Annotated in this window: 37 protein-coding genes; 19 read left to right on the forward strand and 18 right to left on the reverse strand. The window is 59.3% G+C overall.

Features of this window, described 5'->3' with window-relative positions; all coding sequences use genetic code 11:
* Positions 1 to 503 precede the first annotated feature (503 nt).
* Positions 504 to 1181, forward strand: a complete 678-nt coding sequence (locus H4J77_RS13995) for a cytochrome b/b6 domain-containing protein (RefSeq protein ID WP_182249005.1) — start codon at positions 504 to 506, stop codon at positions 1179 to 1181.
* Between the two features lie 8 nt (positions 1182 to 1189).
* On the opposite strand, the gene H4J77_RS14000 is transcribed toward H4J77_RS13995, so the two are convergent.
* From H4J77_RS14000 to H4J77_RS14025, 6 genes are read right to left on the reverse strand one after another with little or no spacing between them, the layout of a single operon-like run.
* Entirely contained in the window at positions 1190 to 1660 is a 471-nt protein-coding gene (locus tag H4J77_RS14000) for a cytochrome c (RefSeq protein ID WP_182249007.1), read from the reverse strand.
* Positions 1661 to 1695: 35 nt separating this feature from the next.
* Positions 1696 to 1881: a DUF2892 domain-containing protein gene (locus tag H4J77_RS14005; protein ID WP_123890907.1), complete on the reverse strand. Its 186-nt coding sequence runs from the start codon at positions 1879 to 1881 to the stop codon at positions 1696 to 1698.
* Positions 1882 to 1883: 2 nt separating this feature from the next.
* Complete coding sequence (locus H4J77_RS14010; RefSeq protein ID WP_182249009.1) at positions 1884 to 3629, reverse strand: SulP family inorganic anion transporter; 1746 nt, start codon at positions 3627 to 3629, stop codon at positions 1884 to 1886.
* The gene (locus H4J77_RS14015; protein ID WP_123890905.1) at positions 3626 to 4045 is read right to left on the reverse strand and encodes a YeeE/YedE family protein; all 420 of its coding nucleotides are present in this window, start codon (positions 4043 to 4045) and stop codon (positions 3626 to 3628) included. Before H4J77_RS14015 ends, H4J77_RS14010 begins: the two co-directional genes overlap by 4 nt.
* A 2-nt stretch (positions 4046 to 4047) precedes the next feature.
* A complete protein-coding gene (locus H4J77_RS14020; RefSeq protein WP_123890904.1) occupies positions 4048 to 4479 on the reverse strand; it encodes a YeeE/YedE family protein in 432 nt (143 codons plus the stop codon).
* A complete protein-coding gene (locus tag H4J77_RS14025) occupies positions 4469 to 4795 on the reverse strand; it encodes a helix-turn-helix transcriptional regulator (protein ID WP_123890903.1) in 327 nt (108 codons plus the stop codon). Before H4J77_RS14025 ends, H4J77_RS14020 begins: the two co-directional genes overlap by 11 nt.
* A 93-nt stretch (positions 4796 to 4888) precedes the next feature.
* On the opposite strand from H4J77_RS14025, the gene H4J77_RS14030 reads away from it, so the two are divergent.
* Positions 4889 to 5338, forward strand: coding sequence for an OsmC family protein (locus H4J77_RS14030; RefSeq protein ID WP_123890902.1), 450 nt, complete (start codon positions 4889 to 4891; stop codon positions 5336 to 5338).
* Here the strand turns inward: H4J77_RS14030 and gltS are convergent.
* Positions 5328 to 6539 (reverse strand): sodium/glutamate symporter, encoded by a 1212-nt coding sequence (gltS, locus tag H4J77_RS14035; protein WP_158611305.1) that lies wholly within the window; start codon positions 6537 to 6539, stop codon positions 5328 to 5330. The genes H4J77_RS14030 and gltS overlap by 11 nt on opposite strands.
* A 336-nt stretch (positions 6540 to 6875) precedes the next feature.
* Between gltS and H4J77_RS14040 the strand changes: the two genes are divergently transcribed.
* From H4J77_RS14040 to fhuF, 16 genes are all read left to right on the forward strand, one after another.
* The gene (locus tag H4J77_RS14040; RefSeq protein ID WP_182249011.1) at positions 6876 to 7562 is read left to right on the forward strand and encodes a thermostable hemolysin; all 687 of its coding nucleotides are present in this window, start codon (positions 6876 to 6878) and stop codon (positions 7560 to 7562) included.
* Entirely contained in the window at positions 7549 to 9009 is a 1461-nt protein-coding gene (locus H4J77_RS14045; RefSeq protein WP_182249013.1) for an AMP-binding protein, read from the forward strand. Before H4J77_RS14040 ends, H4J77_RS14045 begins: the two co-directional genes overlap by 14 nt.
* The gene (locus H4J77_RS14050) at positions 9006 to 9689 is read left to right on the forward strand and encodes a TenA family transcriptional regulator (protein WP_123890898.1); all 684 of its coding nucleotides are present in this window, start codon (positions 9006 to 9008) and stop codon (positions 9687 to 9689) included. The genes H4J77_RS14045 and H4J77_RS14050 overlap by 4 nt, the downstream gene beginning before the upstream one ends.
* Positions 9673 to 10497 carry an SDR family oxidoreductase gene (locus tag H4J77_RS14055; RefSeq protein ID WP_123890897.1) on the forward strand — a complete coding sequence of 275 codons (825 nt, stop codon included), beginning with the start codon at positions 9673 to 9675 and terminating at the stop codon, positions 10495 to 10497. Before H4J77_RS14050 ends, H4J77_RS14055 begins: the two co-directional genes overlap by 17 nt.
* A 1-nt stretch (position 10498) precedes the next feature.
* On the forward strand, positions 10499 to 11128 hold the full coding sequence (locus H4J77_RS14060) for a tetratricopeptide repeat protein (RefSeq protein ID WP_123890896.1): 630 nt from the start codon (positions 10499 to 10501) through the stop codon (positions 11126 to 11128).
* 3 nt (positions 11129 to 11131) lie between these two features.
* Positions 11132 to 11794, forward strand: a complete 663-nt coding sequence (locus H4J77_RS14065; RefSeq protein ID WP_123890895.1) for a response regulator — start codon at positions 11132 to 11134, stop codon at positions 11792 to 11794.
* Positions 11791 to 13146, forward strand: coding sequence for an ATP-binding protein (locus H4J77_RS14070; protein ID WP_182249015.1), 1356 nt, complete (start codon positions 11791 to 11793; stop codon positions 13144 to 13146). Before H4J77_RS14065 ends, H4J77_RS14070 begins: the two co-directional genes overlap by 4 nt.
* Positions 13147 to 13249: 103 nt before the next feature.
* Complete coding sequence (locus H4J77_RS14075) at positions 13250 to 14023, forward strand: SDR family NAD(P)-dependent oxidoreductase (RefSeq protein ID WP_123890893.1); 774 nt, start codon at positions 13250 to 13252, stop codon at positions 14021 to 14023.
* Between the two features lie 94 nt (positions 14024 to 14117).
* A complete protein-coding gene (locus tag H4J77_RS14080) occupies positions 14118 to 18566 on the forward strand; it encodes a PAS domain-containing protein (RefSeq protein WP_182249017.1) in 4449 nt (1482 codons plus the stop codon).
* Positions 18563 to 20167: an ATP-binding protein gene (locus H4J77_RS14085; protein WP_310734981.1), complete on the forward strand. Its 1605-nt coding sequence runs from the start codon at positions 18563 to 18565 to the stop codon at positions 20165 to 20167. The genes H4J77_RS14080 and H4J77_RS14085 overlap by 4 nt, the downstream gene beginning before the upstream one ends.
* Positions 20167 to 22380 carry a sensor histidine kinase gene (locus H4J77_RS14090; protein WP_182249019.1) on the forward strand — a complete coding sequence of 738 codons (2214 nt, stop codon included), beginning with the start codon at positions 20167 to 20169 and terminating at the stop codon, positions 22378 to 22380. The genes H4J77_RS14085 and H4J77_RS14090 overlap by 1 nt, the downstream gene beginning before the upstream one ends.
* A complete protein-coding gene (locus H4J77_RS14095; RefSeq protein ID WP_123890890.1) occupies positions 22367 to 22753 on the forward strand; it encodes a response regulator in 387 nt (128 codons plus the stop codon). Before H4J77_RS14090 ends, H4J77_RS14095 begins: the two co-directional genes overlap by 14 nt.
* Positions 22746 to 24389: a diguanylate cyclase gene (locus H4J77_RS14100; RefSeq protein WP_182249021.1), complete on the forward strand. Its 1644-nt coding sequence runs from the start codon at positions 22746 to 22748 to the stop codon at positions 24387 to 24389. Before H4J77_RS14095 ends, H4J77_RS14100 begins: the two co-directional genes overlap by 8 nt.
* Positions 24390 to 24537: 148 nt before the next feature.
* Positions 24538 to 26190, forward strand: coding sequence for a multidrug ABC transporter permease/ATP-binding protein (locus H4J77_RS14105; protein WP_182249023.1), 1653 nt, complete (start codon positions 24538 to 24540; stop codon positions 26188 to 26190).
* Between the two features lie 49 nt (positions 26191 to 26239).
* On the forward strand, positions 26240 to 28396 hold the full coding sequence (locus H4J77_RS14110; protein WP_182249025.1) for a TonB-dependent siderophore receptor: 2157 nt from the start codon (positions 26240 to 26242) through the stop codon (positions 28394 to 28396).
* Between the two features lie 59 nt (positions 28397 to 28455).
* A complete protein-coding gene (fhuF, locus tag H4J77_RS14115) occupies positions 28456 to 29214 on the forward strand; it encodes a siderophore-iron reductase FhuF (protein ID WP_182249027.1) in 759 nt (252 codons plus the stop codon).
* Between the two features lie 7 nt (positions 29215 to 29221).
* Here fhuF and H4J77_RS14120 read toward each other — a convergent pair whose 3' ends face one another.
* Together H4J77_RS14120 and H4J77_RS14125 are read right to left on the reverse strand one after the other, a co-directional pair.
* The gene (locus H4J77_RS14120) at positions 29222 to 30283 is read right to left on the reverse strand and encodes a nitronate monooxygenase family protein (RefSeq protein WP_182249029.1); all 1062 of its coding nucleotides are present in this window, start codon (positions 30281 to 30283) and stop codon (positions 29222 to 29224) included.
* Positions 30284 to 30629: 346 nt separating this feature from the next.
* Positions 30630 to 31073 carry a tryptophan-rich sensory protein TspO gene (locus H4J77_RS14125; protein WP_182249031.1) on the reverse strand — a complete coding sequence of 148 codons (444 nt, stop codon included), beginning with the start codon at positions 31071 to 31073 and terminating at the stop codon, positions 30630 to 30632.
* Positions 31074 to 31344: 271 nt separating this feature from the next.
* On the opposite strand from H4J77_RS14125, the gene dkgB reads away from it, so the two are divergent.
* Positions 31345 to 32163, forward strand: a complete 819-nt coding sequence (gene dkgB, locus H4J77_RS14130; protein WP_182249033.1) for a 2,5-didehydrogluconate reductase DkgB — start codon at positions 31345 to 31347, stop codon at positions 32161 to 32163.
* Between the two features lie 27 nt (positions 32164 to 32190).
* On the opposite strand, the gene H4J77_RS14135 is transcribed toward dkgB, so the two are convergent.
* The 9 genes from H4J77_RS14135 to H4J77_RS14175 form a co-directional block, all read right to left on the reverse strand.
* A complete protein-coding gene (locus H4J77_RS14135) occupies positions 32191 to 34146 on the reverse strand; it encodes an acetoacetate--CoA ligase (protein ID WP_182249035.1) in 1956 nt (651 codons plus the stop codon).
* Entirely contained in the window at positions 34143 to 35051 is a 909-nt protein-coding gene (locus H4J77_RS14140; RefSeq protein ID WP_182249037.1) for a hydroxymethylglutaryl-CoA lyase, read from the reverse strand. Before H4J77_RS14140 ends, H4J77_RS14135 begins: the two co-directional genes overlap by 4 nt.
* Positions 35048 to 37009: an acetyl/propionyl/methylcrotonyl-CoA carboxylase subunit alpha gene (locus H4J77_RS14145; RefSeq protein ID WP_404940786.1), complete on the reverse strand. Its 1962-nt coding sequence runs from the start codon at positions 37007 to 37009 to the stop codon at positions 35048 to 35050. Before H4J77_RS14145 ends, H4J77_RS14140 begins: the two co-directional genes overlap by 4 nt.
* Before the next feature lie 18 nt (positions 37010 to 37027).
* Positions 37028 to 37828, reverse strand: a complete 801-nt coding sequence (locus H4J77_RS14150) for a gamma-carboxygeranoyl-CoA hydratase (RefSeq protein ID WP_182249041.1) — start codon at positions 37826 to 37828, stop codon at positions 37028 to 37030.
* Positions 37829 to 38050: 222 nt separating this feature from the next.
* Complete coding sequence (locus H4J77_RS14155) at positions 38051 to 39658, reverse strand: carboxyl transferase domain-containing protein (RefSeq protein WP_182249043.1); 1608 nt, start codon at positions 39656 to 39658, stop codon at positions 38051 to 38053.
* 192 nt (positions 39659 to 39850) lie between these two features.
* Positions 39851 to 41014: an isovaleryl-CoA dehydrogenase gene (locus H4J77_RS14160; RefSeq protein ID WP_182249045.1), complete on the reverse strand. Its 1164-nt coding sequence runs from the start codon at positions 41012 to 41014 to the stop codon at positions 39851 to 39853.
* Positions 41015 to 41069: 55 nt separating this feature from the next.
* Positions 41070 to 41447 carry a MerR family DNA-binding transcriptional regulator gene (locus H4J77_RS14165; protein WP_182249047.1) on the reverse strand — a complete coding sequence of 126 codons (378 nt, stop codon included), beginning with the start codon at positions 41445 to 41447 and terminating at the stop codon, positions 41070 to 41072.
* Positions 41448 to 41753: 306 nt separating this feature from the next.
* Positions 41754 to 42614: a DUF5677 domain-containing protein gene (locus tag H4J77_RS14170; RefSeq protein ID WP_182249049.1), complete on the reverse strand. Its 861-nt coding sequence runs from the start codon at positions 42612 to 42614 to the stop codon at positions 41754 to 41756.
* A 102-nt stretch (positions 42615 to 42716) separates the two neighbouring features.
* Positions 42717 to 43424, reverse strand: a complete 708-nt coding sequence (locus H4J77_RS14175) for a HEPN domain-containing protein (RefSeq protein WP_182249051.1) — start codon at positions 43422 to 43424, stop codon at positions 42717 to 42719.
* Positions 43425 to 43989 lie beyond the last annotated feature (565 nt).

Genomic DNA, 43989 nt, shown 5'->3' on the forward strand with positions numbered 1-43989 from the left:
AGAGGTCAAGAAGTTTAGCATCCATAGCGACGGCGGCAGTTGGGTCTGGTTGGTGTTGTGGTGACCCAAACTTAACCCAGCTTGTCCGCCGTCCCTACTAAATTCCCGCTAATCCGCGATGAACCATTTTTTTCATCAACATCATGTTTGAAGATTCCTTCTTCATTTGTTTTTTTTGATGTACTTCAGATCTAGCCGCTGAATAATAAGCAGCAGTCCAAGTAATGTCATTATGATGTTTTTCCTTGCGCAGTGTTTTTCCTGTCAAACCGGCCTTTGCGGTGACCGATACTTACGCAGCCCACTGATTTATATAGTTGTGAGCCTGAAAGCCAAGCAGCACGCGGTTTTAAGCGTGCCCGCGCACTGAGAGTGAGATTCTGTTCGCCAGTGAGACAAAAACCTCTGCTAGCGATGTGGCTCACTCAAAGGCCGCCAAGTCTTGCGAGCACCGCCCGGAGGCGTTAGCCTTCAACGCTTGTTTAAAACGCAGTGAGTAATCCATGCAAATTGTCGTCTGGGACCTTCCTCTTCGTCTGTTTCATTGGCTGTTGGCGCTATGCGTCACGGGTGCTCTGGTGACGGTCAGTTTGGGTGGCAACTGGATGGTCTGGCACGAGCGTTTTGGCCTGTCCGTTTTAGGGCTGCTGACCTTCCGTCTGGTGTGGGGGCTGGTGGGCGGCACCTATGCTCGCTTCGGCAATTTCTTCCCAACGCCTTCACGTGTTTCCCAGTACCTGCGCGGCCAGTGGCAAGAGCTGGGGCACAATCCGCTCGGCGCTTTCTCGGTCTTTGCCATGCTTGGGCTCTTTGCCTTTCAGGCGCTGACAGGGCTGTTTTCCAGTGATGATGTAGCCTTTTACGGGCCGTTAACGCGGCTGGTAGACAGCGATGTGATCTCGCTGCTGAGCGGCTGGCACCGCTCCACCGAGGAGCTAATCTATGTGGTGATTGGCCTGCACATTCTGGCCATCGTGGTCTACCGCTTGCGCGGCAAAAAGCTGGTGGGCGCCATGCTACATGGTCGCAAGACGCTGACGCAGCAACCGCAAACCGAGGTTGAAAGCGGTGGCGGGCTGGCATTGAGCATTGCGCTGATCATTGCCATTGGCATGGTCTGGCTGGCGTGGGGCAGTTGGATTCCTGCCCCGCCGCCGGCTCCGGCGGTGCCTGCCTGGTAAACCGCGCTTCAGTCCAGGCGGTACTTGTCATGGCAGGCCTTGCAGCTCTTGCCCACTTCACCAAAGGCGACCCGCACGGCTGAAGCATCGCCCGTTGCTGCGGCAGCGACCAGATTATCTGATGCGGTACCCAGGTTACCGGCCAGCTCGGCCATATCGTTCATGTTCGCAAACAACGCCGGATCGGCGCGGGTTACCTGCTTGCCTACATCCTGGTCGGTGCCCGGACCAAAGAGCGCGCCCATGCCGGAGTTGGCGATAGCGGCTATAGCATTGGCCGCCGCACTGACTTGCTCGGGATTGTATTCGACGCTCTCATCAATCACCTGCGCCTTGATCTTGCCCATATTCCAGGCCATGTAGGTAAAACCGGCCTTGCGGGTTTCAATCTGATCTTCCGGAGACAGCTGAGCTGCCGCAGCCGACAGGCTGACGACCAGCAAAGTACCGCCAAGTAGCGTAGTAATCACGGATTTCATATAAAACTCCTTTTCGTTTTTGATGTGCCAGCAGCTCACTTGCTGCAGGTACTGATGCCCAGCAGCGGATACAGCGGGCAAAAACGCATCACTCCGGTAGCCAGTGGCACAACACCGATCCACCCCCAGAGACCTATGGTTCCGGTCAGGCTCAGGCCAATCAGTAGCAGACCCAGAAGAATGCGTATAACACGATCAATAGTACCTACATTGGTTTTCATGACTATGACTCTGTTGGTTCAGGAGAGGGCCTTTTCAGCTTGCCCAGGGTGTTGAATGCAATATCAGTACTAGGGAACAGCTCGTCTACCTGACGCTGCATCCAGTCGGTTTGCTGCAAGTGATCCATCACCGGGCCCTTGACCTCCGCGAGATGCAGATGGATATCGCGCTCGGCCAACCCTTCGGTCAGCTCGCTGAGCATGTCCAGTCCGGTACTGTCGATATGGTTAACCGCTGACAAAATCAGTAACACTTCTCGGGTGTCAGGATAGTCTGCCAGCGCCTGATAAATGGCCTGTTCCACCGCTTTGGTATTGGCGAAGAAGATATTTTCGTCAATGCGCAGTGCCAGCAGCTGCGGCACGGTTTCCACCAGATGGCGCTTGGTGTTGCGAAAGTAGCTGGTGTCCGGCACCCGGCCCACCACAGCAACGTGCGGGCGGCTGCCGCGCCACAACTGCGCGACGATGGACCAGCACACGCCAAGAATAATGCCGCCTTCAACGCCGAGTATGAGCACACCCAACAAGGTGCTGAGCAGCGTGAGGCCCTCTGCGCGGTCGTAACGCCAAGCCCGCGCCAGGCTGCGTAAATCAATCAAGGGCACCACTGCGACTATGATCACCACGGCCAGCATCACCTGTGGCAGGTAGGCAAACAAGGGCGCGACCGTGAGCAGAATACCGGCAATCATCACCGCAGCAATCACCCCGGCCAAGGGTGTATTGGCGCCCGCCTCGATGTTCACACTGGAGCGCGAGAAGCCCCCGGCCACAGCAAAGCCGCCAGTCAAGCCGGAGCCAAGGTTGGCCGCGCCCAACCCCAGTAGCTCGCGGTCGGGGTTAATACTCTGGCGTTTGCGCCGCGCCAGCGACTGAGCGATAGACACGCTTTCGACAAAGGTCACCAGACTGATCAGCACCGCCGGGATCAATAGCGAGCGGAGCGCTCCAGTATCCGGCGTCTGCCACACCAACGACGGCAGCCCGGCGGGAATCTCACCCACCACCGGCACCCCGTGCGCGCTGAGACCAAACTGCAGGGTAGCGGCCACGGCCAGCACGACCACCAGAATCGGCGCCAGCCGGGCGGCCAGATTAGCTAGCAGCTCGGGCAGCCCCATGCCGCGCAGATGCCCGGCTAACCAGGCGCGGGCGTAGACCAGCCAGAGCAGGGCAGCGATGCCCATGGCCAGCACCAGGCTGTTGCTGGTGTGCCAGCTGTCGAGCAAAGTTGCCGGATTATCGGGCCAATTACGCAGGCCCGCCAGCTTGGGCAACTGACTCAGCACAATGAGTATCGCCGCGCCGCTGATGAAGCCACTGATCACCGGGTGGCTGAGAAAGTTGGCGAGAAAGCCCAGCCGCAGCAGGCCAAAGGCAAACAGCAATGCGCCGGAAAACAGCGCCAGCCAGATGGCCAGCTGCATATAATCCGCCGAGCCGACCTCTGCCAGCGGCGCTAACAGGGTGGCCGTCATCAACCCGGTCACCGCCACCGGGCCGACCGACATGCTCATGCTGCTGCCAAAGAACGCGTAACCCAATAACGGCAGCAGACTGGCGTATAGACCTACCTGTACCGGCATACCCGCCAACATGGCGTAAGCCATGCTCTGCGGAATCACCATAATGCTAAGCACCAGACCGGCGGTCAGATCGCCACCGAACCAGGCGCGACGGTAATGCGTAAGCCAGCCGAGCAGCGCGTCGCTACCGGGCGGCTGCAGACGCGGGCTATCGCTCATGCAGTCCCCCGCCGCTCATACCAGCTGAACAACCACATACCCGCCAGCATGGCGGCCACGAACAGCAGCGCCTGCGGCACCAGCGCCGATGCGGCGACCAGACCCGGACCGGGGCAGAATCCAGCTACGCCCCAGCCAGCACCAAACACCAGGCTGCCGATGATCAGTCGCCGGTCGATTTGGCGATTAGTCGGTATTTGCGCTGCTTCACCACGCAGGGTCACGCCACTGCGCTGAGTCCACTGCATAGGAATAAAGGCCACGGCAATAGCCCCGATCATTACCAGCGCCAACGAAGGGTCCCAGGCGCCAGCCAGATCAAGAAAGCCCAACACCTTGGCCGGGTTGGCCATACCCGAGAGCAGCAGGCCGAAGCCGAATACCAGCCCACTGGCCAATGCAATCAATGCGCGCATGCTTAGACTCCCAACAGGTGACGGAGGACGAAAACGCAGATAAAACCGGCGCCCATAAAGCTCAGCGTAGCCGCCAACGAGCGCGGCGATAGGCGCGCCAGGCCGCATACCCCGTGCCCACTGGTACAACCCGAGCCAAGCCGTGAACCAAAGCCCACCAGCAGGCCGGCAATCACCAGCGCCACGGGGCCCGCGGCAACCTCCACTTTGATATCGCCCCCCGCCAGCTGATACAGCCAGGGCGCCAGCAAGAGCCCAACCACAAAGAGCAGGGCTTCGCGGTTACCGGCCTGCGGTATCAGCAGGCGGCCGACCAATCCGCTGATACCAGCAATCCGGCCGTTAAACAGCATCAGCATGGCGGCAGCCGCACCAATCAGCGCACCACCGGCCAACGCGCTCCAGGGGGTGAACGCAACCCAGTCAATCTGCATTGGATGTTTCCTCGGCACAGAACAGGCCATAGAGGGTGTTAAGAACCGCCAGCGCTTGTGCACTGGCGACACGGTAATAAACCTGCTTACCTTCACGGCGGGTAGCCGCCAAACCTTCGCGGCGCAATACCGCCAGCTGCTGCGACAGGGTAGGCTGCATAATGCCCAGCATTTGCTCGAGTTCACCAACGCTGCGCTCGCCCTCCACCAGTTGGCAGAGCAGCAGCAGGCGGTCACGGTTGGCTAACGCCTTGAGCAGTTGTTGAGCCTGATCAGCGGCGCTGGAGAGGCGATTGATATCGATTTGATTATTCATACAGTCGGGCAGGGTCTCGTGAACACTTTATTGACATACAATATATAAAAAAATAGATTGACTGCAACCAACTCATCACTTTCGGAGCACATCATGGGTGATAACCGCGTTGAAGTGGCTTTGCAGCAGCAGGAGAACTATCGCTTTCTGGCCCAGTACGAGGGCGATACCCCCGACCTGATTACCGATGAACCAGCCCCCTTGGGCGGCAACCAGGGGCCGAGCCCGGCCCAGTTGCTGGTCACTGCACTGGGTAACTGTCTGAGTGATAGCCTGGTGTTTGCGCTGGGCAAGTTCCATCAGCCCAATGACGGTATCCGCACTGAGGCGGTCGGACATTTAGGCCGCAACGATGATAATCATCTGCGCGTGGTGGGCGTTGACGTAACCCTGCATCTGGGCCACCCCGCCGCCCAGTTTCAGCGGTTGGAGCGCATTCTCGATCAGTTTGAGCAGTTCTGTACGGTATCCCAGAGTGTGGTTACCGCGCTGCCGATCCAGCTCAAGGTGCTTGATAGCGAGGGCGTGCTGCTCAAGGGTTGAACAGCTTGAAACCCAGCAACATCTGCACCAGCGTGGCGTTGGCGATATCGATAAAGAAGGCGCCCAGCAGCGGGATCACCAGATAGGCCTTGGGGCTGGGTCCATAGCGACTGGTCAGCGCGTCCATGTTGGCGATGCCGACCGGCGTTGCGCCCAGCCCCATACCGATAAAGCCCGCACTGATGCACGCCGCATCGTAGTTACGACCAAGCAGCGGAAAGACCAGAAAGACGGTAAACAATACCGTCACCACGCCCTGGATAAGCAGCATCACGCCGATCAAGCCAAAGGCGCTCTGCAGCGACAGCAACGGCAGGCTGATCAGGCTCATACCCAGAAATAGCTGCAGGCTCAGGTCGCCGGCCAGTTGCACAGGTCTGGCATCTACCTCAACGCCGGCAATATCGAGCAGATTGGCCAGCAGAATGCCAAGAAACATCGAGGTCAGAAACGCCGGTAGCCGCAGCCCAAGCCCGGACAGCCAGTCATAGACGCTGGCGCCAAGGGCAAAGCACAGGGCGATCAGCAGCACGGCGGTGAGCAGATGATCGAGGTCGATCAGGTAGGTGGTTCTGCCTGGCGATGCCAGATGCGGCAGTTCGGCTTCCACCTCGGTACTGACCAAACCATGGCGACGAATCAGCCAGGCCGCGACCGGCCCGCCGAGCAGGCCACCGCTGATCAGTCCCGCAGTCGCCATCGCCAGCCCAAGGCTGCTGGCATCGGCCAGCGCAAAGTGCTCCTCAAACAGCGCCCCCCAGGTCAGCGCCGTACCATGCCCTCCCGCCAGCGAAATACTGCCACCGATCAGGCCGTAAAGCGGGCTCTGATCCAGCCCCAGCGCCAGCAAGGTGCCAACGAGGTTCTGACAAAGCAGAAATACCACTGCCAGCCCGAGCATGATCGCCAGCGCGCGGCCCCCGTCCAGCAACTGCCGTAGCCGGGAAGACAGGCCGATGCTGCTGAAAAAGGCAATCAACAGCAGGTTGCGCAGCTCCAGATCAAACTGGATCTCGCGCCCGCTCAGCAGCTGAATCAGCGCCACCAACGCGCTAACCGGCAGCCCGCCGCTGACCGCCGCCGGAATGTTATAGCGGCTGAACAGACTCACCCGCTGGTTGATCCAGTAACCCAACCACAACGCAATTACCGTCAGCGCCAGCGTGGTCGGCGTATTGATCAGCAGGGCAGTCTGTTCCATGACAGGTCTCGGGTTGGTGGCGATAAGTGGCAGGGGACAAGCATATACACAGGAGCGGGGAGGCGAGCAAACGCCATTTGCTTTTGGATGGTTATCGGTGCGCTCTTCATCCGCGTATTTCGCCTTTACGACGAGCCAAGCTGCACACTCGACCATCTGATTGGTAATCAAAAACTCGCACGACCAGCAGCCCCCCTTCAGGCTTGAAACCCGAAACCACGTCCTCCGCCTGCGCTGGAATGACAGAAATTCAGCAAACGCCGATCAACAGAGCTTCACTTAAGCCGATCTTAAGATTCACCCGCCATTCTCCTCCCCAACATGAGGAGGAACGCCATGTCACAGACCCCTGCATTACTGGCTCGGCAACTCGCCCGCCTTGGCGATAACGCCGCACTGCTGCACGCCCCGGAGTGCGCCAAAGGCCCACTACGCGGCCGTCTGGAGCAGTTTGTTCACGATTGCTTCGCCAACACCTACGGTGCCGATGTTCACCATTTTATGCCCGAGCTGCTTGGCCTGTGCCAGGGCGGCGAGTTGCAAGCCAGCGTCGGCATACGCTGCGGCGCCAGTGGCGCGCTGTTTCTCGAGCACTACCTGGATCAGCCGGTGGGCGACATCCTCCGCCAGCGCACCGATCTGCCAGTCCACCGCGAGCAGGTCGTCGAAGTCGGCAATCTGGCGGCGCTGGCACCCGGGGCTGGACGCCTGCTGATCATCGCTCTCACCCACTATCTGGCCACCAGCGGCTACACCTGGGTGGTATTTACTGGCACCCCGATGTTGCTCAACAGCTTCCAGCGCCTGACCTTGAGTCCTATCGATCTGGGCCCGGCCGACCCTGCTCGCCTGGGTGAGGCACGTCACGACTGGGGCAGCTATTACGCTACTCAGCCACGCGTCATGGCTGGCTACATTCCGGAAGGTCTGGCGCAGCTGCAGCGCCGTGGCACCTTCGAGCGACTTAGCTACCAACCTTGCTACCTGCCCGACCAACAGGAGGTCGCCCATGACTGCGCTTGAGCACTTCTGGCACCAGCTGGAGCAACACGTCCAGCAGCGTCCCGACAAGATCGCGCTGGCCGACGAGCAGGGCAGGATCGCCTATGCCGACCTGAGCACAGAGGTTCAGCAGCGCGCCGACCGCCTGCGCGCGCTCGGCTGCCGCTGTGTGGCCCTCGCGCTGAACAATGGCCGTGACTGGTTGCTGTGGGATCTGGCGATTTTGCGCGCGGGTCTGACCTGCGTGCCCATCGCGCCTTTCTTTACTGCGGCACAGCGCCGCCATTTGCTCCACACGGCTGGCGTGGACACGCTGATTGGCCTGCCTGACGACGGCGTGCTGATGCGCGAGCAAGGCTTTGCCAGCACCTCACTGGGCTGGCAACGTGCGCCCTTCGGAGTAGGCATGCCAGCAGGCACCGCCAAGATTACCTTTACCTCTGGCACCACCGGTACGCCCAAGGGCGTGTGCCTGTCCGCCGAAGCTATGCTGCAAGTGGCCGACAGCCTGCGCGACGCCTGCAGCAGTTTGGACCCGCAGCAACATCTGATTCTGCTGCCGCTGGCCGTACTGCTGGATAACCTGGGCGCCTACACCGCGCTGCTCAACGGCGCCAGCATCACGGTACCGGCAGACAGCGGCCTGCACGGCAGCCAACTGGATATGCCGCGCCTGCTACAGGTGCTCAATCAACATCAGCCACACAGCCTGATTCTGGTCCCGCAACTACTGCAGGCGCTATTGCAGGCTGCCGATGCAGGTGCACCTTTGCCGCAAAGCCTGCGCTTTATCGCGGTGGGCGGCGGTCGGGTCGCGCCCGCGCTGCTGGAGCGTGCCACGCAGTTGGGGCTGCCGGTATTTGAGGGCTACGGCCTCTCCGAGTGTGCTTCTGTGGTCTGCCTTAACCGCCCCGGTTACCAGCGCGCTGGCACGGTCGGAAAACCACTGCCGCATGTCGATATCAAGCTGGCCGACGACGGCGAGATTCTGGTGCGCGGCGCCCGCGCATTGGGTTATCTCGGCGAACCCGCCAGTAGCGACGAATACTGGCCGACCGGCGATCTCGGGCGGCTGGAGGATGGCTATCTAAGCATTCTCGGGCGCAAGAAAAATCAGTTCATTACCGCCTACGGACGCAACGTTAATCCCGAGTGGGTTGAGGCCGAGCTGACCAGCCATCCGGCCATTGCTCAGGTGCTGGTCTATGGCGAAGCACTGCCTACCAACCTGGCCCTGATTGTCCCGCGCAGCACTGCTTTCAGTGTCGACGACATTACCCAGGCCATCGCCCGTGCCAACAGCGAGTTACCCGACTACGCGCAAATCGGCGCCTGGCTGACCGCCAGCGAACCCTTTTCAGCAGCTAACGGCCAGCTGACCAGTAATGGTCGCCTGCGCCGCAACTACATCATCGAACACTATCGCCCGGCGCTGCTGGGTCTGATCAACGAGGACATTGCCCTATGAACTTCTTCGACACCCTGCAAGAACAAACCCAAACCGAACGCGAGTACCTGTTTGCGTCACCGATGATTCAGGCCGCCCTGCGCGGCGAAGCGCAAAAGCACAGCTACGTCGCCTTTCTGAGCGAAGCATTCCATCACGTACGCCATACTGTGCCGCTGCTGATGGCCTGCGGATCCCGTCTGGACGCGGACCACGAGTGGCTGCGCGAAGCCATGGCCGAGTACATCGAAGAAGAGATCGGCCATCAGGAGTGGATTCTCAACGATATTCGCGCCTGCGGCGGCGATCCTGAGGCGGTGCGCCATGGCAAGCCGGGATTGGCCACCGAACTCATGGTCAGCACCATGTACGACCGGATTAACCGTCTTAACCCGATCGCCATGCTGGGCATGGTCTTTGTACTGGAAGGCACCAGCATTGCCCTGGCAACCCAGGCCGCCGGTAGCCTGAAGCAAGGTCTGGGGCTGCCGCCACAGGCCTTCAGTTACCTGTCCTCGCACGGCTCGCTGGATCTGGAACACATGAAGTTCTTCGAAACCCTGGTGAACCGCATTGATAACGATACCGACCGGGACGCCGTGTTGCACACCGCCAAGGTGATCTACCGCCTGTATGCCGAGATGTTCCGCAGCCTGCCAGGCAATATCGAGCAGGAGGTGCCCCATGCAGCTTTCGGCTAGTCGTGTCATTCTCACCGGCGCCACCGGCGGTATGGGCCAGGCGATGGTCGCCGAACTCTGCGCTGCCGGTGCTCAGGTACTGGTCGTTGGCCGCCAGGATAAGGCCCTGCAGGCGCTGGTTGCCCGTTTTGATGGCCAGGTCAGCTGTTTGCAGGCTGACCTGCGCAACGCCGCTGACCGCGCCCGCGTCGTGCAAGAAGCGCAGCTGATGGACGGCTTCAACTTGCTGATCAACGCCGCCGGCATCAATCACTTTGGCCTGTTTGAAGCCATGCAGGACAGCGCCATAGAGGATCTGATCCAGACCAATCTGATCGCCACCCTGCAACTGACCCGCGCGCTACTGCCGTTGCTGCGGGCGCAGCCGCAAAGTGGTGTGGTGAATATCGGCTCGACCTTTGGCTCCATCGGTTATCCGGGCTTCAGCGTGTACTGCGCCAGCAAGTTCGCCCTGCGCGGTTTCTCTGAAGCCCTGCGCCGGGAGCTGGCGGATACCCGCGTAGGCGTGCTTTACATGTCGCCGCGCGCGACCCGAACCGATATGAACAGCGCCGCCGTAGAAGCCATGAATGCAGAGCTGCAGGTCAATATGGACAGCCCCGAGCTGGTTGCGGCGCAACTGGTAAAAGCGCTGGAGACCGATCTGCGCGAAGTGCATCTGGGCTTTCCCGAGCGCTTGCTGGTGCGTCTCAATGGCCTGCTGCCGCGCCTGATCGACAAGGCGCTACGCCGCCAGTTGCCGACCATTCAGCACTATGCCACCCCAGCCATACCCGCTAGCACCCTCTCCACTGCCAAGGACCACTAACATGCCCACCCTGATTCGTTTATTCGTCACCGGCCTGCTGACCGTTTTCACCCTGACCAGCCAGGCCGCCGATATTGCGCCGCTGCAACAGCGCTGGGCGGAAATTCAGTATCAACTGCCCGACAAGGAAAAACCCGCCGCATTCGAAGCCCTCGCCGCCGAGGCTGAACAAGTCAGCCAAAACGAACCCGATAGCGCTCCCGCGTTAATCTGGCACGGCATCATTCTCAGCAGCTGGGCCGGAGCCGAAGGTGGTCTGGGTGCGCTGGGCAAGGTCAAACAGGCCAAAGCCGAACTGGAGAAAGCGCTGGCAATCGATCCTGAAGCGCTCAACGGCTCGGCCTATACCAGCCTCGGCGCACTCTATTACCAGGTGCCCGGCTGGCCGATCGGCTTTGGCGACGATGATCAGGCAGAGGCTTTGCTCAAGCGCGCACTGGAGCTGAACCCGGACGGCATCGACAGCAATTTCTTCTGGGCAGATTACCTGCTCGACCAGAACCGCTATGCTGAAGCCAAAGCGGCACTGCTCAAAGCACAGGCTGCCGCGCCACGCCCGGAACGCCCGCTGGCCGATCAAGGCCGACAAGCCGAAATCCGTGAGCGCCTGACCAAACTGACAAACGGATAACGCATGCGACTGCTGCTGGTTGAAGACGATACCTCTCTGGCCGAGGGCATCCTGACCTCGCTGAAAAACGAGGGCTACACCCTGGACTGGCTGAAAGACGGCACCAGCGCGCTGCACGCGCTGAGCAGCGAGCCCTTCGACCTGGCGATTCTTGATCTGGGGCTACCGCGCATGGACGGTCTGACCGTGCTGCGTGCCCTGCGCGATCGTCATCATGCGGTGCCAGTATTGATCCTCACCGCCCGCGACGGCGTGCAGGACCGCATCGCCGGGCTGGACGCTGGCGCCGATGACTACCTGATCAAGCCGTTCGACAGCGCTGAATTAAAAGCCCGGCTGCGCGCCCTGCTGCGCCGCAGCAATGGCCGAGCCGAGCCGCTGATCAACCTGCGTGGCGTCGTACTTGATCCGCAAAGCCAGCAGGTCACCCTGGAAGGCAAACCGGTCAGCCTGTCACGCAAGGAGTTTATTCTGCTGCACGAGCTGATGGCGCAGCCCGACCGGGTGCTGACCCGCGATCGGCTGGAGCAAGCGCTCTATGGCTGGAATGAAGACGTCGACAGCAACACCCTGGAAGTCCACATCCATCACCTGCGGCGCAAACTCTTCAGCGGCCTGATTCGTACCCTGCGCGGTGTCGGCTACATGATTGAGCGCCAGGCATGAGGTCGATTCGCAAACGCATCCTGGTCAGGGTGCTGGGCCTGCTGCTGGCTGGCTCGCTGGCCATGGGCTGGGTCGGCTATCACGATGCCGGCCACGAGGTTGAAGAACTCTTCGATGCCCAGCTCGGACAAAACGCGCGCGTACTCATCGCCCTGCTGAGTACCTCGCAAACCAGTATTGCACCCGAAGAGCTGGCCCAGGCCCTGATCGAAACCACCAGCAGTCATCCCAAGCTGGGGCATCCCTATGAAAGCAAGCTCGCCTACCAGGTACGCAACGCAGACGGTACCGTGATTGCGCGCTCCTTCAATGTGCCACAGCTGACCGACGCCGACTGGCAACCCGGCTTTGCGGATACGCAAAAAGACAGTCGGCGCTGGCGCGGTTATGTCCTGCAATCGCCAGAAACGGGGCTGGCCGTCTGGGTCGGCGAGCGCAGCGATGTGCGCGGCGAGCTGGTCGACAAGATAGTGCGCGGCACCCTGGTGCCGGACCTGGTCGGCATTCCCATCTTGCTGCTGTTGGTCTGGCTGGCCATCGGCTCAGGTCTCAAGCCGCTGGATGAACTGGCGCGGCTGATTCGTCTGCGCGAACCCAACAGTCTCAAGCCGCTGATGCTCAGCGATCTACCGCAAGAACTGGAGCCCATGCAGGCGGCGCTCAACCGTATGCTGGAGCAGGTGAATCAACTGCTGGCGCGTGAACAACGCTTTATTGCCGACGCCGCGCACGAGCTGCGTACCCCTTTGGCGGTGCTGCAGATACACGCCGAAAACGCCCTGCAAAGCAGTGACCCGGCAGAGCGTGATCAAGCCCTTGAGCACCTGCGTAAAGGGGTGGAACGCGCCACCCGATTGGTCTCACAGATGCTGACGCTGGCGCGCCTGGCCGATGAGCAACAGCGCCAGCGCATCAGCGTCGGCCTGCTGCAGACCTGTCGCAACGAAGTCGCCGAACTCTTGCCACTGGCTTTACGCAAACAGCAGGAGCTGAGTTTTGACAGCGCGCCTGACCTGCCAAGCGAGCTGCAAATGGAGCCGGGCAGCCTAGCCATGCTGCTGCAGAACCTGATCGGCAACGCCATCCAGCATGCACCCGCTGGCGGCCAGATACGGGTCAACCTGAGCAGCCAGCAACAACGGATCGTGCTCAGCGTCGAGGACAGCGGTGAAGGCGTGCCAGAGGCGGATCGGCAACGCTTACTGGAACGCTTCCACGCCCAGGGCAGCAGCCCGGGTGCCGGTCTGGGGCTATCCATAGTACAACGCGTTGTCGAGCGTCATCGCGGCAACCTGAGCCTGAACGACAGCCCGCTCGGCGGTCTGATGGTGCGGGTCGAGTGGCCAATCTAGCAGCCACTGAATCGTGCATCATCACGGTAATGCACATTGCTGGTTTCAGCCAGACGCTTGACTGATACTGGGCGCCTGACCAACCACATTGCAGGAGCACCCAATGAGCAACACACGCTTTGACCTGACCGGAAAAACCGCCCTGATCACGGGTGCCTCCAGCGGCCTGGGTGCCCATTTCGCCCGTGTACTGGCCAGCTCTGGCGCTCGTGTGGTCTTGGCCGCACGCCGTGCCGAGCGGCTTTCGGCACTGGTTGAAGAACTTGAGCAACAGGGCCACAGCGCGTTGGCCGTGACCATGGATGTGACCGACAGCGACAGCGTGGAGGCGGGGTTCAGCGCCGCCGAAGCGGCCTTTGGCGTGTGCGACATTCTGGTCAACAACGCCGGCATCGGTGACCCGGTACCCTTCCTGGAAATGAACGAAGGCAACTGGCGCAGCATGCTCGATACCAACCTCGATGGGGCCTGGCGCGTCGCTCACCGGGCCTGTGTGGCGATGGCCAAGGGCGGACAGGGTGGCAGCGTGATCAATATCGCCTCGATCCTTGGCCTGCGCGTGGGCACTGCACTGAGTCACTACGCCGTGGCCAAGGCCGGTGTGGTGCAGTTGACCAAAGCCATGTCGCTGGAACTGGCGCGCAACAATATTCGCGTCAATGCCATAGCACCGGGCTATTTCCGTACCGAAATGAACACTGACTACTTCGATACCGAACACGGCCAGAACTATATTCGCAGCAAGGTGCCCATGCGTCGCCTGGGTCAGCTGGAAGAGCTCGACGGCCCGTTGCTGTTGCTCGCCAGTGAGGCTGGCGCATTCATGACCGGCAGCGTGCTAAACGTCGATGGCGGACACCTCAGCAACAGCCTCTGAATTTGTCCTGCAAAACTGTAAGCGCAATGCCTCCGGGCTGGCAGCCTGACGCGCTAAGGGCTATTGTCAGGCCAATAGATTCCCGGATGTTTTCATGGCTAACCCAGAACAGCTCAAAACAGGTCAGATACCGCTGCTGATCGGCGGTATCGCTATCGGCCTGCTCTTTGTGTTTCTCGCCACCAGTAGCTGGCAACAACGCGAGCAACAGTGGGAAAGTCAGCAGGCAACGCACGCTGAACTCACGCAAAAGAGCATTGAGCTAGGCCAAATAGCGCTCGGCAACCAAGCCATGATGGCGGCTCGCAGCCTGGCCGAAGAGCCGGGTATTCGCGAGCGGGTTGCGCGTATCAAGGTGCTTGCCGATAGCAACCAAGCAGACAACCAAGCCGAGATACAACGCCTGCGCAGCCAACTGCGTAGCGACCTGACCCCGGTGTGGTCAGTCCTGCAGCGCGGTGGCGCGCGGGTACTGGAAATCCATTTAGCCAAGCCGGTTCAGTCACTGTTGAGCATGCAACACCCTGACCGGCCAATGGATGGGCCCGGCGAGGAAGCTCGCCCCTTGTTAAACAACGCCTTGCAGTCGGGGCAAGAGCAGACCGGCATAGAGAGCGGCCCGCTCGGCGTGCTCCGGGCGGCAGTGGTCCCCATTCTGTCACCACACAACGGCACCAACGAGCTGGTCGCGCTTATTGCAGTCGGCTTTTCTGTGTTGCCCGGCCATATCGCCCAGGGTGCAACGTCCGATACCGATTTGGCCCTGCTCATGCCACCCAGCGAAGGCCTGAAGGAGAGCAAACTCGATCTTACCGAGGATGGACGCTGGCTAATCGGGCGGGACTCCAATCCGGCGTTCGCTCAATGGCTTGCCGCTGCCAGGCTCACAACCGGGCTGGATCAGGTACATCACCAACAGTTACCAGTCGATAATCAGGTCTTTCACATCACCTCATTGCCGCTACTCGCAACCGCTGCACCGGGCAGCCAGGGAGATGTTGCTGGCCTTATCATTGCCTGGCACGACATTTCGGCAGCCGCAGCGGCTCACCGCCAGGATCAGACCCGCCTGCTGATCAACTGGCTACTGGCATACCTGGCCACCAGCCTGTTTTTAGCTGTGCTGATATGGGCTTTTCGCAACAGAAGTCGCCACCAGATCGCCACCCATGAAAAAGCGATACTGGCGCAGAGCCAACAACGTGAACGCAACCGTCAACTCCTGGCTATCATTGCCGGAGCACAGTCGTCCTATATCCAGCGCGATCAAATCGAGCAAGGCTATACAAAGCTGTTGGAGCAGATACTTTTCCTGACCGACAGCCGCTTTGGCGCGGTAGGCCAGGTAAAACTCAACGCAGAAGAGCAACCTGAACTGGCCCCTTTTGCCAGCTGCCAACTGAGCAAAAGCCCTGACAGCTCAGAGCTGCAATCAGACCCCGCCAAGGCCAGACAAACACTGGCGGACAACACCGTGCTCATCGCGAGCGTGATAAGTAGCGCCAGCGCAGTCATTGAGCAGAACCCGGCAGCCGGACAGGGGCTTAGCTCCTTTTTGGGACTGCCGATCCACTACGGCGATCGCCTGGTCGGCGTGCTGGCGCTGGGCAACCGTGACTCACGCTACACCGCCGATATGGTTGAGTTTCTTACACCGCTAATCGCCACCCTCGGCCAGCTCATCAATGCAATGCTCCAGGCCCGGGTCAGGCAGCAGATTCAAGAGCGCCTGGAACGCCAACGTCAGGCCTTGCGGTCGCTCAACGAGATCGCCGCAGCGCCAAACGTGAGCAACCAGGACAGGCTCACTCGCCTGCTTGATTTGGGATGCAACTACCTGCAGCTCGACCTTGGCCTGGTTAGCCGTATAGAGGGGCCAGACTACTACGTGATTGCCGCTAACAGCAGCCCGAACAGTCCCGCTCCCGGTAACCGCTTCGACCTCGACAACACCTACTGCAGCCTGGCCTATCAAAACGATGATGTGATGGCCATCGATAATATGGGCAGCTCGAAGTTCAGCGGCCACCCTTGCTACCGCAGTTTTCAACTAGAGGCCTATATTGGTGTTCCACTGATGTTGGCGGGTGTACGTTACGGCACGCTCAATTTCTCCAGTGCCACCAGCCGCCAGCGCACCTTTGATGAGACCGACCTGGAGTTCATGCGTCTGAGTGCGCGCTGGACCGCCGCACTAGTGGAAAGCGCGGCCGCCGAGCAGCAGCGTGAAGCCTTGCTGGAGCGCTTCAGCAAGATCACCCAGCATGTGCCAGGGATGGTCTACCAGTACCAGTTAAGCGCCAACGGCCATGCCTGGTTCCCTTATACCAGTGAAGGTATACGGCAGATTTACGGCATCACACCGGAACAAGGCAGCCAGGACGCGAGTGCTGCCATCAATCGCATTCACCCTGACGACATACAGGCAGTCACCGCGCAGATAAGCGAATCGGCACGCAACCTGTCCACCTGGCGAGCCGAGTACCGTGTGCGGCACCCCAAGCTGGGCGAAATATGGGTGGCCGGCTATTCCAGCCCCGAGCGGCTAGCCAACGGTGATACCGTCTGGCATGGCTTTATTGCTGATATCACCGCCCGCAAGCACATCGAACAAAGCCTGGCCAATGAGCAACATCGGCTAGCAAGGGTGATCGCTGCCACCGGCATCGGCACCTGGGAGTGTGACTTGCACAGCAACGCGCTGGAGGTCAACGAACGCTGGGCCAACATGCTCGGCTACCAGCGCGAAGAACTCGCCCCCATCACAGTGGATACCTGGAATAACAAAATACACCCGGCTGACCGCGAGCAGGCGCTTGCGCGCCTGCATCGTCACCTGACTGGTAACAGTGAGTTCTTCTCTTGCCAATACCGCGTGCAGCACCGTAGCGGCGCATGGATCTGGATTCAGGATCGAGGCCAGGTGATAGAGCGTGACGCTGCAGGCAATCCGCTGTGGATGAGCGGCACCCACGCCGACATTAGCGCCGAGATGCAGCGTGAAGAAGAAATCCGCCAAGCACGCTCCTTCCTCGATGCCGTGATTAACGCCGCCACCGAGGTTGCCATCATTGCCACCGACCCGCACGGGAGCGTTACGCTGTTCAATTCGGGCGCAGAGAATCTGTTGGGCTACTCTGCGCAAGAGGTTATGGGCAAAGTCACACCCGAGCAGTTTCATTTACCCAGCGAAGTTCAGCGCCGCAGCGAGGAGATCAGCGAGGCCAGAGGGGCTAAAGTAGGGGGAATGGAAGTATTCCTGCACGAAGCCCGTATGGGAAAAGCCGAAATCCGGCCCTGGACCTATGTGCGCAAGGACGGCGCCCATCGCCTGGTCAACCTGACCGTGACGCAAATTGCCGACAGTGATGGCGAGCTGACCGGTTTCCTCGGCATGGCGACCGACATTACTGACCTGATTCAGACTACCCGCGCACTACAGAAGAGTGAGTCGCGCTTTCGCGGCATGGTCAGCAATCTACCCGGCGCGGTTTACCGGTGCCATATCGATCAGCTCTGGACCATGTCCTACCTGAGCGATGAAGTGGAGCGCATCACGGGCTATCCGGCGAGTGACTTCGTCAATAATCAGCAGCGCAGCTTCGCCAGTATTATTCACCCTGACGACCTTAGCAAAGCGCGGCTATCGAATCACCGCGCTCGCACCAACGACGCCAGCTTTGAACTGACCTATCGCATATTGCATGCCCAGGGTCATGTAGTGCAGGTAAGGGAAAAAGGCCGCGCCGAGTACGACGGTGCCGGCAATCTCAAGTGGTTCGACGGCTTTATCTGGGATGTGACCGAGCAAGTGCGAGTGGATCAGCTCAAATCCCAGTTTGTCTCCACCGTCAGCCACGAGTTGCGCACGCCGCTGACAGCCATCTTCGGTTCACTCAAGCTGGTTAACGCAGGTGTCTTGGGTGCTGTACCGGAAAAGATGGCAAGCCTGCTGGCGACAGCCGAGCAAAACACCTGGCGACTCACCCTATTGATCAACGACCTGCTCGACATAGATAAGCTGGCTGCGGGCAAAATGCACTTTGAGCTGCGCTCGCAGCCACTAATACCCATCCTGCAAAAAGCACTAGAGCTCAACAAGAGCTACGCTGATCAATACCAGGTCAGTCAGAGCACTGGCGAAATGCAGGAGGTTTGGGTTGAGGTGGATGCGATGCGGCTGGGACAGGTGCTGAGCAATTTTTTATCTAACGCTGCCAAGTTTTCCAGGTCTGGCGGCGATATTCGGCTGAGTAGCCAGTTGAGCGGCAATAGCGTCTGCATCAGCGTCACCGATCAGGGCCAGGGCATACCTGAGGCCTTTCACGACCGCATTTTCCAAAAGTTCACCCAGCTGGACGGCTCCAATACCCGCCAACGCGGCGGCTCAGGGCTTGGGCTGGCGATCAGCCGTGAACTGGTCTTGCACATGGGGGGCGATATCGGCTTTGAATCCAACGTCGGCGAGGGTTCGCGCTTCTGGTTCTGCATTCCGCTCAGCTCGCCCCCGCATGACAACACCAGGCAGGAGAGCTCGCCGTGACCGAGCACAACCAGGCCGATAGCGAGCAGCGGCGGCTACAGGCGCTGGCGCAATACCAGATCATGGATAGCGCCAGTGAGCAGGCCTTCGATGACATTACCGCTTTGGCTGCGCTCTGGCTGGAGATGCCGGTCGCACTGATTTCGTTAGTCGATGACCACCGGCAGTGGTTCAAAAGCAAGGTTGGCCTGGAGGCCGAGGAAACGCCACGTGATCTCGCCTTCTGTGCCCATGCGATCAAACAGAGTGAGCTGATGCAGGTGCCTGATGCCCAACTCGACTCCAGGTTCAGCAATAATCCGTTGGTCACCGAGGATCCGCACATCCGCTTTTATGCCGGTATGCCGATCACCACACCTATGGGTTATCGCCTGGGAACGCTCTGCGTAATCGATACCAAGCCCCGGCAGCTCAACCGTCAGCAGCAAGAGACTATGGAACGTCTTACGCGCATGGTCGAATACCAACTGGAGTTACGTCTTAACCTGATGCAGGCAGTAGAGCGAGAGCTGCAGTTAAGCGAGCAACGCGCCCTGGCTGAAGGCCTGCTGGACAATATCAAGGCTGGCGTGGCGGTGTGTAACGAGCAGGGCGAGTTGACCCGCTTCAACGATACCGCCGTACTCTGGCATGGGCTGGATGTGCGCCAGCTGCCGCCAGAGCAGTGGTCAACGCATTACAGCCTCTACCGTGCCGACGGCGTCACCGAGCTGCGTAATGATGAGACTCCACTCGCGCGCGCCTGGCGCGGTGAGGTAATCGAGAACGAGGAAATCTGCCTGCACAGCCGCCATCAGGCACCCCGCTTTCTGCTCTGCAACGGCGGACCGCTAAAAGGCCAATCCGGAGCACACTCCGCCATGGTGGTGATGCACGACATCACGGAGTTACGTAACACCGCTCTGCTGAAAAAACACTTTCTGGCCACCGTAAGTCATGAGTTGCGCACTCCCCTGACCTCGATCGGCGGTTCCATAAGCTTGCTCCGTGCCGGAACCTGTGGCCCGCTGCCAGCGTCAGCCCAGCGGCTACTTGAAATAGGTCACGAGAACACCATCCGTCTCAACGAGTTGATCAATGACCTGCTCGACATGGAGCAATTGGACGCCGGTAAAATGCAGTTCCTGTTCCACGAGCAGCCAATCAGGTCGCTACTGGAAAAAGCACTTGAAGCGATTAAACCCTATGCCCAACGTTTTAAGGTCAGTTTGCAATTGAGCGAGCCGTGCGACAATCCGAGTGTCTTTGTCGATGAGCGCAGATTATTGCAGGTGCTGGCCAATTACCTGTCCAACGCCGCCAAGTTTTCCCACGAACAAAGCACGGTGCGGGTGGAATGTGAACGTTTCCCGGAGTGTGTAGAGGTAAGGGTTATCGATCAAGGCATAGGAATCGCACCAGACCAACACGACAAGCTGTTTAAGAAGTTTTCTCAGCTGGATCTTAGCGATACCCGTAAACGGGGCGGTACAGGGCTGGGATTATCCATTTGTAAGGAGCTGATTGAGCACATGCACGGCGAGGTCGGGGTATTATCTGCAGAAGGACAGGGCGCTACCTTCTGGTTTCGCCTACCGCTGAACTCCCAACCGGAATATTAATGAAACAGCCCCGCTCCAGTCGCCTGACCGCCAAGATACTGTTATTGATTCTCGGTGCCGGATTGCTGCAGGTCCTGCTCTCCGGGATAGTGACCCAGCAAGGACTCCGCAGTGATATGCAGAGCCTGCTGATTGAGCAGCAAAAGCGCCTCAACGGCAATGCGGTAAGACTGATCGAGCGTGAGCTTGATATACGCAAACACTTCCTGGCTACGCTTGCCGCACAGCAAGCGTTGGATGGTCAGGTAAGCTATACCAGCAGCGCTAAGCTGATCGCTAGCCAACAGCAAAGCATTGATCTGTACTTCCCCGGTGGGGTGCTGATTTTGAATGCCTCAGGTATCGCGGTCGGCGAGTCCACTCGGGTGGAGGGTCGGCTGGGTACGTCCTATGCCGACCGACCGCATATCCGCCAAGCGCTGGATAGCGGGCAGCCGGGCATCAGCAAGCCAATCATGGGGCGCACCACGCGCACCCCCATCCTGAGCATCAGCGCGCCAGTCAAGAACGCCCAAGGGCGAGTCATTGGGCTGATCGTCGGGGGCATACAACTAGAGCAAGAAAACCTCTTTGATGTGGCAGTAAACACAACCCTGGGCTCCCCATCACGGCTATTCGTGATGGACATGACGCACCAGATGTATGTGACGGCATCCGATCCGGAGCTGGCGATGCAGCCCCTGCCCGACGACGGGGCCAGCGCTTTACTGGCCAAGCTTCGCAGAGGTGAGGACATGGGCCTGTTGGCCAACATCGAAACCGGCGGAGAAGACCTGTTCATAGCCGATGAGATGCCCTATCTCGGTTGGCGAGTTGTCAGTCTCACACCATTGAAACGGATAACCGACAAGCTTGATCCGATTCTTACGCAGAATCTGCTCATTGGCGTAGTATTTTTTCTGCTGCTTAGCCTGGCGCTGGTGTTCTTGCTGCGCCGTGCCATGGGTCCGCTCAGCTCAGCCGCGCAACAGATCACCGATATGATGGAGGGGCGCCGCCCCATCCAGCCGATCGAGATCGATCGCACCGATGAAGTGGGCTATCTGGTCAGTGTTTTCAACCAACTGACCCAGCGCCAACAACAGCAGGCACTGGAGCTGGAACGCGAGCGTGACCTGTTGCGCAGCCAGTTCGAGCAGTCCTCCGATGCGATACTGCTGCTGACTATCGATACGCTCCTGATATCGCGAGCAAACTCTGAACTGTCGAAGCTATTGGGTTACAGTGTCGAAAGCCTGCATGACCTGCCGTTTGCCTATTTACTGGAAGAAGGCCAAGCGCCTCTGCCGGAACTGGTGTCCCAGGCGATGACCGCAGGGGGACAATGTGTAATCATCTTGTTGCGGCAGTTTGGTGGCAGTGTGCACTGTGAAGTGACGGCGGCACGCGTGGGCTTGCCGGGCGAATATCAATTGATGCTTAACTTGCGCGATATTTCAGAACGCTTGCGTAACGAGCAGCTGAAAAACGATTTTGTATCCACTGTCAGTCATGAGCTGCGTACGCCGCTAACCAGCATTTATGGCACCTTAAGGCTGGTCAACAGTGGAGTATTAGATAACAGTCCCGAGCAGGCTGCATCGCTTTTGAAAAGTGCCGAAGATAACAGCCAGCGCTTGACCGCGCTGATCAACGACCTTCTGGATATCGATAAACTCGAGGCAAACAAGCTGCAGTTGCAGCTGAAGCCGCTTGATTTAAACGCGCAGCTACAGGCCGCCAAAGGCATGCTATCGTCCATGGCCTACGATGCCCGTGTGGATTTACGCCTGCCTGCCACCTGCGCTCTGCAGGTCGTAGCCGATGAGCACCGTCTACAGCAAGTGCTGGCCAATCTGCTGAGCAATGCGATCAAATTTTCGCCCCTGGGTGGGATTGTCACCCTGAGTACAGAACAGGAACAGCAGCAGGTCCACGTGTCTATCACCGATCAGGGCGACGGTATACCGCTGGAATTCCAGCCCAACGTATTCAAGCGTTTTGCCCAAGCCGATGCTACCGCAACCCGACAGCGTGGCGGCACCGGACTGGGGTTAGCGATTTCTCGCTCCCTGATGCGCGCCATGCACGGCCGTATAGGCTTCATATCAACACCTGGCCAGGGCTGCTGCTTCTGGATTAGCTTGCCAGTCGCATCAGTTAGCGCCACTTCCGCCCACCGTATCCCTGAGGTGCTCGACAGCAACGGAGCCAAGGCCTATGAGCAAGCTTGAACGAATAATGCACATTGAGGATGACCTCTCTATTCAGGAGGTGGCACGCGTCGCCCTGGAGATCGTTGGCGGCTTTACGGTCAAAAGCTGCGAATCGGGGTCACAAGGATTGGCCGAAGTTGCCGATTTTAATCCGCAGCTGGTCCTGCTCGATGTCATGATGCCGGGCATGGACGGTCCGCAAACCCTGGCCGAACTGCAGAAACTACCCTGCATGACTGGCGTACCCGTGGTCTTCATGACCGCAAAGGCACAAACCCAAGAGGTATCTTCCTACCGTGAACTGGGCGCCGCCGGTGTGATCATCAAGCCATTTGATCCTATGACGCTGTCAGAGCAGATCATCGAGATATGGAACCAGATGCATGCCTAAATCCAAACAGCTTGGCACTCAATTGGCCGCACTGGACGCTCGCTTTCGGGAGCGCCTGAAAGGTGATCTGCAAGCACTGGAAACCCTCGCCAGTCAACTGCAGGCAAAGCCTGAAACAGGGAGTAACCTGCTCACTGAAATGCGCGATCGGCTGCATAAATTGGCGGGCTCTGCTGGCACCTTCGGCTACGCCGAGCTGGGGTCACGCTGCCGCGAGCTGGAAGAAAAAGCCCGTATCCAGATGGCCGTAGATAATCCCGACCACGCCACAATGATGGCCTTGTGCAGCGCGATCCCGAGCCTGCGAAGCTTGCAACAGAGCCGCCTGACCAAAGAGCCAGAGCTAGAGCCGCAGGCCAAGACAGACGCCGCCTTGGTTGACCGCAGACATATTGGCCTGCTGATCCAGGATACCGCACTGGGCCTGCAGATGAGCCACACACTTACCAGTTTTGGTTACCGCATCAGCCTGTACAAAAAGCAGCCCGAAATAGCGCCAGATACCAAGCTTGACGCGTTGATAGTTGATACCAGCCCGCAAGGCTACAACATGCTGCAAAGCGCCCCCTTCGCTGAACGCGGAGTAAATGCGCCGCCCCTACTGGTTATCAGCTCGCAGAACAGCTTTATCAGTCGGCTGCAGGCTGTGCGCGCTGGTGCGCGCGGCTACTTCACCAAACCGGTCGACCTGCCAGCGCTGGAAAGTCGCCTGGAGCGCTGCTTCAACACCCATCAGGGCGGTCCATTCCGGGTCTTGATTGTGGATGACGATACTGACCTGGCAGCACGCTACCAACTGGTCCTCAGTAACGCTGGCATGCTGGTGGATATCAACTCCGAACCCAACCTGCTGCTGGAAAAAATGCACAAGTTCAGCCCAGATGTGGTGCTGATGGACATCAGCATGCCGGATTACAGCGGCCCCGAACTGGCACAGGTTATCCGTCTGAATGACGATTGGCTGCGCATCCCGATTGTTTATCTCTCGGCAGAAACCAATGCCGAACGACAAATGTCCGCGCTGCTCAAAGCCGGTGACGACTTCATCACCAAACCCATCAGCGACAGCGCGCTGCTCACCACCGTGTACGCCCGCGCCCAACGCGCACGCATGGTCAGCGAAGCACTGGCGCGTGACAGTCTGACCGGGCTACTCAAGCACGCCGATATCAAGGAGCAGGTCGATATTGAGATCGAGCGCGCCAAACGCTGCGAGCAACCCATGAGCGTGGTGATGATCGACATTGATCACTTCAAAAAGGTGAATGATCAATACGGTCATGCCGTGGGTGATAGTGTTATTCGCGGCCTGTCCAACCTGCTGCGCCAGCGCCTGCGCAAAGTGGATCGGCTAGGCCGTTACGGCGGGGAAGAGTTTGTTGCCGTACTGCCCAATTGCAGCACTCAAGATGCCTGGCAGATACTCGAAGAAATACGTGAATCCTTCAATGTGCTTCAGTTTCCCGCTGGTCAGCAGCACTTTGTCTGCAGCTTCAGTGCCGGTATCAGCGGTTGTGAAGCCCCCACCTGGGATACACGCGACCTGCTGGACAAGGCCGATAAGCGTCTCTATGTGGCCAAGCATGCCGGGCGTAACTGCATTTCAGGCCCGAAAAACGGTCCGCAAAAGAGCTAGCAGTCACTCGCTCCGGCGACCAATGGCGTCGGAGCGAAGCTCTGCGGTTACGTTGTTATCAGCAACACCATCAATCTACAAAACGAATCTCATTCTCAGCATGGATATGGTTTAATCGGCGCCAGATTTCTCTGTCCGGATCCATACCATGAAGCTTCTCAGCCTACTCTTTCGCGATAACCGTCTGCCCTTACTCGGCATTATGCTGCTGAGCATCAGCAGCGCACTGCTCAGCGTCGCCGTCATCGCCTACGTCAACAATCGGCTGATCGCCGGCAATGACGACCTGGGGCAGGCGCTATTGGGTTTTCTCGGCCTACTGGCGCTGTTATTGGTGTGCGCCACGGCGGCACAACTCTGCCTGCACTATCTCGCCCATCGCTTCGTCTACCGACTGCGACGGTCACTGGTAAAGCGGGTACTGGATACCGATATCGAGCGGCTGGAGCAGATTGGTGGCGCGCGGATTCTGGCCAGCCTGTCGGCAGACATCCGCAACATCACCATCGCCTTTGTCGGCATGCCGGAAATGCTCTACGGGCTGGCGCTGACCATCGCTGCCTTCAGCTATCTGGCCTGGCTGTCGGCGCCGCTGTTCATCACCACCCTGCTGTGGCTAGGTGTTACTTTTGTGATCGGCTGGTTACTGGTACGCCGCGTGCACCGGCACATCCAACGCATGCGCAATGCCGAAGATCGTCTGTACGGCAACTACCAGGATGTCATTGAGGGTCGCAAGGAGCTGGCGCTGAATCGGGATCGCGCCCACCTGCTCTACCAAGAGGATTTTGACGACAACGCCCGCGCCTACCGGGATGAAATTATCCGCGCCGATACCTTCCACGGTTTGTCCGGCAATTGGGCCAATATCATGGTGCTGGGGCTGATTGGCTTGGTCTTTTTCCTCGCGGGTGGACTAGGCTGGGCCAGCGCCAGCGTGGCGGCCACCTATGCGCTGACCATGCTGTTTCTGCGCACACCCATGGTCTCTGCGGTGGGCACGCTGCCGCACCTGATCACCGCACAGGTATCACTGCAAAAGTTGGAAGAGCTGGCGCTGGCGCCGCACCAGCAGGACTTTGCACGACTGAAAAAACTGCAACCGCAATGGCAGACCTTGACGCTGGACGGGCTGACCTATCGCTATCCCGCCGAGGAAGGCGAGGGCTTTGATGTGGGCCCGTTGAACCTGACGCTGCAGCGCGGTGAGGTGGTCTTTGTCATCGGCGGCAATGGCAGCGGCAAGTCGACCATGGCACGCCTGCTGACCGGGCTCTACCGTCCCGAGAGCGGCCGTATTATGCTCGATGACCAGGCGGTTGATGCCGAGCATTGGGTTGCCTATCGCCAACTGTTCGCCAGCGTGTTCACTGACTTTCACCTGTTCAACCGACTGCTGGGCCCTGTCGCCGAAGAGGCCGACCCGGAGAAAGTGCAGCACTGGCTGCGCCAACTGCACCTGGATCAGAAGGTCAGGGTGGCTGGTGGCAAGCTATTGGACACAAAGCTGTCACAGGGCCAACGCAAGCGCCTGGCGCTGCTGCTCGGACTGCTTGAGGAGCGCGACATCCTGCTGCTGGATGAGTGGGCAGCAGACCAGGACCCGCTTTTCCGTCGGCTGTTCTACCGCGAACTGTTACCGGCCATCAAAGCCGCCGGTATTACCGTGGTCGCCATTACCCACGATGATCATTACTTCGACCAGGCCGACCGCATTCTGCGTATGGATCGCGGCCAGTTGCATGAACTGAGCCAAGAGCAACGAAAACAAGCCAGCCGTGATAGCCTGTTGGTATTATGAATGATAATGGTTTACATTAGCTCCCTTTTTACCAATTGGGGAGTTTCAGATGTCTCGTCAATCCATCGCGCTAGGCAGCCTACTTAAGCCATTACCACTCGCTATCGGGCTAGCGATCGGCTGCACAGCCACCAGCCTGCACGCCGCTGAAAGCGAGGCGCCGGTCGAGTTGGACGCCCTGACCGTAACCGGACAGCGCAGCCAACCACTGGGTCCGGATACCGGCTATGTGGCCAAAGACAGCTTGATTGGCAGCAAGACCGATACTCCTCTGGCAGAAATTCCGCGCTCCATTTCCGTAGTAACCCAAGAGCAGATGGAAGACCGTCAGGTACTGAGTGTCAGTGACGCACTGAAATATACTCCCGGTGTACAGGCCGGTTACTTTGGCGAAGACAACAAGCAGGACTGGTTTATCATTCGTGGTTTCAAGCAGGCCAACTTCGGCCTGTTCCAGGACAGCACCCGCGTTTACTCCAGCGGCTTTTACAGCTGGCAGGTTGACCCCTACCTGCTTCAGCGCGTGGAAGTGCAGCGCGGCGCATCATCTGTCCTGTTCGGCCAAAGCCCACCCGGCGGCGTGATCAACCTGGTCAGCAAGCGGCCCACTGAATCCAGCTTTGGTGAAGTCGGCCTGCAGTACGGCAGCTATAACCGTAAACAGATCAACTTTGATGTGGGCGGCCCGCTGACTGACAACGACAACGTACTCTTTCGGGTAACTGGTCTGGTCCGTGAGTCTGGTACGCAGGTAGACGACGTCGACAATGACCGTATGGCCATCGCACCGGCCCTGACCCTGAACTTCAGCGAAGACACCTCACTGACCCTGCTGACCAGCTTCCAGAAAGACAGCGGCGAGCCCATGCTGCAGTTTCTACCAGCCAGCGGAACGCTGACCTACAACCCCAATGGCAGGATCGATACCGATACCCCCATAGGCGATCCTAGCTACGAGCGATTCGAGCGCGAGCAATACATGCTGGGCTACGAGTTCAAGCACCGCATCAACGACACCTGGAGCCTGCAGCAGAACTTGCGCTACGGCCATATCGATATGGACCTGCGGCAGTTGTTCTTTCTCGGCTGGGTTGACGAGTCTGCAGGTCTACTGGGGCGCGGCCTGAGCTACGCCAATGGCGACGCTGACAATCTCTCTGTGGACAATCGCGTGACCGGCCAATGGCAGTCTGGACGTTGGGAAAACACCCTGTTATTGGGCGCTGATTATCAACAGTTGAAAGTCAACGACAGCAGTCCGGACGGCTACCCACGAGATACCGTTCCGGTGAATATCTACAACCCGGTTAACCGGGACTTCACCACCCCCTTTGCGCTTGAAGACAAACGAACCGAGATCAATCAGGTCGGCATCTACGCGCAAAACCAGCTCAAGCTGGATGATCGCTGGGTATTTCTGGCCGGCGTGCGCCATGACCGCGCCGAATTCGATTTCGATAACCGTACAACCGGTTCCGGTAATGAAGCTAATGATGATGAGGTCACCTGGAACGGCGGTATCGCTTACCTGTTCGACAACGGCCTGACGCCCTACGCCAGCTACTCGCAATTTTTCCAGCCCGTGACCGACGTCAATACCGTCACCAGCGAGGCTTACAAACCGGAATCCGGCGAGCAGTACGAGCTGGGCTTGAAGTATCAACCACCCGGTCTGGATGCCAGCTTTAATGCTGCGCTCTTTCAGCTGACCCAAGAAAACGTGCGCAAAGCCGTGGCTGGCGGCGCAAGCGAGCAGGTAGGCGAAGTGCGCGTGCGTGGCCTGGAGCTGGAAGCCAACGCCAACCTGACCCGCGAGTTGAGCCTGGTGGGCTCTTACACGCTGCTGGATGCGGAAACCACCAAGACCGGCACTGCCACTGCAGAAAAGGGCAAAACACCCTCGCAGGTCTCAGATCGCATGGCTTCATTCTGGGCACACTATGACGTGCAGGGCGGTCCTCTCGACGGCCTCGGCTTTGGCTCTGGTGTACGCTACGTCGGTGCCAGCTATGGCGATAACACCGAGTCGCTGAAAGTCCCCTCCTATACGATCTACGACGCCGTTGTCAGCTACGATTGGCAGAACACCACACTGCAACTGAATGCCAACAACCTGGCCGACACGAAATACGTGGCCACCTGCGACTACTACTGCTGGTATGGCAACCGCCGTAATGTCGTCGCCAGCCTGACCTATCGCTGGTAAGTGCAACGGGCCGACCCTGTCGGCCGTCTCCCCTCCGCGCAATAACCCCGAGTTAGCTAATGATTCCTGCACTCGAGCCGCTGTTTAAAGGTCCCTTGGCGCCGCTTGGCGCGTGGTTGGCGCTGGACGATGATCCGCGCCCCGCGCTGAGCATGGCCGAGTACCTCAATGGTGATCAGTTGGGCGACTTGTTGCAGCGCTTTGCGCCGCAGTATGCGAGCGCAGACCAACGCGGGCTGGTATCGCTCTGGGGCAAGTATCACTTTATGCGGCTGGTTGCTCCCACGGTGGCTGCCAGCCTGCTGATGAACTGGCGCTTGCCGGTAAGCTTCGATGAGATCGCCGTGATTGTTGGCGACGACGGCCTGCCTAGCGCCTTTCAATTGCCGCATCAGGGCAGCGTTTGGCAGTCTCCGCCGAGCGATGGTTTTGCGCGTTTCGACACGCTGTTCGCTGGCCATCTGGATGTGTTGATCCGCGAGCTGGCAGCCCGCTACAAAGTCGCACCCAAGGTATTCTGGAGCAGCGTAGGCCACTACTACGAATGGATTCTGGGTGAAATAGGTACCTTGGGGCTTGCTCCCGAGCCGGTTGCCCAGGCCAGGCAATTGCTCAGCGAGCGCCAGCGGCCCGACGGCACCCGTAACCCGCTCTACGACATGGTGCGTTACGTGCCGCGAGCAGGGCAAAGCACCCTGCATCGACAGCGCAAGCATTGCTGCATTCGCTACCTGTTGCCCGACAAAGCGCTATGCGACAACTGCCCCCACCTGGATAAGCCGCCTGCGGGATACGACCCGGCCGGGCGTAACGACTAATCTGACGTTACTGCTTTATCGACGCCATTGGCGGCACTTTAGCCGCAAGTTCGCGGGTTAGATCAGCTGCCGGTATGGCTTTGCAGCCGCTATTGTTCTGGCCTGACCAGAGCGGTGAAAAATCGCTGCTACCGGCTTTTTCTGCGGCGCTGCGCAGCGGTGCACTGGCACTGCCAGCCAGTGGAAAGGGCGGAGCCAGCTCACTCATGGGACCCAACTCGTGCATGATGCGGTTAACGATGCCGCGCGCTGCGCCGCCAGAAAAGACGTTGGTCAGCGCCGTGTGCTGCGCCCGCTTGCTCTTCAGCGCGGTGCGATGCAGGTCCGTAGTGGTCGCTTCAGGACAAAGCAGATAAGCCGTACCGACCTGCGCCCCAGCGGCGCCCAGTGCCATGGCCGCCGCCACGCCGCTGGCATCGGCAATCCCGCCAGCGGCGATCACCGGAATATCCAACGCCGCCACCATTTGCGGCAACAGCGCAAAAGTACCCATCTGCAAGCTCAGGTCAGTGGACAGAAAGTGCCCGCGATGACCGCCCGCCTCCAGTCCCTGCGCAATCACCGCGTCAGCGCCCTGTGCCTGTAACCATTTGCCCTCCGCCAGCGTGGTGGCAGTCGACAGCACCTTGCCGCCCCAGCCCTTGATCCGGTCCACCACGTCCGCGTCCGGCAGGCCAAAGTGAAAGCTCACCACCGGCGGGCGAAAGGGCGCGATTAGCTCAAGGGTCTCGCGATCAAAGGGTCGCCGCCCGGCGCCCGGCTGGACCGTGTTGATGTCCAGCCCCAACTCGGTGTAATAGGGCGCGAGTGCGGTGCGCCAGCGTTGCGTGCGCACCGCGTCTTCCGGCCGCGTGCTGTGGGCAAAGAAATTAAGATTCCACGGGCCCTGCGCCTGCTCGCTTAGCAGCCGCAACTCCTGCTGCAACGCCTCCGCACCGAGCATCGCGCAGGGCAGCGAACCGAGCCCACCGGCACCACAGACCGCTAGCGTCAAAGCGCTGTTCTGCACGCCAGCCATGGGCGCCTGAATAATGGGTAGTTGGGTACCGAGCAGTTGTTCAAGACGCATGGGGGTTCTCCTGATGCAATGGCGGGCTCAGCGGGGCGGTGGTGTACGGCGTTAATCGGACAGCGGCAACCGATGTCACAGACGAGCGGCAAGCCGACATCACACAAGCGCAGATTCTCGGCGCGCGCACCGCGTTTGAGTATGATGACGGCAAGGCTTGAAATTCAACCTCTGCTGATCTGTGCAACTGGTCAGCCAGCATACAGATGTTATCCAATAACAGCGCCCGATCACCCGCGTAAAATGAGGCGCGGCAACCAGGCCCACTTTCCATTAAATGCCTCTACCTGCTCAGGCTACCGCTGGCTAGCGGCTCATAGTGCCTTGCAAGCTGGTTCGACATTCATCACCAACGATTCTTGCGCAAGATGAAGAAGTTGAGCGCCGCCGCGACACAAAGCCAAGCCAGGTAAGGCAGCAAGAGCAGGCCGCTAATAAAGTCGAGCTTGAACGCCAGCAATACCATCACCGCGACGACCAGCCAGAGCAGGGCAATGATGACCATAGCGGTAAACACACGATGTGCGCCGAAAAACACCGGCGTCCAGAGCGCGTTAAGTGCAATTTGCGCAGCCCACAACGCCAGTACTACTTGGCTACCCGGTATCGTCGCCAGTCGGTAACCAACCCAGGCCAGCAGGATATAAATAAGCGTCCAGGCAACGGGAAAAAGCCAATTGGGCGGTGTAAATCCAGGCTTGATGAGGTTTTCGTACCATTGGCCCGGTTTGAAGATGATACCCGTGGTGGCTGCAGCGCCGCAGGCAAGTAGAAATATAAAAAAAGTCATCGTCTATCCTTGGCTGAGATCAGCCGCCAGAGGTTCCCAGAATTGCTATCCACTGTTTAATGACTCGCTTGCCTACTGATAAATTCCATCGCGGGGTGATTTAGCCCCGGATGTGACTCGGCGGAATTATTGCCGCCAACGCCGGTCTCTTGCATACCACTTGCATTGGCGCGCTGCCCGCAATGGTCGCCGCTGCACTGACTTTGCTCAGTCAGCGCCTGGACCGCAAGCGCACCGCAGATACAAGCAATACCATCGAGAGGGCCGCATTATGAGCACGACTTCCAACCTCAGCATGCCACCCATTGGCGTGGGTACTTTCCGCCTCAAGGGTGATGACGCCTACCAGGCTGTAAGCACCGCACTGGAGCTGGGTTACCGGCACATCGACACCGCACAGATTTATGGCAACGAGCAGGACGTAGGACGCGCCATTGCCGACAGCGGCGTCGCGCGCGACGAGCTGTTTGTCACCACCAAGATCTGGACCGATAACTTCACCGAGGACAAGTTGATACCCAGCCTGCGTGAAAGCCTCGACAAGCTGCAGCTCGATCAAGTCGATCTGACCCTGATCCACTGGCCGTCGCCCAAGGGTGAGGTGCCCATGCAGGAATATCTGGGCGAACTGATGAAGGCGCGCGAGCAAGGCATGACGCGCCTGACCGGGGTGTCCAACTTCACTATCGACAATCTGAACGAAGCCTTCGAACTGGTGGGGCCGGATAACATCGCCACCAACCAGGTGGAGATTCATCCGTTCCTGCAAAATCGCAAGATGGTCGAGTTCGCCCGCGAGCAGGACCTGCATCTGACCGCCTATATGCCGCTCGCCGTGGGCAAGGTGATGAAGGACAAAACTCTGGATCGCATCGCTGAAGAACACGGCGCCACGCCACCGCAGGTGGTCATGGCCTGGCTGATGTTGCAGGGTATCGCGGTAATTCCGTCTTCCACCAAGCGCCTGCACCTGGAGAGCAATCTGGAGGCCGACCGCGTGCAGCTCACCGCCGATGACCTGAAGTTCATCCGCGAGCTGGACGCCGGTGAGCGGATTGCCAATCCCGACTTTGCCCCCGAGTGGGACTAAGCCACTGGTAGGCGACGCCTTGCCTGCCTAATCAGCCAGCGCCGGTAAATCCCGAAACAGCGCCAGCGCCTCGGGATTGGCCAGCGCGTCGGTATTCTTCACCGGCTGGCCGTGCACTACGTTGCGCACGGCCAGCTCGACTATTTTGCCGCTCAGGGTGCGTGGAATATCCGCCACCGCGATGATCTTTGCCGGTACATGACGCGGCGTGGCATTGCTGCGGATCACCTTACGTATCTCGCTGGCCAGTGCCTCATCCAGCGATACGCCATCGCGCAGGCGCACAAAGAGCACCACGCGCACGTCATCCTGCCATTGTTGCCCAATGGCCAAGGATTCCAGCACCACCTCGACCTTTTCTACCTGCCGATAGATTTCCGCCGTGCCAATACGCACGCCGCCGGGATTGAGCACGGCATCCGAGCGACCGTGAATAATCAGGCCGCCGTGGGCGGTTTCTTCCGCGTAATCGCCGTGCGCCCAGACGCCAGCAAAGCGCTCGAAATAGGCCGCGCGAAAACGACTGCCGTCTTCGTCCTGCCAGAAGCCGAGCGGCATGGACGGAAAGGGGCGGGTGCAGACCAGCTCACCCTTACCCATACTCACCCGCTGCCCCTCGTCACCCCAAACCTCAACCGCCATGCCCAGCCCTTTGCTCTGCAACTCGCCACGCCAGACCGGCAGGGTCGGATTACCCAGAGCAAAGCAGGAAACAATGTCGGTACCACCCGAGATCGACGACAGGCACAGATCGGTCTTGAAACAGCGATAAACGTAATCAAAACCTTCGTGCGCCAGCGGCGAGCCAGTGGACAATACGGCTTTCAGGCGGCTCAGTTGGTGTGTGCGCCGGGGTTCGATCCCAGCCTTCTCCAGTGCGGCCAGGTACTTGGCACTGGTGCCAAAAATGCTGATGTCCTCGGCGTCGATCAGATCGATCAAGCGCTCAGGCGCGGGATGAAACGGTGAGCCATCGTACAGCACCAGGGTAGCGCCCAGCGCCAGACCGGAGACCAGCCAGTTCCACATCATCCAGCCGCAGGTGGTGAAGTAAAAGAGCACATCATCACTGCGCAGATCGGTATGCAGGCCATGTTCCTTCAGGTGCTGCAGCAGGGTGCCGCCAGCACCATGCACGATGCACTTGGGCACGCCGGTGGTACCGCTGGAATAGAGTATATAGAGCGGATGATCGAAGGGTAGGGCGGCGAAAACCGGCTCACCACCGGGCGCACAGGCGCGGCCCCAGGCCACAGCAGGCACCACGGATTCAAAGTCCGTGGTGACAGCGGGCACGCCGCCGTAGGGCACCAGAATCAACTGCTGCAAGCCTGCGAGCTGCGGCAGTATCTCGCGCAACTTGCTGCTCATATCCAGCGTCTTGCCAGCGTAGCGGTAACCACTACAGGCGATCAGTACCCGTGGTTTGATCTGGCCGAAACGGTCGACCACGCCCTGGGTGCCAAAGTCCGGCGAGCAGGAGGACCAGATAGCGCCAAGGCTGGCGGCGGCGAGCATGCCCACCACTGTCTGCCAGGTATTGGGCATCAGCGCGGCGATACGATCACCGGGTGCCACGCCCAGCGCCAGCAGATGCCGTTGCAGGCCAGCTACGCGCGCGGCCAGCTCGGCGTAGCTCAATTGCTCGCGCTGCCCGTCTTCGCTGATGGCCACCAGCGCCGTGTGCTGGTCACGTCGGCGCAGCAGATGCGCGGCGAAATTCAGCTCGGCGCCGACAAACCACTCCGCACCGGGCATGGCCTGCGAGTTACGCAGCACCTGCTGCGGCGGCTGACTGAAATCGACCGCAAAGAACTCGGCCAGCAAGGACCAAAACGCCGCCGACTCATCAATGCTCCACTGGTGCAGCGCCCCGTAATCGGCCAACGCCAGCCCGTGGCGCTGATTGACCAGACAGCGGAAGGCATCCATCTGCGTGGCCGCAACCCGCTCAGCTGACGGCGACCACAGCGGCGTGCTCATGCCTGCTCCCGCGCCAGCAGCGCACGCGCTACCCGCGAGCCGTTATCCTTATCGAGTACGTTGCAGATATGCTGCCCGGCCTGCACCAGTGCCGCCATGTCGATGCCGGTTTGAATACCCAGGCCGTTGAGCAGATAGAGCACGTCTTCAGTCGCCACATTGCCGGTAGCGCCTTTGGCGTAGGGGCAACCGCCGAGACCCGCGACCGAACTATCGAATACCCCCACGCCTTCCAGCAAGCTGGCGTGGATGTTGGCCAGCGCCTGACCGTAGGTATCGTGAAAGTGTCCGGCCAGCAGCTGCCGGTCGATATCGCGGCCAACCACCTCGATCAGCCGCCGGGTTTCACCGGCGGTGCCGACACCGATGGTGTCACCCAGCGAGACTTCGTAGCAGCCGCTATCGAGCAGCTCACGGGCGATGGCCGCGACTTGCTCGGGCGCTACTGCGCCATCAATGGGGCAGCCCAGCACGCAGGAAATGTAACCACGCACCCGCACGCCGTGCTCCTTGGCTGACGCCATCAGCGGCGCAAAGCGCTGCAGACTCTCGGCAATCGAGCAGTTGATGTTTTTCTGTGAGAAGGCCTCCGAGGCGGCGGCAAAGACCGCGACCTCTTTCACCCCAGCGGCCAGCGCGGCCTCAAAGCCCTTGAGGTTGGGCGCCAGCGCGGCGTAGGTCACGCCGGGGCGCTGCGCAATGGCGGCAAAGACCTCGGCCGAACCAGCCATCTGCGGCACCCACTTGGGCGAGACAAAACTGCCGACCTCGATATAGCTCAATCCGGCAGCGCTCAGATCATCCACCAGGCGCACCTTGTCGGCCACACTGATCGGCTGTTGCTCGTTCTGCAGGCCATCGCGCGGGCCCACTTCAACCAGGCGAACCTGTTGTGGCATGGTCATTCAAGAATCTCCTCTCGCTTGGGCTCTGGCAGCGCCTGCAACTCAATCAGCGTCCGGCCTTCTTCAACCAGATCACCTTCGGCACAGCCCAACGCTATAACTTCGCCCGCGTACGGGGCACGAATACTGTGCTCCATTTTCATCGCCTCGAGCACAACCAGCAAGGTGCCAGCCGCAACCTGCTCACCCACACGCACAGCAACTCGCACGATACTGCCGTTCATCGGTGCCGTCAGGCCACCTTGCGGCGCCTGCGCCTGCTGCGCGGCGCTGATCGGATCAACGCGGGTAAGCTCACGCAACTGTCCGCCCCAACCGAGAAACAGCCGTTCACCACGGCGCTGCAGCGGGTAGCGCTGGCCTTGCCACAGCAGCTGATCGCCCTGCAGCAGCGCATCGTCCACCGGCAGCGCGCGCCGGGTCTCTTGCTCGCAACGCAGATGCAGCGTCTGGGCGCTCGACAAGCCGAGGCGCAAGCCGTTGTTGGCCGCCCACGGCAAATGCGGATCATCGCTGCGCGCGGTAGACGCTTCACTCAGCAGCCAGGCCCGCGCGGCCAACGCCCAAAACGCGGCGGGCAACTCGGCGGGTGGCGGCAGCAAGGTGGCGGCATGGCGGGCGATAAAGCCGGTATCCAGCTCGGCAGCGGCAAAGGCCGGGTGCGCCAGTACGCGCTTGAGAAAGGGCAGGTTGCTGCGCAGCCCGCCGATCAATTGTTCATCCAGCATCGCCAGCAGGCGCAAACGCGCGGTTTCGCGGTCCTCGCCCCAGGCAATCAGCTTGGCCAACATGGGATCGTAGAAGGGCGAGACGCTGTCGCCCTCGCTCACGCCGCTATCCACCCGACGCCCTGGCCCGGCAGCCGGTTCGCGATACAGGGTCAGCGTGCCGCTGGCTGGCAGAAAGTCTTGCTCCGGATCTTCGGCGTACAGCCGCACCTCGATGGCGTGGCCATGCAGCGGAATCTGCGCCTGGGTCAGCGGCAACGGCTGGCCGGCCGCAACGCGCAACTGCCAGGCGACCAGATCCTGCCCGGTGATCGCCTCGGTGACTGGGTGCTCGACCTGCAGCCGGGTGTTCATCTCCATGAAGAAGAAGTCGCCACGCGCATCAAGCAGAAACTCTACCGTGCCGGCACCGACATAACCGATGGCCTGCGCCGCCTTGACCGCTGCCTCACCCATACGTTGGCGCAGCTCGGCAGACAGGCCGGGCGCGGGCGCCTCTTCCACCACCTTCTGATGCCGCCGCTGGATCGAGCAGTCGCGTTCATGCAGATAGACCGCGTTGCCCTGGCTGTCGGCAAATACCTGTATCTCCACGTGACGCGGTTGCAGCACGTACTTTTCCAGCAGCATGCGTGCATCACCGAAGGACGCTTTGGCTTCGCGCTGCGCCGAGGCCAAAGCATCGGCCAGCTCGGCGGGAGCCTCGACCACCTTCATGCCCTTGCCGCCGCCACCGGCGCTGGCCTTGAGCAGCACCGGATAGCCGGCAGCCTCGGCGGCGCGGGCGAAGGTGTCGAGCTGCTGATCGTCGCCGTGATAGCCCGGCACCAGCGGCACACCGGCCTGCTGCATCAGCGCCTTGGCTGCCGACTTGCTGCCCATGGCATCAATGGCACTGGCCGGCGGACCGACGAAGAGTAAACCGGCCTGCTCACAGGCGCGGGCAAAGTCGGCATTCTCCGAGAGGAACCCGTAGCCGGGATGCACCGCCTGCGCGCCGCTGTGCTGCGCGGCGGCGATCAGCGCCTCGATCCGCAGATAGCTGTCTGCTGGCTTGGCGCCACCCAGGTTCACCGCTGCGTCGGCTTCGCGCACATGCCGCGCGTGACGGTCGGTATCGCTATGCACCGCCACCGTGCGCAGGCCCAGCTCGCGGGCGGTACGCATGATGCGGCAGGCGATTTCGCCGCGATTGGCAATCAGCAGGGTGTCGATCATCGGATTATCCATGGTGGTGTTGGTCGGGGCTCAAGGCTTGGGCGGCAGCCAGGCGGGATCGCGTTTCTGCAAAAAGGCGTTGAGCCCTTCCTGCCCCTCGGGGCTGACACGAATACGCGCGATGGCGGCCTCGGTGTAACGCCGCAGTGAAGTGCTCATCTCACCCTGCTTTACCTCTTGCAGCAGCGCCTTGGTCGCGCGCATGGCCTGCGGGCTGTTTTGCAGCAGGCGATCCAGCCACTGCAGCAACTCATCCTCCAGTTCCGCCGCCGGATAACACTCGTCCAACAGCCCCAACTCGCGCGCGCGCTCACCATGAAAACGTTCTGCCGTCAGCGCAAAACGCCGCGCCGCACGCGCGCCTATCGCCTGCACCAGGTAAGGGCTGATCACTGCCGGCAGCAACCCAATGCGCACCTCGGACAGACAGAAGGTGGCCTCCTCCGCGCCAATCGCCATATCGCAGCAACTGATCAACCCCAGCGCGCCACCAAAGGCCGCACCCTGCACCACCGCCAGCGTCGGCACCTTGAGCTGCGCCAGACTGGCCATCAGCTGCGCCAACTCGCGGGCGTCATTCAGGTTGGCGTTGTAATCCAGCGCCGCGCAGTCACGCATCCACTCCAGATCCGCCCCGGCAGAAAAGTGATTGCCCCGCCCACGCAACAGCATAAAACGCACCGTCTCATCCGCCGCCACCTCATCCAGCGCCTGCAACAACTCGCTGATCATTAAGGCGTTGAAGGCGTTGTTCTTTTCCGGCCGGTTTAGCCACAGGGTGGCTACGCCTTTTTCGGTGAGTTCGAGTTCGACTGTCTGGTAACTGTTCATGTTGTTCTTCTCGATGGGAGCCTGGTTTCACACGGCGGCTTGTTTCTGTGCGGCGGCCGGGCTGGAAGCCTGAAGCTAGAAGCTGGAAGCAGCTCGTGCAGCGGTTGAGCTATACGTGGGCTTACAACTGCGATGCATGCCAAAACACCTAAAACCCCCGCATCGCGCGGACTACTTCCAGCTTCTAGCTTCAGGCTTCCAGCTGGCGCGCTATGCGCGCCACTACATCCGAAACACCCCAAAACGCGTGTCTTCGATAGGCGCATTGAGGGCCGCCGATATCGCCAACCCCAGCACATCCCGCGTCTGCGCCGGGTCGATCACGCCGTCGTCCCAGAGGCGGGCGCTGGAGTAGTAGGGATGGCCCTGTTGTTCGTATTGGTCGAGGATCGGCTGACGCAGGGCGTCGGCCTGCTCGGTGCTGAAGGTATCGCCGCTGCGTTCGGCCTGTTCCTGCTTGACCTGCACCAACACCCCGGCGGCCTGCTCGGCGCCCATTACCGAGATGCGCGCGTTGGGCCACATCCACAGAAAGCGCGGGTCGTAAGCGCGGCCACACATGCCATAGTTACCCGCACCAAAGCTGCCGCCGATAATTACGGTGAACTTGGGCACGCGCGCGCAGGCCACGGCAGTGACCAGCTTGGCGCCGTGCTTGGCGATGCCGCCTTCCTCGTACTTTTTGCCGACCATAAAGCCGGTGATGTTCTGCAGAAACAGCAGCGGAATACCGCGCTGGCAAGCCAGCTCGATAAAGTGCGCGCCCTTCTGCGCCGACTCGGCAAAGAGGATGCCGTTGTTGGCCAGAATTGCCACCGGGTAGCCGTGCAAATGCGCGAAGCCACACACCAGGGTGGTGCCATAGAGCGCCTTGAATTCATCAAAGGCGCTGTCATCCACCAGCCGGGCGATCACCTCGCGCACATCGAAGGGTTGCTTGGCATCGGCAGGAATAATGCCGTACAGCTCCTCTGCCGGGTAACGCGGGGCGATGGGCGCGCGGGCATTCAGCTCACCCTGCTTACGCCAGTTCAGATTGCTGATGCAACGGCGGGCGAGGGCCAGGGCGTGCTCGTCGTTCTCGGCGTAATGGTCCGCCACGCCGGACGTACGGCAATGCACATCGGCACCGCCCAAGGCTTCGGCACTGACCACCTCACCGGTCGCGGCCTTCACCAACGGCGGCCCGGCGAGAAAAATGGTCGCCTGCTCGCGCACCATGATGGCTTCATCCGCCATGGCTGGCATATAGGCGCCACCGGCGGTACAGGAGCCCATCACCACGGCGATCTGCGCAATGCCCTGCGCGCTCATGTTGGCCTGATTGAAAAAGATGCGGCCAAAGTGCTCGCGATCCGGGAATACCTCATCCTGTCGGGGCAGGTTGGCACCGCCGGAATCCACCAGATAAATACAGGGCAGGCGGTTCTGCTGCGCGATGGTCTGCGCGCGCAGGTGCTTCTTCACGCTGAGTGGATAGTAAGAGCCGCCTTTCACGGTCGCATCGTTGGCGACAATCATGCACTCCACCCCCTCGACCCGCCCGATCCCGGCAATCACCCCCGCCGCTGGCACCGACTCGCCATACACCTCATGCGCTGCCAACTGGCCGATCTCGAGAAAGGGTGAACCCGCATCCAGCAGCGCATCCACCCGGTCACGCGGCAACAGCTTACCCCGCGCCAAATGCCGCCCCTGCGCAACCTCACCACCGCCTTTTGCAATGCCTGCCAGCAGGCTTTGCAGCTCGCAGACCAGGGAGCGCATGGCGTCGGTGTTGGCTTTGAACTCTGGGGAGGCGGGGTTGATCTGAGTTTGTAGGATCGTCATTGCATGACTCCCCAGCTGGAAGACGGATGGCCGCCCCCTGGAAGCTGAAAGCTTGAAGTAGTCCGGGAGCGCTGCAAAGCCCGTTGGTTAGCCGCAAGCCTTGAGCAGGCAAGTACGACGCACGCACTGACACCCGAAATCCAAGCCCCCTCCGGGCTGCATCTAGCTTCCAGCTTCCGACTTCCAGCTTGTTCACCGCGTCTCATTAAACAACTCCCGCCCAATCAGCATGCGCCGAATCTCACTGGTGCCGGCACCGATCTCGTACAGCTTGGCGTCGCGCAGCAGGCGGCCGGTGGGGTAGTCGTTGATGTAGCCATTGCCGCCGAGAATCTGGATGGCGTCGAGCGCCATGCGGGTAGCGGCTTCGGCGGTGTAGAGGATGACCCCGGCGGCGTCCTTGCGGGTGGTTTCGCCGCGGTCGCAGGCTTGCGCCACGGCGTACAGATAGGCGCGGCTGGCGTTCAGCTGGGTGTACATATCCGCCACCTTGCCCTGAATCAGCTGAAACTCGCCGATGCTCTGGCCGAACTGCTGGCGGTCGTGAATATAGGGCACCACCACGTCCATGCAGCTCTGCATGATGCCGGTCGGGCCGCCGGAGAGCACCACTCGCTCGTAATCCAAGCCGCTCATCAGCACCTTAACGCCGCCATTCAGCGCGCCAAGCATATTCTCCGCCGGTACTTCGACGTTATCGAACACCAGCTCGCAGGTGTTGGAGCCGCGCATGCCCAGCTTGTCGAGTTTGGGGCTACGCGAGAAACCGGGAGAATCGCGCTCGACGATAAAAGCCGTCATGCCGTGCGCGCCTTTGTCCGGCTCGGTCTTGGCATAAATCACATAAACGTTGGCGTCCGGCCCGTTGGTGATCCACATTTTGTTGCCGTTGAGCACGTAATGGCCGCCGCGCTTATCGGCGCGCAGCTTCATGCTGACCACATCCGACCCGGCATTCGGCTCGCTCATCGCCAGCGCGCCCACATGCTCACCGCTGATCAGCCTGGGCAGGTATGTCGTCTTCTGCTCCGGCGTGCCGTTGCGGTTGATCTGATTCACACAGAGATTGGAGTGCGCCCCGTAAGACAACCCCACCGAAGCCGAACCCCGGCTGATTTCTTCCATGGCGATCACATGCGCCAGATAGCCCAACCCGGACCCGCCGTACTCCTCAGGCACGGTAATACCTAGCAAACCCAGATCACCAAAACGCCGCCACATATCCTGCGGGAACTGGTTCTCCCGGTCGATCTCCGCCGCACGCGGCGCCAGCTCGGCATTGACCAGATTGCGCGTCTGATCACGGAGCATCTCGATGGTCTCGCCAAGACCGAAGTTGAGCGACGGGTAATGCATGATTCCACCTGCTTTTATTGTTGTTGTTCAGTCCAAAGCGATGACTAACACCAGACTAGAGCGTCTGCGCCAACGCCGCGCGGCACCGATCTTCAGCGGTATCCAGTTCAATCTGCATCTGTTCAATATCGAGCAACTGCTGCGCCAACTGCGTACGGCGCTGGGCAATCTTCTGCATAAAGGTTTCCAGCTGCTTGCGATTGCCGTGACTGGGGTCGTACAGCTCAATCAGCTCCTTGCACTCAGCCAGCGAAAAACCAATGCGCTTACCACGCAAAATCAGCTTCAGCGTCACCTTATCCCGCGCGCTATAAACCCGCTCCAACCCCCGCCGCTCAGGGCAGAGCATGTCCTGCTCCTCATAAAAACGAATCGCCCGAGTGGTGATATCCAGCTCACGGGCGAGGTCAGAAATGCTGTAGGTCTGGGTCATGGGTCGTCTTTGGTGACTGCTTTACGTTAACGTAAAGGTAAGCTGGTTAATACTGATGCGTCAAGCTGGAAGCTGGAAGCTGGAAGCTGGAAGCTGGAAGCTGGAAGCTGGAAGCGGTCAGTGTGATCTGCCGTGAGTGAAGCTGGTGGAAAACCAGGGGTCAAATGAACATTTTTGCGTAATTAAAGTTCATCTAACCACCTATATTTAAAACTGAGACCTCAAGTGCTTTTTGCCAATTCACAATTTGGTCTTTTTTCATTAACGACAGAGCTCGGAGCGGGGAGCGTCCCTTGAAGCCATTGGTTAGACATTTGAAGCACCGTGCTTTTCATAGAAGGCATCTTGAGTGCGAGCAAACTCTTCGTGGAACACCCCTGCCTTCTTTTCAACTTGCACCAAGGCCTCACCCACCTCATGGTTTCTCGAATCGATTCCCGTTGCATAGACAAGAGCACGCCAACACAGAAAAAGTATTGCTGTCTGAGTGGTAGCCAAACGAGCGTAATGCGCCCTCTCCTGTGCAATTCGGACTGCTGGCTCTCTGTGCGCCCTATCCCAAACGACGTCAATTGCCGTTTGATCTGCATGAATAAAATGACTACTTAGGCCATAACTATGCAATAGGCTTTTATACCCTCGGAGATCTAGTCCCGGCTCGCTAAACTCGGCAAGTGTTCTGACGATCTCCGTAAACGACCACTTTTGCTTAATGGGGTTACGCTTTGATTTTGGCCAACGCAACCGAAGCTCTTCTTCTCGTTCTACTGATAAAATTACCCCCCCAATTAATGTTAGAGAATCCACATCTTCATTAGAACCTACAAATTGCTTGGCCTTCTCCGATCGCTGAATATCCGCAATCTCATTTAGGGCCACGCTGTACTCATAGATTAATTCCGACCGTTCTCTCTTTCGCGCCGAGCTCACGAAAATGAACCGTGTCGCGCACTCAAGAGCGGCCCTCATTATGATATCGGAATCCCAAAGCTTCCACTCCTGAAGCAACACGTTCAGTGACTGGCATCGTTCTGAATAATAATGAAGTTGAGCTAATGCGAAGTTACGGTAATCTTCGTCACAGGCAGCCTCATGATCCAGAACGCTTTTTATTTCGTCCCGGATCATTGAATAGACAACAAGTGACTCTCTAAGTAATAGCTGCATATATGTCCAACAATTAAGCTGGCGGGCAGCCAAAAAGCTTAGCTTTGGCTGTCCCGCGAACGATATGAGCAACAGTTGAGCGCATTGTAAGGCGTCGCCGAGTCATAGCGTTTGAGCTATTGCATTTAAGCGAGAGATATAAATTTTTACTCGCCTGTTTCCTGCGATAACTGACTTAAGAAATGCCCCTGCGTCATGAATGTCGTGGACGCCGCGACCTAGATTTTGATTCGGGCAGTTGGCGCCCGTAACTACGTCAGAAAGGCTCTGGTTCATTATTAATTTTGCATTTTTACTCTGGTGAGCAATAAAGTTTCTAATGGAGCGCACAGTGTCAATGAGCTTAGAATCTGAGTCGTTCATATTAATTATTCCATTTTTAAGGGGCGCAGCCACCCACTCATTGCAGCGCTGCTTTAAGATATCAACGCTCTTGAAAGTTAGATTGTAATTGTCTGGATCTAGCATTTTTTCGAGATCATCGATCTTGATGTGTTTTACCGAGTTAAATGGGGTGCGTGAGTTTGCCCACGGGCCAAACTTTTGTTGTATGGACTGGGATACTCTTGATGCTAGGTCGCCTTGGTATTGAGAGAAATCGCGATTTATATAAGCAAGAATCAAATCGGAAATGAAGCACTCAAAAGCTACATATGCGGAATGGAGTGTAGTTTCAGCTAGCACGCTGATATCACGCTTTTCGTGCGGCGTACCTTTCAGCGCTGTTTCGACGCGATCAAAATATGCTAGCCGTTCTGTTACAAAAACCGAGAACTCGTTTTTAACATCTTGCGGATTGATTTTGCGCATAGGTTTTCTTTTTTTGCTAACAGTGGTTAGATCAGAATTCTCGACATAACACGCTTTGGGATTGGTGCACTTCTAACAAGAGCCTCATACATATCCATGTCTTCCATGCTCCACCTCTGCTCATGTCTGCGTGTTATATCGAATGCATTAGGTATTCAAGCCCGCAGCTGATGGTAGCGGGTCGCTAACCAGAGTGCAGTTGATAGCATAGTGCTACAGTTTTTTTGCGCTGCCAACCTTAGTGCACTGGCGGTATTTGGGGCCCGCAAAGAGGTATCGGTTGCTTTAGCGGTGGCGTACAAATAGCGGAATGCACGGACCCAATCCCCGTCTGCACGGGCGAGTAGCGCAGGGTTGGCGGGAGAAAGGCGCTTGCGGTGTCTGAGCGAAGCGAGTTTGCAAGCGTCCCCGCCAGACCGAGCAACGCAGCGAACCCGAAGGGCCGGGCAGTTGGGGTGGCCTAGGGGGTGTCGGGGGAAATGGCCAGGCATTTCCCCTGACTCGCCATCAGGGCGAAAGGCTGATCACATCAACCTACCGAGAAGTTAAGGATGTGCGCGCTATC

Source organism: Pseudomonas sp. 5Ae-yellow, assembly GCF_014077575.1.
GTDB lineage: Bacteria > Pseudomonadota > Gammaproteobacteria > Pseudomonadales > Pseudomonadaceae > Halopseudomonas > Halopseudomonas neustonica.

What these genes read in the sequence shown, in the direction of transcription:
- H4J77_RS14090 (WP_182249019.1), top strand. Translation starts at nt 20,167, where the DNA reads ATGAAACAGCCCCGCTCCAGTCGCCTGACCGCCAAGATACTGTTATTG.
- H4J77_RS14095 (WP_123890890.1), top strand. Translation starts at nt 22,367, where the DNA reads ATGAGCAAGCTTGAACGAATAATGCACATTGAGGATGACCTCTCTATT.
- H4J77_RS14150 (WP_182249041.1), bottom strand. Translation starts at nt 37,828, where the DNA reads ATGAACAGTTACCAGACAGTCGAACTCGAACTCACCGAAAAAGGCGTA.
- H4J77_RS14145 (WP_404940786.1), bottom strand. Translation starts at nt 37,009, where the DNA reads ATGGATAATCCGATGATCGACACCCTGCTGATTGCCAATCGCGGCGAA.
- H4J77_RS14005 (WP_123890907.1), bottom strand. Translation starts at nt 1,881, where the DNA reads ATGAAAACCAATGTAGGTACTATTGATCGTGTTATACGCATTCTTCTG.
- H4J77_RS14125 (WP_182249031.1), bottom strand. Translation starts at nt 31,073, where the DNA reads ATGACTTTTTTTATATTTCTACTTGCCTGCGGCGCTGCAGCCACCACG.
- H4J77_RS14070 (WP_182249015.1), top strand. Translation starts at nt 11,791, where the DNA reads ATGAGGTCGATTCGCAAACGCATCCTGGTCAGGGTGCTGGGCCTGCTG.
- H4J77_RS14055 (WP_123890897.1), top strand. Translation starts at nt 9,673, where the DNA reads ATGCAGCTTTCGGCTAGTCGTGTCATTCTCACCGGCGCCACCGGCGGT.
- H4J77_RS13995 (WP_182249005.1), top strand. Translation starts at nt 504, where the DNA reads ATGCAAATTGTCGTCTGGGACCTTCCTCTTCGTCTGTTTCATTGGCTG.
- H4J77_RS14170 (WP_182249049.1), bottom strand. Translation starts at nt 42,614, where the DNA reads ATGCAGCTATTACTTAGAGAGTCACTTGTTGTCTATTCAATGATCCGG.
- H4J77_RS14000 (WP_182249007.1), bottom strand. Translation starts at nt 1,660, where the DNA reads ATGAAATCCGTGATTACTACGCTACTTGGCGGTACTTTGCTGGTCGTC.
- H4J77_RS14110 (WP_182249025.1), top strand. Translation starts at nt 26,240, where the DNA reads ATGTCTCGTCAATCCATCGCGCTAGGCAGCCTACTTAAGCCATTACCA.
- H4J77_RS14140 (WP_182249037.1), bottom strand. Translation starts at nt 35,051, where the DNA reads ATGACCATGCCACAACAGGTTCGCCTGGTTGAAGTGGGCCCGCGCGAT.
- dkgB (WP_182249033.1), top strand. Translation starts at nt 31,345, where the DNA reads ATGAGCACGACTTCCAACCTCAGCATGCCACCCATTGGCGTGGGTACT.
- H4J77_RS14175 (WP_182249051.1), bottom strand. Translation starts at nt 43,424, where the DNA reads ATGCGCAAAATCAATCCGCAAGATGTTAAAAACGAGTTCTCGGTTTTT.
- H4J77_RS14080 (WP_182249017.1), top strand. Translation starts at nt 14,118, where the DNA reads ATGGCTAACCCAGAACAGCTCAAAACAGGTCAGATACCGCTGCTGATC.
- H4J77_RS14065 (WP_123890895.1), top strand. Translation starts at nt 11,132, where the DNA reads ATGCGACTGCTGCTGGTTGAAGACGATACCTCTCTGGCCGAGGGCATC.
- H4J77_RS14075 (WP_123890893.1), top strand. Translation starts at nt 13,250, where the DNA reads ATGAGCAACACACGCTTTGACCTGACCGGAAAAACCGCCCTGATCACG.
- H4J77_RS14160 (WP_182249045.1), bottom strand. Translation starts at nt 41,014, where the DNA reads ATGCATTACCCGTCGCTCAACTTCGGTCTTGGCGAGACCATCGAGATG.
- H4J77_RS14135 (WP_182249035.1), bottom strand. Translation starts at nt 34,146, where the DNA reads ATGAGCACGCCGCTGTGGTCGCCGTCAGCTGAGCGGGTTGCGGCCACG.
- H4J77_RS14015 (WP_123890905.1), bottom strand. Translation starts at nt 4,045, where the DNA reads ATGCGCGCATTGATTGCATTGGCCAGTGGGCTGGTATTCGGCTTCGGC.
- H4J77_RS14010 (WP_182249009.1), bottom strand. Translation starts at nt 3,629, where the DNA reads ATGAGCGATAGCCCGCGTCTGCAGCCGCCCGGTAGCGACGCGCTGCTC.
- H4J77_RS14045 (WP_182249013.1), top strand. Translation starts at nt 7,549, where the DNA reads ATGACTGCGCTTGAGCACTTCTGGCACCAGCTGGAGCAACACGTCCAG.
- H4J77_RS14100 (WP_182249021.1), top strand. Translation starts at nt 22,746, where the DNA reads ATGCCTAAATCCAAACAGCTTGGCACTCAATTGGCCGCACTGGACGCT.
- H4J77_RS14050 (WP_123890898.1), top strand. Translation starts at nt 9,006, where the DNA reads ATGAACTTCTTCGACACCCTGCAAGAACAAACCCAAACCGAACGCGAG.
- H4J77_RS14020 (WP_123890904.1), bottom strand. Translation starts at nt 4,479, where the DNA reads ATGCAGATTGACTGGGTTGCGTTCACCCCCTGGAGCGCGTTGGCCGGT.
- H4J77_RS14155 (WP_182249043.1), bottom strand. Translation starts at nt 39,658, where the DNA reads ATGACGATCCTACAAACTCAGATCAACCCCGCCTCCCCAGAGTTCAAA.
- H4J77_RS14165 (WP_182249047.1), bottom strand. Translation starts at nt 41,447, where the DNA reads ATGACCCAGACCTACAGCATTTCTGACCTCGCCCGTGAGCTGGATATC.
- H4J77_RS14025 (WP_123890903.1), bottom strand. Translation starts at nt 4,795, where the DNA reads ATGAATAATCAAATCGATATCAATCGCCTCTCCAGCGCCGCTGATCAG.
- H4J77_RS14030 (WP_123890902.1), top strand. Translation starts at nt 4,889, where the DNA reads ATGGGTGATAACCGCGTTGAAGTGGCTTTGCAGCAGCAGGAGAACTAT.
- H4J77_RS14040 (WP_182249011.1), top strand. Translation starts at nt 6,876, where the DNA reads ATGTCACAGACCCCTGCATTACTGGCTCGGCAACTCGCCCGCCTTGGC.
- H4J77_RS14105 (WP_182249023.1), top strand. Translation starts at nt 24,538, where the DNA reads ATGAAGCTTCTCAGCCTACTCTTTCGCGATAACCGTCTGCCCTTACTC.
- H4J77_RS14120 (WP_182249029.1), bottom strand. Translation starts at nt 30,283, where the DNA reads ATGCGTCTTGAACAACTGCTCGGTACCCAACTACCCATTATTCAGGCG.
- H4J77_RS14060 (WP_123890896.1), top strand. Translation starts at nt 10,499, where the DNA reads ATGCCCACCCTGATTCGTTTATTCGTCACCGGCCTGCTGACCGTTTTC.
- gltS (WP_158611305.1), bottom strand. Translation starts at nt 6,539, where the DNA reads ATGGAACAGACTGCCCTGCTGATCAATACGCCGACCACGCTGGCGCTG.
- fhuF (WP_182249027.1), top strand. Translation starts at nt 28,456, where the DNA reads ATGATTCCTGCACTCGAGCCGCTGTTTAAAGGTCCCTTGGCGCCGCTT.